Below are 54,196 nucleotides of genomic sequence, written 5' to 3'. Positions count from 1 at the left end.
GCCGATGCGCTGATCCTCGACCTCGAGGATTCCATCGCGCCGGACCAGAAGGTGGTTGCGCGGGGCATCACGCGCCAGATGCTCGATGCGCGCAATCCGGAGCAGAAGCTTTATATCCGCGTCAACGCGCTCGACACCGATCTGACGCTCGGCGATCTCGCCGCCGTGATGCCCGGCAAACCCGATGGAATCGTGCTGCCGAAATGCGCCGGTGCCGCCGACGTCAACCGGCTCGCACTCTATCTTGACGCATTCGAGGCGGCCTCTGATATCGCGCAGGGCACCACCCGGATCGTGACGGTCGCGACCGAGACGGCGCGGGCGGTGCTGAAAATCCTCGATTTCGAGAACATGAGCCCGCGGCTATGGGGCATGATGTGGGGCGCGGAGGATCTCGCAGCCTCGCTCGGGGCAACGCGCAATCGCAGCGATGGCCGCTATCACTCGCCCTTCATCCTGGCGCGCGATCTCTGCCTGATCGGCGCGGCCGCCGCCGGCGTCGTCGCGATTGATACCATCGCGACCGACATCAACGATCTCGATGCCTTGAAGGCCGAGGCGGTCGCCGCACGCCAGGATGGCTTCCTCGCCAAAGCCGTGATCCATCCCAAGCATGTCGACGTCGTCAACGCGGCCTTCATGCCGACGGATGAGGAGATTGCATGGTCGGAGCGGGTGATCGCCGCGTTCGCCAATAACCCGTCGGGGGTCGCCAAGATGGATGGCAAGATGCTGGACAAGCCGCATCTGCGCGCCGCCGAGAAGATCCTGGCGTCGCGCAAGAAATAGTCGGGGAGGCGGGCCGATACCGCCATGTTGCGCGATAGTGAGGCGCGGCTGCGGTGGTCGCTGGCGATCGACTAACCGCTGGGATCAGGAATGAGCGACCGCCGACTTGCCGTCCTGCTGCTTCGACCATGAGACGTAGTAGGCGACGGCCGTCATCGCCGCGATACCGGCGATGCTGACCGCGACCTGCCTTGCCAGTGAGTATGGGCCCGTAATCAGGATCAGGTGCGCAGCGAAGGAGAGGAAGACGCCTGCACAGAACACGGCGAGCCATTCCTCGCCGCACTTGATGATCGGCTGCAAGGCGGGAGATCGCAGGTATTCCCAATCGCGCGGCACCAGCCAGCTGAACAGGAACGTCAGGACCAGGAAGTGCAGGATGCGATGAGGCGCGATCTCCTCCCGGTCGTTTGGCAGCAGCATATCGCTCAGCCCGCTCGGCATCATTTGCGCGAGCGCCGGGATATCGCTGCTCGAGATGATCGTCAGGGCGAACAGCAGATACAGCAACGCCATGGCGCGCAGCGCGGGAGCAGCCTGCATCGCGCGGATCGCGGGCGCATATCGCGCGCCGATCAGCGCGAGCCAGCCGCCCATCACGAACAGCAATTGCCAGCAGAACGGATTGAGGTACCAGTCTCCATACGGATATGACGACAGGTTCCAGTTGAGCAGCCGGCCGGCCGCATAGAGGGTCACGGATGCGACGACCGTCGCGTTCGGCACGTACAACAGCCCGAACACGATGATGGGCTGGAACGCCATCAAGGCAATGGTGAGTTGCAGCACGTCGAGATTGAGCGGCTTGGCCTGCAGGAACAGGCCGTAGATCAACGTCCGGATCGGGTGATCGATGAAGCCCGTGATGTTGAACTCGCTGATGATCTCCGGCGCCGCGGTCCGGGTAGCGACATAGCTGATCAACTCGACATAGATCACGAACAGAACGATATAGGCAGCATAGAGCTGCCATACGCGCTTGAAGATGCGGGTCGCGGCCACCAGGAATCCGCGTTCCAGCGTCATCCTGGCGTAGATGAGCGTCACTGCGTAGCCGCCGACGAATACAAAAAGGTCGGTTGCGCCGCTGAAGCCGAAGTTGCGCATGGTCAGCGCGCCGACGACGTTGTGCGGAATATGGTCCAGAAACAGAAACCAGTTTGCGATGCCAAGCAGCAGCGCGATCCTGAGATCGCCATCGGCTTTCGCGATCTCGGCGTTTGTTGTCGAAGTCATCTGAAGCTGAAATTTGCCGGCCCGAGAAACGAATCGCTAATCTAGAGGGAACCCGCGCCTGGTCCGAATAGACTTTGCGTGAACCCTATCTAGTCCGTTTCGGGTTCCGGCCAAGTGGCTGGCTCAAGAAAGATCACGTTTTCGCAATCAACTCGTGAGCGGTGTCAGACCGGTTCGTGTTTGCGCAGGTCGCGGGTGTGATCCAGCGTATTGGCTTGCAGGTTCGCGCCGGTCACGGGGAGCTCCGGCAGGGCGGCCTCGGCCAGCAGGTCGTCCGTCACATCCTCGACCGAACGCTCGGCAATCTCGTGAATGAAGCTGATGTTCGTATATTCGCCCGAGGCGATTCGTGAGACGACGTCGCGTCGTGTCATTCCGGGATCGACGATCGCCTCGCGGCCACGGCGGCCATAGTCGATCATCACGACGAAATACTGCATTGCCTGATCGTTCGATGTTCTGACTGTTACTGCGCATTATTTCCGATAATCGGAAGTATGTCAAGGGTGAATTGTTGAAAACCGAAATTCAGGCATGCATGGCCGGACCGATTCGGTCCGAAGGCGTCCGAATCGGTTCGGCCGGTCCCTGAAGCGGCGCGGTTACTTCTCGGACGATCGCCCGCCCTGCGTCCGGGCAGATTTGCGACTCTTCGCCCCCGACTTGCCGCGCAGCCTTTCGATCTGGCCGCGAGGCAGGGTGACGCAGATTTCGCCGATCCATTCGAGCTTTACGCCGTTGATCGGCTTGGCATTAAAGCTCTTGAGGTTGACGGTGCCCGACGAACTGCCGCGTTCGATCGTCTTCAGATATCGCTCGCCGCTCTTCAGCCGGACCGCAGCTTCCTCTCCGTAGAAGCTCGACAGCGGATAGCGCTGCTCGCGATACACCACGATGACGTCGCCGTTCTCGTATTTCGGCAGCATCGAATCGCCCGAGACCTCGAAAGCGACGGTCTCCTCCGTCATCGGGAACGGAAGCTCGATTTCGCCGAGACCCTCCGGCGGGACCTGCTCCAGCTCCGGCTGGATCGAGGCGCCGGCGCCGACCCGGCCCACGATCGGCACCGAATTCAGCTCCAAATACTCCATGATCGGGGCAATCTCGGATGCCTTGATCAACCTTATTCCCGACAGGATTTCGGAGACCGCCCCGGCCCGAACCCCCATCGCGCGGGCAAGCCCGCCTTTGCTCTTCCCAGTCTTTTCCAGTGCTCGTTCGATCAGTGCCGCGTCCAGCATGTTTCATCCTTTCCCAAACCCGAAGGCACTATATCCGTTACGATTATCAGAAACAAGCTTGACTTTTTTTCTTCTGAATATCGGAAGGTGTGCGAGGCGCCGGCGGAATGACAGAAATGGGAATTTGGAATGGAAATGATGAACTGGCTGCCGGAGCATTCGGCAGCCCTGCAGGATCTCCGCGCCCGCGGCTTGTCCTATTCGGAAATCGCTGACACGATCAACGCTACCTTCAATACGGCCTATACGCGCAACGCGGCGCTCAGCCGAGCGCAGCGCATGGGGTTGGCGGGCCTCGAAAGGCCCGAGCCGTCCCTGCCGGGCTCCGAAGGATCAGGCGGCTGCGTGAAGGGCGCGCCGAACTGACGCCGGATCTGCTTCGCGAGCCAAAGATCTTCACTGAAACGGTGGAGATGCCGCAGCTTCGTTGCGCGGCGGTCGTGCCGCGGCATCTTTCGCTGCTCGACCTCAAGCCCGGAGACTGCCGCTATCCCTATGGCGGGATAGCGACGGCGAGACCATTACCTTCTGCGGTCATCCGTGCCGGTCGGGCTTGAGCTACTGCACACCGCATTTTCACCTGAGTCGCGATCCTGAGGCCACGAGGCCGGTATTGAGCGCCGACTAGCTTCAAGCCATCGGGGCCGGTTGAGGCAATTCATCACCTGACCGAAGGACATTGGTCCGCAACTGCGATCGCGCGGAAGCCTCCGCGCGCCCATCATCAGACATTTTGGAGGTTACCAATGCCGCGAGCCAAGCGCCGGAAGCCGTACGATCCCGCCGGAGCGCACGATCGACGTGCCCAGGATCTGCCGGTTAATGCCGAGGTGGCGACCGTCGACGTCGACGATCCCCTTGCGCTCGAGCCAGGCGAGAAGATCGTTGCTTTTCGCTCGATCCGCAACGATCCGCTCGGCCGGTTGCACGCGCACCGCCAGATCGACGATACGCAATATCGGAGTGGCCGGGCGTTCCAAAACGACTGGCAAAAGGCCGAGCGCGGGCCGCGCGCGGTGGATACGACGCGCGAATTCGTCGATCGCGGCCTGCGATGCAAGCCGATCACCGAGGGGCGGCGCCAGACGACGCTGCGCCTCAATCGCGCCGAGCATGAACTCGGCGCCGACGGTTCGGCGCCACTGCACGATGTCCTGATTCTCGGCATGACCATGGAGCAGGTTGGACAGCGGCGCCGACTGTGTACGCAGCGCTGGCAGGACTATTTTGCGCGGCGTCTCAAGGAATGCTTGGATCGGCTGGCGCTGATGTACGGGCTTGCGACGGCAAGCAGGGTTCCGCTGAAGGACCATCAACGCTGACCTGACGTGATTGCTGACGTGCCGGTTTGCCGCGCAGGAATCCGGCGCGGTAGCCCTCATCGCATGACTGTGCCTTGCCTCACACTGAACTCCTTCCTTGTGTGCGGTCGGGATTGGCCCGGCCAAGGCTGTGAAGATGGTCGACAGCGGCGCGGACTCTCATGTAACTTCCGTCGCGTCGACGACCTGCCTGCATTCGAGGCCTCGCGCGGGGAAGGGTCTGGTACGTCCACGCAAGGGAGTTCGCCGCGGCTACGCACTGTCTACATCTTCTCTGCATCACGAACACCACGAGCAACGTGGATCGATGCCGACGCTGAGCCCAATCAAAATAACCCAAGGGAGAACCGACCGATGAATCACACTGGAAACTGCTTTTGTGGCGCCGTCGAACTCAAGGTGAGCGGAGAGCCTGAGGCAATGGGCTATTGCCACTGCCGTTCATGCCGCTCCTGGTCCGGTGGTCCGGTGAATGCGTTCAGCCTCTGGAAGCCCGAGGCGGTCGAGGTCACCAAGGGCGCCGACCACATCGCGACGTTCGAGAAGACCGCGATGAGCCAGCGCAAATATTGCACAAAGTGCGGCGGTCACCTGATGACCAACCACCCGACGCTCGGGCTCGTCGACGTGTTCACCGCAACGATCCCGACGCTGAAATTCAGCCCAGGCGTTCACGTCAACTATTCCGAGGCAGTGCTGCAGATACGCGACGGCCTGCCGAAGTTGAAGGATTTTCCGGCTGAGTTCGGCGGCTCCGGCGAAATGATCGCCGAATAGCTCGAAGGCTCCCCATCACGAAAGCGGGCGGCGGCGTGCCGCCACCCGCCTGCGTATGGGCTCCGCGCCCCACAAATCGGTATCCGGCAGGCTTGCTTCGCATGCGAGGCGTCCGACCATGTCGGCGGCCGCCGGGTCGTCTTTGGCCATCGACAGCCATGTCGGACGAAGGTCCCGCCCTGCAAAATCCGGGTTTGGTTTTGCTGACGAGCTTCCGCTAAAAGGCGAGCAGTGCCGGTCTTGGCAGGGACCGTCGTATTTCGCCTGATAAAATAACAGAGGAAGCGTCAGATCATGACCAGACCAGAATTGCCGGGGCGCACGCCGCGCGGGGAGGGAGTTCCGACGGCGCTCGACGGCCTGCTGGTCGTCGACTTCACCCGCGTCGTGGCCGGCCCGGCCTGCACGCAAACGCTGGCCGACTTCGGGGCCGAAGTCATCAAGATCGAGAATCCGGACGGCGGTGATGACACGCGCGCCTATGAGCACGCCGAAATCGGCGGGGAGAGCGCGGCGTATCTGAGCCTCAACCGCAACAAGCGCGGCATTGCGCTCGATTTCAACAATCCGGCCGCGCTCGAGGTGGCGCGCGCGTTGATTGCCAAGGCCGACGTCGTGGTCGAGAATTTCTCCGGCGGCGTGATGAAGAAATTCGGTCTCGATTATGCGTCGGTGGCGCCGACCAACCCGCGGCTGATTTATTGCTCGATCTCCGCCTACGGCCGCAAAGGCGATTTCGCGCTGCGCCCGGGCTTCGACCCGATCACGCAGGCCGAAAGCGGCTTCATGTCGCTCAACGGCTTTCCGGATGGCGAGCCGGTGCGCACCGGGCCGCCGATCGTCGACATGGCGACGGGCATGTCGGCCTGCAACGCCATTCTGCTGGCGCTGATTGCGCGCGATCGGCTCGGTCGCGGTCAGCAGGTCGAGGTCGCATTGATCGACACAGCGGTGTCTATGACCGGCTTCTACGGCATGGCCTATCTCATCAATGGCAACAATCCCGGCCGTTTCGGCAACTCTCCGAACGGTTCGCCGACCGTCGGCGTCTACCGGGCCTCCGATGGTCCGCTCTACATGGCCTGCGCCAATGACCGGCTGTATCGCCGGCTCGTCACCGACGTGCTGGATCGCCCGGATCTCATCACCGATCCCGAGTTTGCTCACCGCAAGGCGCGCACGGCTAACAAGGAGAAGCTGCGCGCGATCATTGCCAGCGTGTTTGCGGGCGACACGCTCGAGAACTGGATGGCGAAGATGAAGAAGGCCAACATTCCGGTTGGCTATCTGCGGACGGTCGAGGAGGGGTTCAACGCGCCCGAGGTGCGCGACCGGCATCGCCTGAGCAGGATTGCGCATCCAACCGCCGGCTTGGTTCCGAACATCGAGTCGCCGGTCAATATGAGCCTGACGCCGTCCGTTGATCCTGTTGCTGCCCCGCTGCTCGGTCAGCATACGAAGGACGTGTTGAGCAAGACGCTCGGCTACGACGATCGGCGCATCGCCGCGCTGGCCGAGGCCGGCGCGTTCGGCAAGGCAGGCAACACCGGCTAGGGCCTTTTCCGTTCCGATGGAATCGGAATGGGGCTCTGGCTTCTAGTTTGACGCGTTTCCTTGACACGAACCGGTATCCGCTTCGCTCGAAAACGCTCCAGCGTGCTCAGCCTGCACAAAAGATCAACTATTCGCAAAACAACCTGACAGCAGGCGAGAGGAAAGCCTCTCGCCTGGCGAGATGTCTTTCAGGCGTCGCAGGCCCCGGCGCGTCGCCGGCGGCCTTGAAGCTGGTCCGTTTCGGGAACTCAGTTCGGCTTGCTGCGCAAGTTGTTCCTTGGCATACTTTCAACTTCTTCGGGTTCCGCCCGATCAATCTCGAGGCGTGCCATCCGGAGGATGAGGGTTGCCGTGGTCAGGCCGAGGCGTTCGGCCTCTTGTGCTGCGGTGTCGACCTTCTGGGCCAAGCCTTCACGTTTACCTGGGTATGCCATTCGTAATCCTCACTTAAGGTGCGAGATGAAAAATCCCACATACGTTGCGGAGCTGCAGAAGAAGCTCGGAGCTCCATCGAGCGAAACACTGGAAAGCCTGCGACTGTTGAAGGCTTTCCTTCGACTTGCGCCCGACCAGCGTTCCGAGGTCATCGAGCTGATCGAACGTTTGGCGGTTGAGCCGCCGCGCGATCCCTCACTGTCCTGAGGTGCTCGCAAATCTTTCCTGTGCGTCAGCTGTTCATTGGCTTGGCGGGCGCTTGCGTCGCGATCACGTAGATCGCGCCGCCCTCGAGCGCTTCGGATTGGTGACGGGTGCCGGCTGGCAGCAGGATGGTGTCGCCGGCGCCGACCACCCGCTCGCCGCCATCCCAGATGAAGTTCAGCCGGCCGCTGACGATCATCAGGATCTCGTCGACCGGATGGGTATGGAACTGATGCACCTTGCCGGCCGCATCATGCTGCAGCTCGACCGAGCCCTGGGCCGGGAGCAGGTTCAGGATCTCCGGGGCGATGGCAAATTCAGTCTTCGTGCCTGCGATGATCTGGGTCATGCTGCCTGCTCCTTGTTCGCGATCGGTTGAGCCTTGTTCTGCGCGAGCTTGGCGAAGGGGCAGCCCGAGCTCGCATGGTTGTCGTCGTGCAGGAAGTACTGCAGATACTCGCGGCCGTCGGTTGCGCCGTAGCGGCCAAGAAGCGGAGAGGGGCTTGCGCTGTCGTACGGGATCAGGCGCTTGCGCACCTCCGCGAACGCGGCGTTCGCGGCCTTCTCCGTCCCGAGGATCTTGTCGAACACCCAGCGCGGCTGGAACGTGAGCATGAAGGCGCTGGACCGGCGGCTCTGCCGCATCACATGCGCGGGCGTCGTGCAGACCACGAAGATCGGCTCGCCCGCAAACGAGAACTCCCACATCGGATGGTCGATCTGTTCCGGAATCTCTGATGGCCACGGGTTCTTGTCCAGCCGCGCGAGCTGATCGAGCGTCAGCCACATCTTGCGATAATAGGCATCGAGCGTCTGCACCGGGCGGGGCCGCGTGAACACGATCAACGAGGTGTTGGGACCGAACGAGCGCGCCTGCGAGACATATTGCCCGAGTTGCTCGCCCAGCACCGCCACGTCATATGGATCGAGGAAAAGGTAGCGGAGCTGATCCTGGCGATGTCCGGTCACGCCGAACACGCAAGGGAACGGCCTTGCCTCGCTGCTCATCTGCGCTTCAAACTCGGAGAACATCACGCTCTGCCAGCTGCTGACCGGAAAGTTTGACGTGACTTCGCCTTTTCTCAAGAACAAGCGCTCCATAACACCCCCTACACTCATAACGACACTAACGAGCTATCAACTTGCTTCTCATCAAGAGCGGTCCGGCAATGCCCGGCAGCGACATGAGAAGCAGAATGACAATCAAGGCGCTGTAGCCGCCGTCGCCGATCGCGGCCGTGTTGTGTACGGCGTCGGTCCCCGAGGCGTTGCTGGCGGCGAGCATCGCGAAGCCGATGATGGGCTGCGAGATGCCGGCGAAGATTCCGGCGGCTGTGGTGTTCACGGATGCGCCCACACCGATCAGATCGGCGGTGTAGAGCTTCTTGACGCATTTCAGCACCAGCGGGACGGTGCCGCCAGCGACGAGCCCCAAGGCAGTGAACACGACGGTGACGTAGGCGAGACCAAATGTCTGGGCGATCGGCGGCAGCAGCATCGCGATCAGCAGCATGCGCAGCACGCAAATGCCGATCAGCGCGCGCTCAAGCGCCGCCGCGGCGCGATCGGCGGCGTGACCCAGGAAGATCGAGCCGAGCGCATTGCCGATCATGAAGGCGAGCAGGGGCGTGCCGGCCGCCGTCGGGGAGATGTGGAAGAAGTGCGCGACCATCGGAATGCCCCAGACGCCCGACAGCGTCGTCACCACCGCGAAGTGCGACGCAAACGTCATTGCGCAACCCCAGTTCGCGACATGAGCCAGCGATTGCCGCGCGGCGATCACCACGCCCTTCAGCGTCTTGTTGCTGTGCGAGGCCGGATCTGGCTTGAGCGCGAGCTTGGCGAAAGCCAGGTTGGCCAACCCAATGCAGGCGATGAACAGGAAGCAGGCCCGCCAGCCGAACCCTGAGACCGCAGCTGCAAGCGGCGTGGTCGCGATCACGCCCCCGACATAGCCGGAGACCTGCGAGATGCCCGACATCATGCCGAACCGCTCATCCGCGAAGCTCTGTGCCACGAGCTTCAGGAGTGCGGTGAAGACCAGCGCATCGCCGCAGGCGACGATCAGGCGCGCAACAAAAACGTCGAGCAGGTTCGGTGCTAGCGCGAACGCGGCGCTGCCGAGCGAGGAGGCGATCATGCTGACGAGAACGACGCGCTTGACGCCGTAACGGTCGACCAGAAGGCCTGCCGGAATCTGCATCAAGGTGTAGCCCCAGAAGTAGCTTGAGGCGAGCATCGCAACGCCGGCCGCGTCGGTGTTGAAGTCGTGCATGAAGCTGAGGCTGACCGACTGCGGCGATACGCGCTGCAGGAAGGCGATGGCGTAGGCGATGGCCACCGCCGTCCACGCGAGATAGGCGCGATCGGTGAAGCGCGACGTCGGGGCATAAACAGCTTGTTGTCCGAGCATCGACATCACACCCTCGCGTAACCCACCGAGAAAAGGGCATCCGCTGAATTCGGAATCTTCCGCGATATCGCGGCATCGACCAGCGACGCGGTGCCATGATAGGCCTGCCGATGGTGCTTAATGTGGCCGTAAGCGCCACGCATGATCATGTCGGGCAGTTCGAGCGGCTTGCCCGGATAGAGCGAGGTGCACATCTCGATACAGGCCGCCTGCAGGGCGAGATCCTGCGTATCGTCGAGCAAAGATGGAGTCACTTTTTCGCAAATCTTAGCGTTCGCTGCCCAGACGATCGGGTTGCGGGTTCGCCAGCCGTAGAGCACGTTGCCCTCGGCTCTCGCGGCGGCGCCGGAGCATTTCAGGACTTCCGATGTGAAGAAGCCGTAGAAGCCGCGGCCCTGGTGCGCCGGGAGCACTTCCGTGCCGCTGCGATAGATTCCAAGTCCGGCCGACATCTCCAGGATGCGGTAGACCGAGAAGGCAATGAGGCCGGACCGATCGTAGACAAGGATCAGGCTATACTTCTTGTCGAAGGGCGAGGAGGTTGTTGTCCAGTGCGGCTCGGTGGCCTGCCAGTTGACGGCAATGATGCCGTTCATGGCGTCCATCAGCGGCTGACGGTCGCACGCTTCGACCCGGGAGGCATCGGGTAGACTGTAGATCGCGTAATCCGTCCAAGGCGATTTGATCGCCTCGTATCCGCTGCCCAGACTTCGCGGCATGGCAGAACTCCAGAATTCCAATGCGAGCTATACAGGGCAGCCTCGAATGGCTTAAAGGACAATATGCCCTCGAAAACTGCCAAAGCGCCCCGGCCCCGGCCTGAGCCGCGCGACAAGAAAGCGACGCGGCGGATCGCGATCGTTGCCTTTCCGGGTGTGACCTTGCTCGACATCTCGGGACCGGCGCAGGTGTTTGCAGAACTGGAAGCGATCGAGCTGCCGGGACCGGACTACTCGCTGTCCTACCTGTCGACCTCCGGCGGGTTGGTGCCAACCGATGTCGGCATGATGATCGACACGACGCCGATCGACAGTATTGCGCCGGCCGAGGTCGACACGCTGGTGATCCCCGGCGGGCCCGGTATCTGGAAGATTCGCAACGACGCGAAGTTGATGAACTGGATCGCGGAGGCGCTGCCGAAGGCGCGCCGTATCGCGTCGGTTTGCCTTGGCGCATTTGCGTTGGCCTGGACCGGGATTCTGGACGGCAAGCGGGCAGCAACGCACTGGCGTTATTGTCCCCGTCTGCAGGATAGCTTTCCCAATATCCGGGTTGAGCCCAACGCGATTTTCGTCAAGGACGGACGGGTCTGGTCATCGGCCGGGGTCAGCGCCGGCATCGATCTGGCGCTCGCCATGATCGAGGAGGATTTCGGCCACACCATCGCGCTCGATGTTGCGCGCAGACTTGTGGTGTTTCTGAAACGGCCGGGCGGTCAGAGCCAGTTCTCCACCGTCCTTGCCGCACAGGCATCGGACGTCGAGGGACGCTTCAGCGCGCTGCACGCCTGGATCATCGAGAACATCACGAGCGACCTCAAGGTCGAGACCCTCGCGGAAAAGGCGGGGATGACGCCACGCACCTTCGCCCGGACCTATGTCAGCCGCACCGGCATGACACCGGCAAGCGGCGTCGAGGCGCTGCGCGTGGAGACGGCCCGCTTGCTGCTCGAAAGCCGCCAGATCGGCGGTGTGGTCGAGGTCGCCAAGCGCGCGGGATTTGGCGATGACGAGCGAATGCGGCGGGCCTTTCTGCGCCACCTCGGCGTATCGCCGACCGAGTACCGAAACCGGTTTTCGGGCAGCTAGCTCGCCTCGGGCGAGGTCGTCTGGATACGAACCGCGTCGCGTCGAGAACCGATCTATCTCACGAGCGAATAGCTGGCCTTCGCTGGCCGGATTCGTGGCTCAAGGTGGTAGCTTTTCCGGTTTGTCTGCGGCTAATGTGCCGGCCAAATCGGGAGAAGAAACACCATGAATGACGGGACCCCCATTCGGCAGACGCGCAATGTCGAACTCGGCGCCAGCGGCGAGGAATTCCAGAACCTGCACGAATTCGCGCGAAAGGCCCGCGCCAAGCTGAATCAGAACGCCTGGGACTACATCGTCGGCGCCTCGGAGACCGAGACCACGATGCGCCGCAACAGAATGGCGCTCGACGAGATCGCGTTCCGGCCGCGCGTCCTGCGCAACGTCATCAACGTCGATCCTTCCATCGAGGTATTCGGACGCAAGCTCCGGCTTCCCGTGATGATCGCCCCGGTCGGCGCGCTCGAGATCTTCGATCCGAATGCGGGCGCGGCCGTCGCGCGTGGAGCGGGAACGTTCGGCGCGGCGCACATGCTGAGTTCGGTTTCCGAGCCCGGGCTGGAGGACACCGCCAGGGCGGCACCGGATGCGCTTCGCATCTTCCAGCTCTATGTGCGCGGCGACGATGCCTTTGTCGAGGATGTGGTCAGCCGCACCATCGACAACGGTTACGCCGCGTTCTGCCTCACGGTCGACACCGCCCACTACAGCCGGCGCGAGCGCGACATAGCCAAGCGCTATGTCCGCGAGAGCCGCATCCGCGCCACCGGCGGCGATTTCCAGAAGGGGCTGGAATGGCGGACGGTGAAGCTGATCAAGGACAAGTTCAAGATTCCACTTATCCTCAAGGGGATCGCCACCGCCGAAGACGCCAAGATCGCCCTCGACCACGGGGTCGACTGGATTTACGTCTCAAATCATGGCGGCCGACAGCTCGACCATGGCCGTGGGTCCATGCATGTCCTGCCCGAGATCGTTCAGGCGGTCGCGGGCCGTGCCAAGATCATGGTCGACGGCTCGTTCTGCCGCGGCACCGATATTGTGAAGGCTATCATTTCGGGCGCTGATCTTGTCGGCATCGGCCGCCTGCAGTGCTGGGCGCTTGCCGCGGCCGGCGAGGCCGGCATTGTCCGGATGCTTGAACTGCTGGAGGACGAGGTGATCCGCTGCCTCGGTCTGCTCGGCGTCACCAGCTTTGCCGAACTGGACAAATCCTACCTGCATCCGGCGATGCCGACCAATCTGCCGAGCGTGTTCAGCGCATTCCCGCTTCTCGATATCGATCCCTACCGCTACTGAGCCGCTGCGAGCAATCTATGAAGCGTTGGCGTGGTCGAGGCATTGTGCGCCTCGATCGCGCCAGCGGCGATCAATCTGTGGTGTCCATGAAGCCGCCGCGGCAACGACAAAGTCTGATCCAAATGCCGCACTAGTCGAGGCGGATGGCAAATAATCCATTCGCGGAATTTTCACTCGAGCGCGCGATCGGCTTGCGCTGGACCTTGCGGGATATTCAGGCCGGCAGGCTCAAATTGTCACCGGTCAGCGACGAGGATCTGCACATCCTCGCTGAGCTCGGTCTCGTCGAACTGCATGACGACGAGCCCGGGCTGACGGAGACGGGAGCCGCCGTGGTGAGGGACTGAATAGGCGCGCAGCCTAGCGCGCGTTCAGGAAGCTTTCACCGGAATTGCAAGGCGTGCACTGATAGGTCAGCACGTCGTAGACTTGGTCGCGAGGCTCGATCAAGGCAAGCCGCATTTGCGTGCCGCACTTCATGCACGGCATCTCTATGCTGGTCTTGAACCGGGTGCAGGTCGGTGTCGGACGAACGGCGCGCAGCATCGGATCCCCTTATTCCCCAGAGACGCGAACGCGGCCGACGAAGAAGCCGAATCACTATGCCACAGTGCTGACATAATTGGAATCGGCTGTCGGTCGTGGCTAGGTAATTTTTCCTCAATTGGCCGGAGCGAGTCATTGCTCGCGATCCGGCGCTGACGCCGTCACAATCTATGCTAACCTCGCCAGACGCTTATTTCAGGGGGCGCGATCATGATTGAGCCTAAGCTTGAAGTTCCCGCCGAGTTGCGCGATCTCGCGGAAAAGACCATCGACCAGGCCGAACAGGCCTTCAGTCTGTTCTTTGATGCTGCGAGCAAGTCGATGACGTCGATGCCGGGCGCCGGTACCGAGATCTCCAAACAAGCGCTGTCGTTCACCGAGCAGAACATGAAGGCGGCGTTCGAGCATGCGCGCAAGCTCGTGCACGCAACGGATCTGCAGGAGGCGATGCGGATCCAGTCGGAATTCCTGCGCAGCCAGTTCACCAATGCCGGCGAACACATGCGGCAGATCAGCGGTAGCGTGATGTCGGCGACCAAGGACGCGACGAAGGGCAAGTTCTAGGACGGCGTTCGCGGCCCCATCGACGGTTTAGCGCCGGCGCGCGACGGCGACGCCGAGCAGAAACGCGACGAACAGGCTTGCGAGCGGCGCTTCGCGCGTGACCGCACTCACGGTGGCCAGGGCTCCGCCCGGTCGGCGCGAGGTCGCGATGGCATCGCTGAGGCGATCGGCGGCGGCTCGGAGTCCATCCGACACCTCCGTGATCGTACGCGAGACGTCCGTCGCGGTGTCGATCGCTCGTTCACCGAGTGTGGGTTGAAGCGGGAACTCGGGTGTTTCGGAGCTCATGTGCCGTGCCGCGATTTATTGAAAGTCAGGTGACCAACGCCTTTGCCATCCGCACGTATTGAACGGCGATGGCGGTCACATATCCCAGAAATTCCGCAGCGGCGGATTGGTTCCACCGACATGCCTCGCTTTCACATCGGGGAACCGGAAACTTACGCGCGGGTCGCGGCTTGTTTCCGTGGAGGAGACGATGATGACAATGCAGGCGCATGGCATTGCAGATGGCGGTTCGGTCAAGCATCGAAATCGGCATGGTGGCACGCCGCTGTTGGTCGCGGCCGTGGTTGCGATCCTCGGCGTGCTCGGCATGCTGATCGTGGATCACGGTCCGTGGAACAAGCCGAACGTGCAGCCGGCCGCTTCGGCTAACTACTCAACGACCGGCGAGGCGGCGCGCGCGGCTGGCGCAAAGGTCATACCGACCGAGCCCAAGGCACCGATCGAGCCTGATCCACCCGGCCCAAAGCCCGCTCATCCGGCAAACCCGAGCACGCCGCAATAGCTGCGGGCGTTCGTGGGATCACATCCCGACGCAGGGCGCGGGAATTGACACGTCGGGCAAATCAGCGGCACAAAATCATCGTCGGAATGTCGCGGGATGATCAGCGAATGCTGACCAGCATGCCCCACGCTGCTGCAAATCCTGCACCAACGAGAACCAGCACCGGGCTGTCGCAGAACATGCCGCCATACTGGCACATGGTGGCACCGAGAGAGCCGATCTGATGATGGCCCGCGGCGTAGAACAGGCCGGACAGGACCGCGAGCACGGCAGCAACGAAATACATCGACGCTTCCTCCTTGCAATCAAATGCGGCGCGGGTCAGTTCGACCGACGCAGGCCAAAAACTGCATTGATGTCGATCCAAATATTGTGAGATGTCCGCTTGACGCGTCGGGCACACATCATCGCAGCAAGCATAGGCGCTTGGCACCGGCCTGCGCTGCGATTCCGGATCAATGCCCAAACTTTCGCTCAAGGCGGTTTCTCACCATCGAAGCCGACGCATCGCATTTTACCGATCGCATTCAGCCCGAAATAGGTTTGACACGTCGGGCAACTCAGAGTCATAATCCGAAAATCAGAAATTGTTGAGCCCGCGCGGAGCAATCCGCGGCGGGCTTTTCCTTTGCCGTTTCACCAATCGGACGGCGACCGCACCGTCACGACGCCATATCCTCCCAGCCCGTCGCCTGAGTGTCGCAAGCGCGCCGCCGTCCGGCCCCCTTGAAAAGAGAACGAATTGGCTGGTGCGCGCGAACGCGCCGGTCCTGCGGCGCGGCGAAAGCCGGCGCCGCCCGCGGCCCCACTCGTCAGGGCTAAGGTTCGCGCCCCAAAGATCGCCGCCCGCTGCGCGATCTGCCGCACATTCATGCCATGGCCGCATCGCGCGCTGACGGCCGATCAACGAGGTTTGCATGACCGCCTATCTGATATCGCTCGCGCTCGCGGATCTGGTTGCCATCGCGTTGTGGGAGCTTGCATGAGCGCCGAGATCATCCAGTTCATTCAGCGCCCGCATTCCAAACGCGAGCAGACGGACGTTCCCACGGTCGCATTTTCGTGCGGTGTTGCCTGATCCTGATCCGGATTGCGACACGGCTCCGAGCGAGTACATCTTCTTGGCCAATGATTTTATCCGGCGAGGATATCGGCTCTTCGAACCTGTCTCGCCCTGGGCATGGCAGCACACGCTGTATTGGAGGAAGGAGCTCGTCTAGATCCTGCGACGTGGGTTCGGGTTGTCGCGAACAATTCGATGACGTTGAGCGCCCGGTGGCTTCGGCGATCGGGGTTTTTTGCGTTTCTGGCCATGGGTAACATCCTTTGGCAAGCCGCGGTCGTAGCCGGCATCGAATTTTGGGCGTGGGGATGCTAGAATGGGCCTCTGCAGTGCGAACGAAGCATCGCTGGAAGCGTTTCCTTAAATGGGCGCCCGGCGGCAGTCGTGGATCCTGAGCGCTGAATTCGCGGAATGCAGGCTTGCGCGCCTTGATCTCTGGTGATCGATCGATAAACTGAGTTGACGGCTCGATCGCGCGCGCAAATGTCTTGGAGATCGAACGAAGGAAGAGACCATGGTTGAGGTTGGCCGCGGGCTCGACACGAAGGTACAGCCAGGCCCGGATATGGATCGTTATTCGGTCATGGTCGCACGCGCCAGGGCGCTTGTTCCGGCATTGCGCGAACGGGCATCGCGGACCGAAGAGCTGCGCAGATTGCCGCCGGAGACCGAGCGGGATTTGCTTGACAGCGGCCTTTTCCGGATCCTGCAGCCCAAGCGCGTCGGAGGCAGCGAGCTCGACTATGTTGCCCTGGTCGACTGCGCCGATGCCCTCGGGCAGGGAGACGCCTCGGTCTCCTGGAATTTTGCCAACCTTGCAAGTCACCACTGGATGCTGGGTATGTTCGCGCCCGAAGCGCAGAGCGCGGTGTGGGGAGAGGATCCGGATGCGCTGATCGCGTCTTCCTTTGTCTTCCCGGCAGGTCGTGCGAGGAAGGCAAGTGGCGGATATGTTCTGAGTGGTCATTGGCCGTTTTCGTCCGGGGTGGAATCCTGCGGATGGAACATGCTCGCGAGCGTGGTCGCCTCGGATGATGAGGCCGATGGTGTCGAGTATCGGCTATTCCTGTTGAACAGGCGGGACTACAGCATCGACGACACTTGGAATGCGGCTGGCTTGCGCGGAACGGGATCGAACGACGTGCGGGTCACCGACGCATTCGTTCCCGAGCATATGACCGTTGCCGTCAGCGATCTTGCGGGAGGTGCGACGCCGGGCAGTATCGTCAATCCGAATGCGCTCTACATGCTTCCGGTCTTTTCGTTGTTTCCCTATGTGTTGTCCGGGGTTGGTTTGGGAAATGCGCAGGCTTGCCTTGATGACTATGTCGAGATCGCGCGACACCGCGCTTCGACATATAACCGGGCCAAGATTGGGGACCTGCAAAGCACACAGATCAAGATCGCCGAGGCGTCGGCGAAGATCGATGCCGCGCGGCTAATCATGCGCACGAACTGCGTTGAGGCACTTGCGGAGGTCCGGCGTGGCGATATCCCGGGCATTGCAGCGAAGACGAAGCTTCGGCGCGACGGTGCGTTCGCGGTCAATTTGTGCACCGAGGCGGTGTCTCTTCTATTTGCGGCGGGCGGCGCACGCAGCCTGTTTACCTCCGGAGCGTTGCAGCGCCAATTCCGCGACGCGCACGCGGTGAATTCGCATCTCGCGTTCAATTTTGACGCGGCGGGCACCAATTACGGGCGGGTGGCTCTGGGGCTGCCGTCTGAAAACCTGACGCTTTGAGGTAAGCCGGATGTCCGACTCGCCCAAACATCCGCTGGATCCCGCCAGTGAGCTCGCAAGCGATAGTTCGGCGATCGATCCCCGTGATTTCCGCAATGCGCTCGGTACGTTCGCAACAGGTGTGACGATAGTCACCGCGATGGCGGCTGAAGGACGGCCCTATGGAATTACTTGTAATTCCTTTGCATCGGTGTCGCTCAATCCGCCACTTGTGTTGTGGAGCCTGGGCATGTTTTCGCAGGGACTGCCGATCTTCCAGAATGCCAGCCATTTTACGGTCAACGTTCTAGACGCGTCGCAACAGGCGCTGGCGGTGCAGTTTGCCAGATCGTCGGGTGACAAGTTCGCGGGTGTGAGCTGGACGCCGGGCCTCGGGAATGCTCCCGTGCTTGCCGATGTGGTCGCGAATTTCCAGTGCCGTGCCGCCAACCGCTACTATGGCGGGGATCACGTCATTTTCCTGGGCGCGGTGGAAGCCTACGCCTATAACCGGAACAATCCGCTGGTGTTCGCGCGCGGAGGTTTTGGCGGGTTTTTGGCTGAGGGTGGTGACAAGACATCATGAATCGAAAGACGCCCGTCAAGCGCGTTCGTGCCAAGCAGAGGCGACTATCAGCCGTCGATCGTCGCAGTGAATTCGTTACCAAGGCAACCGAGCTATTTGCGGAGGAGGGATTTGGCGGCGGCACGCGCGCCCTTGCTCACAAGCTCGGCGTAACGCAGCCGCTGCTTTACCGCTACTTTCCGAGCAAGGACGATCTCATCAAGGAGGTCTACCGCAAGGTATATCTCGAACCGCTTGAAATCGGCTGGGAGAAGTTGCTCTCGGATCGGTCACGTCCGCTCCGCGTGCGGCTTCAGGAATTTTACGAGATCTATACCGACGCGATTTTCAACCGAAGATGGCTCCGGATCTATCTTTACTCCGGCCTGAAGGGCCTCGATATCAATCGGTGGTATGTTGGCATGGTCAAGGACAAGATCCTGACACGCATTCTCCGGGAATGCCGCCACGACGCCGGCCTCGCGACGCAAGGCAGGCCCAGCGCCGCAGAACTCGAGCTGGCCTGGGTGTTTCACGGCGGCATCTTCTATTATGGCGTACGCAAGTACATCTACGAAGCGCCTGTCCTCGAGGACAAGGCGCAAATGATCAGTGACGCGCTGGATATCTTCCTCGCGGGATTTGAGAGGATGGCGGAGAGCGCGACCGATCGTCGACGGGCGCCGATCAAGGTCGTCGGCTGACCCGGGCTACATTGTCGCCATCTGACCCCGATACCAATCTCCGATCTCGCTTGCCGTCATGAGGGCGACGCCGTCATGGCCGATGACGTAGTCGAGCAGGGCCTCCAGGTACTTGATACGATGCGGCACGCCCGTGATGTAGGGATGCACCGAGATGGCCATGATCCGCGCGTTCTCTGCGCCCTCAAGGTACAGCCGATCGAACTGGTCAGTGCAGCGGGTCATGAACTGTTCCGACGGAAGGTGTTGCAGCGCGTGAATGACAATGTCGTTGGTCTCGACCGAATAGGGAATCGTCGTCACGGTGCCGTGCGGCGTGGCGATGTCCTGGGGGAGATCGTCGATCACCCAATCGGCCACGTATTCGATCCCGTTGAGGCGCAGGAGATCGAGCGTTTTTTCGGTTTCGGTCAGGCCCGGGCTTTCCCATGATCGCGGCGGCTTGCCGGTAAATCCAGCAATCGTGTCGACCGCGCGCTTGATTGCGTCCGCCTGGTTTTCGACCTTGTGCATCGGGCCCTGAACAAACCCGTGTCCCATGAATTCGAAGCCCGCCTCGCGCGCCGCCGACGCCACACGCGGATAGCTGTTGCAGACGTTGGCGTTCGCAGCCAGCGTCACCGGAATCTTTCGATCGGTCAGAGCTTTGAACTGCCGCCAGAAGCCGGCGCGCATGCCGTATTCATGCCACGACCAGTTCGGCACGTCGGGCAGCAGGGGCTGGCCCATCGGGGGGCTCAGCACGGTGCGTGGCATCGCATTCTCGATGCGCCATTCCTCGACATTGAGGATAACCCACACGGCAAGCTTCTTGCCGTCAGGTAAGGTCAGTTTCGGTCGATCGACCTGTGCCTGGTACGGAATGCGATCAGTAAAGGCCATGTCGAACCTCCTTCACGTCGATGATCCGGCAGCAGTGGCATTGATCCGCGGCAGGACCTTCTCGGCCATCAGGATCATCGATTGACGGCCAAGCTCGCGATCTTTCCAGTCCTTGCCGGCGTAAAGCAGGGTTCCGAAGGTGCCAATCTCTTGCTCGAACGCCAGCAACTGGTCAGCCACGCTTTCGGGCGTGCCGTAGATGATCAATTTGTCGCAGATCGACTCCAGTGTGACCTCGGCGTCGGGTTGATCCCGTCGCGTCTTGAACAACTCGAGCCGGCCACTGCGCTTCAGCTTCGTGAACAGCTGGTGATAATAGTACACGTAGGGACTATCGCGCGACGTGGCATAGGCCTTCGCGGTTGCTGCATCCTTTGCCACGAACACGCTCTTGGCGACACGCCAATTGGCAGGCTCGGCTGCCCGGTTCACGCGCGCACAACCCTCGACATATTTCGGCCAGTGGCTCTTCACCCATGCCGGCATCAGGAAGTTTGCCGAGATCGGATCCCAGCCGCGCGCCGCCGCCTCCGTCACGCCCTTTGAGAATGGCGCAACCGCGGTCACCACGATTGGCGGGTGAGGGGCCTGCAAGGGGCGAGCGACGATTCCCTGGCCGATATCCTCGATCAGAGTCCTTTTGACCGAAATGTTCCAATATTTGCCCTGCAAATCATAGGGCGGCTTACCGGCCCAGATATCAAGAACCTGATTGATGGCTTCGAGGAACATGGCATTGCGGTCGGCATCGAGATTGCCGAAAACCTCCGCGTCGGACAGCAATCCACCGGGGCTGATTCCAAGGATGAAACGGCCATCAAGCATGTGATCGAGCATGGCGACGGACGCTGCGATGGCTGCCGGATGCGTGTTTGGCATGTTGATCGTGCCGGTTCCGAGCTTGATGTGTTTGGTTGCGGCTGCGAGCCAGGCAATGAAGGCGATGCTGGAGGTGATGTTCTCGGCCTTGTCGGTGACGTGTTCGCCGACATACGCCTCGGTGAAGCCGAGCTCGTCCGCGAGCAGAAAAGCCTCGCGATCCTCCCGGAGCGATTGCCGCCAATCCTTGTCGAGAGGATGGATCGGCATCGTAAAGAAACCGAGCTTCATGATCCGCCTCCCCGCGATTTGAACTTTAGTTGGCAAGGAACCTGCGGCCTTCCCGAGGCGAAGACAAGTCCTGCCGCACAAATAATCACTCGATAAACAAGCTTGACCTTTGAAGAGGGCGGCCCTCTAATCGGGCAAACCAAAATTGGGCCCGGGAGGCCATGCCCACATGAAAGCTGCGGCTTTCGCCTACGCCCGCGCGACCAGCGTCGTGAACGCGCTGGAGTTGCTCGCCATGCACGGCGACAAGGCGAAGGTTCTGTCGGGTGGTCAGAGCCTGATGCCGGCGATGAACCTGCGGCTCCTGTCTCCGGACATTCTGGTCGATATCGGCTGCCTCGCCGAGTTGCGCGGCATCACCGTGAGGGGAGACGTGCTGGTCATTGGCGCGCTGACCCGGCACGTCGATCTGCTCAGATCGCCGGAGGTTGCACTGCACGCGCGGCTGTTGCGCGATGCCGTTGCCCACGTTGCCCATCCCGCAATTCGCAATCGCGGAACGATCGGCGGCAGCCTCGCTCACGCCGATCCTGCGTCGGAGCTGCCGGCCTGTGTTGTGGCGCTTGACGCCACGATCGTTGTTCGGGGCTCGGCCGGCGAGCGCCGGATTGCTGCGACGGAGTTTTTCAGGGGAATTTACGAAACGGCACTGTTGCCCGACGAGTTGCTTGTCGCGGTCGAGGTGCCGGTCGCAGGCCAAGGCTCGACATTTTTCTTTCAGGAATATGCCCGGCGGCATGGCGACTACGCTGTCGTTGGTCTCGCCGCCCGTGCCGTAGTTGCGGCCGGCAGGTTCTCAGCTCTTCGCCTCGGCTTCTTTGCTGTTGGCGACCGGCCATTGCTCGCGGCGGCCGCCGGCAAACTGATCGATGCCACGGTAACTCCCGCCTTGCTCGCAGAGGCGGCGGCAGCACTGGCCGATGAACTCGATCCACAGGAGGACCAGCAGGCGACCGCGGCCATGCGTCGACACCTGGCGACGGTCTTGCTCCGGCGCTGCGTGGCAGCATTGCTCGCACGGCCAGAACTGGAAACGGGAGTCGGCAAGTGAACGCTCCGGTGCCGGTCTCGCTTCTGGTCAACGGCGAACCCATCGACGCCTTCGTCTTGCCGCGGCTCAATCTTGCTGATTTCCTCCGGGAAAATCTCAAGCTGACCGGAACCCACATTGGGTGCGAGCACGGCGTTTGCGGTGCCTGCACGGTCCGACTCGATGGCGAGATCGTTCGCTCCTGTCTGATGCTGACGGTCCAGGCGCAGGGTGCGTCAGTTGAGACAATCGAGGGGCTGTCTGACAGCGGTGAAATAGCCGATCTTCAGGCGGCATTTCGCGAACGCAATGCATTGCAGTGTGGCTATTGCACGCCTGGGATGCTGATCACGGCGCAGGACCTGCTGAAGCACGTGTCCGTGCCTGATCGTCGAGCAATCCGCGAGCATCTTTCCGGCAACTATTGCCGCTGCACAGGCTATCAGGCCATCGTGGATGCGGTTGAGGCGACAGCCATGACGCGCGCGGAGCGGGGCGCATGACGGAGAGGCGGGCCACAGCAGACGCGCTTTCGGTGTTTGATCGCCCGAATTCCTACATCGGCAAGACCGTACCGCGGCCGAACCTCGACAGGTTGCTGCAGGGGCGGGGCCAATATGTCAGTGATCTCGAATTGCCGCGGATGGCGCATGTGGTTTTTCTACGGTCGCCACATGCCCACGCCAAAATCGCAGCGATCGACGCTGACGCGGCAAGGCGCATGCCCGGTGTCGTTTCCATCGTCACGGGTCGTGAACTTGAAGCGGTCATCACGCCGTGGGTCGGGGTGCTCTCGCACCTGAAGGGACTGAAGTCAGCGCCACAACACGCGATCGCGGTCGACCGCGTGTGCTGGCAGGGCGAGGCCGTTGCAGCGATTGTGGCGACCAGCCGTGCTGCAGCCGAAGATGCCATGGAGCATATTTCGGTCGACTACGAGGAGCTTGAGGCGGTCACGGACATGCGTGCTGCGCTCGATCCGGCAGCTCCCGTCATTCATGCTGTGCTCGGTGACAATCTTGCCTTTGAGCGGACGCTCGACGCCGGCGACGTCGATCATGCATTGTCGGGGTCCGAACTCGTCGAGGCCGACTTCGTATTCGGGCGCCACACCGGCGTGACACTTGAACCGCGCGCCGTCGTTGCCGATTGGAATGCGGCCGAGGCACGGCTCACGATCTATCAGGGCACGCAAGCGCCCCATATGGTGCAGAACATCGCGGCGCTGCATCTTGGGTTAGGGGAAGCGCAGGTCCGAGTGGTCTGCAAGGATGTCGGCGGCTCGTTCGGCATCAAGGTCCATATCTACGCCGACGAAATGGCGACCTACGCGCTGTCCAAGCTGTTGCGTCGGCCAGTCAAGTTCGTGGCGGACCGCGTCGAGAGTTTCAACACGGACATCCACGCCCGCGATCATCGATGCAGGGGACGGATCGGGGTCAGGCCGGACGGTACGATTACGGCCTTCGAGATCGACGACCTGACGGGGATCGGCCCGTACTCGATGTATCCGCGCACCAGCGCCATCGAGGCCAATCAGGTGGTCAATCTGGTCGGTGGGCCCTACGCCACGGCGAACTATCGGGCGCGGGCGCGCGTCGTTTTCCAGAACAAGAACGTAATGTGCCAGTACCGGGCGGTCGGACACCCGATCGCCTGTTCGGTCACCGAAGGCCTGGTCGATCTGGCGGCCGCGAAGATCGGCATGGACCCCGTCGAAATCCGGCGGCGCAATCTGATCGCCGACGATGCCTATCCGTGTGCATCGCCCTCGGGCATGAAGTTCGAGCAGCTTTCGCATCACGCCTCGTTGACCAAGCTGCTTCAGATGATGGATTACGACGCGTTGCGGGCTGAGCAAGCGGCCTTGCGCGCCAGAAACGTCCATCGAGGCATCGGAATCGCGAGCTTCATCGAGGTGACCAATCCCAGCGCTGCCTTTTACGGCGTGGGCGGCGCGAAAATTTCATCGCAGGATGGCGTTGCGGTCCGGCTCGACGCGCAAGGGTCCGTGATCTGCCAGACCAGCATCACCGAACAGGGGCAAGGGTCGGAATCGCTGACGGCCCAGATCGTCGGCAGCGTGCTTGGCGTTTCGATGGAACGCGTCCGCGTCATCCTGGGCGACACCGACCACACGCCCTATGGCGGTGGTACCTGGGCCTCGCGCGGTGCCGGCATCGGCGGCGAAGCTGCATTGCAGGCAGCCAAGGGCCTGCGAGAGAACATCCTGAACGTCGCCGCGGCCATCCTGCAATCGACGCCGGACGGGCTCGATATCGTCAACAACACGATCGTCAACGCCGCCGACGGCGCGCTTCGCATCGAACTGAACGAGCTGGCGCGGATCGTCTATTTTCGACCGGACACCCTGCCGCCCGGTGTCCAGCCCGAATTGATGGCGACCCGGCATTTCGTTCCGCGCCAATATCCCTTTGCGTTCACCAACGGCGTTCAGGCCTCATGGCTCGAGGTCGATACCGAGACCGGGTTCGTCAAGCTGCTGAAGCATTGGGTTGTCGAAGACTGCGGCACCATCATCAACCCGCAACTGGTCGACGAGCAGATCCGGGGCGGGGTCGTGCAGGGGCTCGGCGCGGCGCTGTTCGAGAAGTGCATCTACGACGAACGCGGTCAGCTGACCAATGCCAATATGGCGGACTATCTGGTCCCGATGTCCGGCGAGATGCCCGACATCGAGGTCGGCCACGTGGTGTCTCCGACGCAGGAATCGGAACTGGGAGCCAAAGGGGCTGGGGAGGCGGGGACGGCCGGCGCGGCAGCAGCGGTTGCCAACGCGGTCAATGACGCGCTCCGGCCGCTTGGCGCAACAATTACCGAGATTCCGCTCACGCCTCAGGTTATCCTGACCGCCCTGGGACGGATCTGAGTGGAGACGTTCCGGGCAACGATAATACGATAAGCAAAAACGCAGACAGTTCTTGGGGAGGAATAGTCATGACGAAGAAGGTCACCAAAGCTGGATCGATATCACGGCGTCGTCTGCTGACGACGGCAAGCGCCGGCGCCGTTCTCGCCGTCTCGCCTTTTCGCATCAATCTGCTTCAGGCCCAGGAAGCGCCCATCAAGATCGGCTTCCCGGTTCCTTTGACCGGTCCATACGGTGCCGAGGCCCAGGACCAGGTGCGGGCGGGTCAGCTTGCTGTCACCCAGTTCAATGATGCCGGCGGTCTCAACGGCCGCAAGGCCGAGCTCGTCGTGCGTGACGACAAGCTGAATCCTGGTGAGGCGGCGACGCGGACCCTGGAATTGGTCGAGAAGGAGAAGGTGAATTTCGTCGTCGGCAGTCTATCGGCGGCGGTTCAGCTCGCGATCAACAACGTCACCAAGGAACGCGGCGTCATCTTCAATTCGATCAGCCAGTCCGACGCCATCAACGAGGCAGCAGATTTCAGCAAATACACGTTCCACGAAGCGCTGAACCCGCACATGACGTCAGGGGCGGTCGGGCGCTACGCCTTCACCAAATTCGGCAAGAAGGTTGCGTTTCTCACAGCGGACTATGCTTACGGTCACGAGATGGTTCGCGGCTTTCTCGAGGTCGGGAAGGAATTCAACATCGAGAATCTCGGTGACATCCGCCATCCGTTAGGGACGACTGATTTCTCGACCCTGCTGCCACGTCTCCAGGCGCTGAAGCCCGATATTCTCTGCATCAGCAATTTCGGCCGCGATCAGCAGATCGCGCTGAAGCAGGCAACCGACTTCGGCATCAAGAAATCGATCCAGATCATCGCGCCGCTGCTGTCGCATGCCAGTCGCGTTGCGGCGGGCCCCCAGGCATTCGAAGGCGTCGTCGGGGGCTGCTCGTTCTTCTGGGGCATCGAGGACAAGTTCGCCTCGACCAAGGCGTTCAACGACGCGTTCCGCAAGATGTATGACGGCAAGTTGCCTACCGACTACGGTGCGCTAGGCTATGGCGGTGTTCGGACGGTGCTCGAGGCGGTCAGGGGCGCGGGCAGCGTGGAGACCGACAAGGTCGTCGCGGCACTGGAGGCTCTGAAGTACGACTACTACAAGGGGCCGCAATACTATCGCAAATGCGATCACCAATCGGTGCAATCGGTGCTCGTGATCAAGTCGAAGTCCAAGGACATGAAGAACGAGTCAGATGTGTTCGAGGTTCTATCGACCGAAGAGCCTAACGAGAAGAACCTGCGTACCTGCGACACGCTTGGCCACAAGAGCTGAGCCATGCGCCGGCGCGCACCGCGGAGCGGTGCGCGTGCTGAGGGGGGGACAAATGGCGGGCCTGAGCTTTGATCTGATTGCACTGCAACTATTCGCTGGGCTGGCGCTCGGCGCGATCTACGTGCTGTTTGCGATCGGCCTCTCGCTGATCTTCGGGATGTTGACCGTCGTCAACTTCGCTCATGGCGCGTTCTACATGGTCGGCGCCTATGTCGGGCTGTACCTGATTTCGATCGGCGGCAATTTCTGGCTCTGCTTGCTGGCGGTACCGCTTCTGATCGGGCTGTTCGGCCTTGCCGTCGAGCGCGTGCTGATCCGGCCGCTTTACGGCCGCGGCATCGATTATCCGCTGCTGCTGACCTTCGGGCTGAGCTACGTCATGGTCGAATGCGTGCGCATTGCCTTCGGCAAGACCGGTTATCCCTTCGACACGCCTGAGCTTCTGCAGGGGGCTGTCGACATCGGTGTCGGATATTTTCCACTTTACCGCCTGTTCGTGATCGGCGCGACGGCCGTTGTCTTGTTGGCGCTCTGGCTGTTTCTGGAGAAGACCAGCTTCGGACTCATTATCCGCGCCGGCGCGCGCGATCCGCAAATCGTCCGCGTCCTCGGGGTCGACGTTTCCAGGGTCTGGTTGATCGTGTTCGGGATAGGCACCGCGATTGCGGGCTTTGCCGGGCTGCTGGCTGCCCCGCTTCAAGGCGTCATTCCCGAGATGGGCGGCACGATTCTCGCCGAGGCTTTCGTGGTTACGGTCGTAGGAGGCATGGGCTCGATCGGTGGCGCCGTACTGGCGGGCCTCCTCGTTGGTGTGGTGGTCAGCATGACGTCGCTGTTTGCGCCCGAGATGGCCAAGGTTTCGATCTTTGCCCTGATGGCGATCGTCCTGATCGTTCGTCCCCAAGGCTTCTTCGGCCGCGCCGGACTGATGAGCTGAGAGCCAGGGATGATCGGAGCCACCGAATCCGTCAAACAGTCTCGTGCCACGACGGGCAGTTGGTACGAATTCGCAACGCGGCATCGCGCCAGCATCGTGGCCGCGGTGATCCTGATTTTCCCGTTGGTGATGCCGTTCACGGCCCTCGCGGTGAACATCCTGATCTATGGATTGTATGCCGTCGGCTTCAACCTCGTGTTTGGTTATCTCGGTCTGCTGTCGTTTGGTCACGCGGCGCTGTTCGGAACCGGTGCCTACCTGTGTGGCATCGCCATCGTGCATTTTGGCTGGCCATGGTATGCGGCCATCGCAGCCGGGATCGCCGGCGGCCTGTTGATGGCATCGTTGATTGGCGTGCTCGCGATCAGGACCCGCGGCATCTACTTCGCGATGGTAACGATGGCGCTGTCGCAATGTGTCTACTACCTGTTCTATCAGGCGGTTGACCTGACCGGCGGCGAAAACGGCCTCCGCGGCATCAATGTCCGCACCATCGATCTGTTCGGCTTGCGGCTCGACTTCATCAATCCGATGATCCGTTACTATGTCATCGCGGCTTTTGTGATTGCCGCGTTTTTCGTGATGTCGCGCATTCTTGCCTCGCCATTTGGCGCCGTCATTGAGGCCGTGCGGGAGAATGAGATGCGCGCCCGCGCGTCAGGCTATGACGTCACCAAGACCCGATTGCTGACCTTCGTTTTGTCTGGCGGCTTCTGCGGTCTCGCGGGAGCCTTGCAGGCGCTGCATCTGTCGATCGTTCCGATCGAGATCCTGCACTACGAGACGTCGGGTCTGGTTGTGATGATCGCATTGCTGGGCGGTATGGGAACGTTCTTCGGGCCGATGATCGGCGCCGCCGTCTTCCTGGTCCTGGAGAACGTGGTCTCCGTGTGGACGGTTCACTGGCAACTGATCGTTGGCACCATTTTCATTGCATGCGTGCTGTTCTTCCCCGCCGGCATCTGGGGCACGCTGATCGCGCGAGGCAGGCGATGAGCGCCGCGGAAGGCCAAACCAGGGAAATCATTCTGCGTACCAGGGGCGTCGGCAAGACGTTCGGGAAGTTTGTTGCGCTGAACAATATCTCGGCGGAGTTTTCCAGAGGAGCGATCACCTCCATTATTGGTCCGAACGGGGCCGGTAAGAGCACCTATTTCAATTTGCTGTGCGGCGCGTTTGCGCCCACCAAAGGCAGCGTTGAATTCGAGGGCAAGGATGTCACCGGGCTGCCGCAGCACCGCTTTGCGCATATGGGGATCGCAAAGTCCTTTCAGATCACCAGCGTGTTCCCGCAGCTCACGACCCGTGAAAACATCCGCGTCGGTCTGCAGGCGCTGGTGTCGAGATACGACATCTGGCGTCCCCGCGCGCGCCTGACCGAGCTGGTCGAGCGGGCGGACGAGCTGCTTGCGCTGGTCGGATTGTGGGAATCTCGCGAACGTGCCGCCAGGACGCTGGCCCATGGCGAGCAGCGGGCGCTGGAGATCGGCATGGCGCTTGCCAGCCAACCCCGGTTGCTGTTGCTGGACGAGCCGACGGCCGGCATGAGCCCGGAGGAGACCCGGACCATGATGGATCTGATCGTGAAGCTCGCAAAGGAGCGTACGGTCATCCTCGTCGAGCACAAGATGAAGCTGGTGCTCGGGATCAGCGATCGCATCCTCGTGCTGCATCACGGAGAACTTCTCGCCGAAGGAACGCCGCAGGAGGTCCGGCAGAACGAGGCGGTGAAGCGCGTCTATCTCGGCCAGCGGGAGCATTGACGAATGCTGCAGATCAGCAAGCTCAATGCCTGGTACGGCGCAAGTCACGCGCTGCAGGACATAACTCTCGAAGTGACCAAGGGCGAGATCGTCTGCCTGATCGGTCGCAATGGAGCCGGCAAGACGACGACGCTGAAATCGATCATGGGGTTGATGGGACGAACGCGCGGCTCGGTCACCTTCAAGGGCAAGGAGCTGCTGAGCCGGCCGGCGCATGTGCGCTTCGCGCTGGGACTTGCCTATGTTCCCGAAGAGCGGCGGATTGTGCAGGGATTGTCGGTCCGGGAAAATTTGCGGCTCGGGCTGGTGGCGTCGCCGGCGAAGAAGCGGGAGGCCGAGCTGATCGACGAGATCGCGGTGATATTCCCACGGCTGGCCGAGCGCATGGACCAGGAGGCGGTCACGATGTCCGGTGGCGAGCAGCAGATGCTGGCGATCGCGCGGGCGATGATCGCAAAGCCCGACCTGATCATGCTGGATGAGCCTTCGGAGGGCATCATGCCGGTCCTGGTCGACGAAATGTTCGAGCTATTCCGCAGTATGAAGGCGCAGGGAACGACGGTGCTGTTGGTTGAGCAGAATGTCGAGCTCGCGCTTGGCATCGCCGATCGTGCCTACGTCCTTGATCAGGGGGCGGTGGTGCACCAGGCGTCGGCGCAGGCCCTGCTGGCCGACGACGAGATCAAGGAACGATATTGTTCGGTGTGAGCGGGCTCTCCGGTCTCCCGCCGGCGCGAACGGACCTTACTCCGCAGCGCGCGCGATCGCGTCGGCCTTGCTTGTGGTGACGACGACCTTGATCGCGTCATCGACGCGATCCCGTGCATATCTGAGCGCCGTCGGCAGGTCTTCCAGCGGAAACGTATGCGTGTGGATTCTTGTCGCGTCGAACCGCTTCGCTGCCATCAATTCCATGGCGCGGCGCGTGGCGCTGCGGCCCTCGCCGCGGATCCCGTAAGCGTAGATGTTGTTTCGCACGAGATGTGCGATGTCCAGCGTCGCAGCCTCGTGCGGGAGGGCGGCCAGACAAATCTTGCCGCCACGGTTGGTCATGTGAATGGCCTGGTTGAGTGTCGCTTCGGTGCCGGCGCATTCGACGACATAGTCCGCGCCGATCTCCCCTGTTAGTTGCTTCACGACCTCAACGGCGTCTTCGTCGTTGATGTTGATGACGCGGTCGGCCCCCAGTTCCTGGCCGATCGCCAGCCGCTTATTGCGCGTGCCGGTCAGAATCACCGGGCTTGCGCCAAGCGCCTTGGCCACAGCAACTGCGAGAAGTCCGATCGGCCCCGGGCCGATCACCACGACGCTCTCGCCCGCCACCAATCCCCCCAATTCCGTCAAGCCGTACATCGACGTGCCTGCGGTCACCACGAGCGTCGCCTCCGCATCGCTCATGCTATCCGGTACGCGCGCCAGCGTATTGATGTGGTTGACTGCGTACTCCGCGAATCCGCCGTCGGTCGTAAAGCCGTTGGCGCGGTGGCCCTTCTCCGGCTTTCCATAGTTGAGACAGGATGTGTACATGCCCTGGCGGCAGCGTTTGCATTGGCCGCAACCGGCATGGATTTCGACGCTGACCCGATCACCGATCCTGAATTCGTCAACGTCCGGCCCGAGTGCGGCGACCGTGCCCATGTATTCGTGGCCCGGCGTAAAGTTCTTGTTGAAGGGCAGGCCGCCCTGAATGCTTGCCGGCGACCCGGCATGGATGATTTCGAGATCGGTGGCGCAGATCGCAACCGCGTCGATGTGCACCAGCACCTCGGCACGCGAGGGGACCGGCGTCGGCTTTTCGCAAAGCAGGAGCCGGCCGGGGTCACCAAGGACCCAGGCCTGCATCAGGCCGGGAACGGGAAGATCGGGCGATGTGCTGACGCCGGGCGGCTGGTACATGGGCGCTTCCTCTTTTGGTTGACAGCCTAGCGCGAAACGACGGGCTGCCGCGAGCACCCGATGGTCGGCATCGGAGCCGTTGCATTTGCTGCACGGCAGCAAGCGCGTCGCAAAACATTCATACGCGGCCTATACTTGGTCGCCCGGTTGATGTTGAAATCCTCTTTGCATTCTCTCCCAGACCGGAGCCTCCCATGAAGACCGTCCGCCTTGTCCTTGCGTTGCTGGCGCTGACGCTGATCGCGCCGTGGCAATCCGCCAGGGCGGCCGACGTGATCTGCTACAATTGTCCGCCGGAATGGGCGGATTGGGCGTCGATGCTGAAGGCGATCAGGGCGGACCTCAACTACGATATTCCGCACGACAACAAGAATTCCGGTCAGGCATTGGCCCAGATCCTGGCCGAGAAGAGCAATCCGGTCGGCGATATCGGCTATTTCGGCGTGACCTTCGGCATGAAGGCCAAGGCCCAGGATGCGCTCGAGCCCTACAAGCCGGCGCATTGGGATCAGGTCCCGGCCGGCCTCAAGGACCCCGATGGCTACTGGACCACGATCCACTCCGGCACGCTCGGTTTGTTCGTGAACAAGGATGCGCTTGGCGGCAAGCCGGTGCCGGCCTGCTGGAAGGATCTCCTGAAGCCCGACTACAAGGGGATGGTCGGCTATCTCGATCCGTCGTCGGCGGCGGTCGGCTATGTCGGCGCGGTCGCCGTCAATCTGGCGCTCGGCGGCTCGCCAGGCAACTTCGATCCGGCGATCAGCTTCTTCAAGGAGCTGCGCAAGAACGATCCGATCGTACCCAAGCAGACGTCGTATGCCCGCGTCGTCTCCGGTGAGATGCCGATCCTGCTCGACTACGACTTCAATGCCTATCGCGCGAAATATTCGGAGAAGGGCAACTTCGAGTTTGTGATTCCCTGCGAGGGATCGGTGGTGTTTCCCTATGTCGTTGGTCTCGTGAAGAACGCACCCGACAAGGAGAAGGCCAAGAAGGTGATGGACTATCTCTTGTCCGACAAGGGGCAGGCGATCTGGACCAATGCCTATCTGCGTCCGGCCCGCCCGATCGAGCTGCCGGCTTCCGTGAAGGGGAAATTCCTCCCCGACAGCGACTACGCCCGCGCCAAGAGCGTCGACTGGGGCGAGATGGAAAACGTGCAAAAAGCCTTCGTCGACCGCTATCTCGCCGAGGTTCGCTGAGGCAATATGGTGCCCTTCGCCGGGGCACCATTCTTCCGATGTCGCAAAAATCCTTCGTTTGGCTCTGCCTGCTGCCGCTCGCGGTCGTGACCACGGCATTCTTCCTGCTGCCGATGGCACGGCTGGTTGTCGCAGGCGCCGAAGGGCCGCACGGGCTCGCCGGATATCTCGCCATCCTGACCGAATCTCGTTATCGCGCGACGCTGATCAATACCGTGCTCCTGGCGGCGGCAACGACCGTCGTCACGCTGATCGTGGCGACGATAGCCGGAATGTTTCTGCAGCGGCACCGCTTTCCAGGCCGGGCCGTGCTGATCGCGATGCTGACCTTTCCGCTGGCGTTTCCCGGCGTGGTGGTCGGCTTCATGATCATTCTGCTGGCGGGGCGGCAGGGGCTGATCGGCGATCTGTCGAACCGGATCTTCGGCGAGAAGTTCGTCTTCGCCTATTCGATCTACGGGCTGTTCCTCGGCTATCTCTACTTCTCGATCCCGCGCGTGATCCTGACCATCATGGCGGCCGTGCAAAAGCTCGATGTCGGTCTGGAAGAAGCCGCGCGTTCGCTCGGCGCCAGCCCCTGGGCGGTCCAGCGTGACGTCGTGCTGCCGGCGCTGGCGCCGGCCTTCGTTGCGTCCGGCGCGATCGCATTTGCGACGGCGATGGGGGCCTTCGGGACTGCGTTTACGCTGGCGACGAATATCGATGTGCTGCCGATGCTGATCTATACCGAGTTCACGCTGGCCGCCAATTTCGCGACCTCGGCCGCGCTGTCGGTGGGACTTGGCCTGATCACCTGGCTCATCCTCGCGCTCGCCCGCTCGTTCAGCGGCAGCGCGGTCGCGGCGGCCGGGTGAACGCATGCGTGATCGCTTGATTTTCACCGGCCAGTTCATCTTCACGCTGCTCGTTGCCGCCTTCCTGGTCGTCCCCGCGGGGTTGTCGATCTCCGCCGGCGTGACCGTGAACTACTTCCGGGGCATCCAGTCCGGCGTGACCCTGCAATGGGTCGCGCAGGTCTGGGAGCTCTATGCCGGCACCATCCTGCTCTCCTTCGTGATCGCATTCGCGACCCTTGCCGTCACGCTGCTCGCCGGCGTTCCCGCAGCCTATGCGCTGCATGCGCGGGGAGGCCGGCTTGCGCGCATCGTCGAGGAAATCATTACGCTGCCCTTGGCGATCCCCGGGCTTGCGATAGCGCTCGCACTGCTGCTCGCCTATGGCAGCTTCGGCGACTTTCGCCGTTCCTGGCTGTTCATCCTGGTTGGCCACGTGGTCTTCACCATGCCGTTCATGGTGCGGTCGGTGATGGCGGTGTTCGCGACCGTGGACATCAAGACGCTGGATGAGGGGGCGGCCTCGCTCGGGGCATCGCCATGGCGACGCTTCCGCGACGTCATCGTGCCGAACGCGCTACCCGGAATTCTCGCCGGCGCGCTAATGGTGGTCACGCTGTCGCTCGGTGAATTCAACCTGACCTGGATGCTGCATACGCCGTTGACGAAGACACTGCCGATCGGGCTCGCCGACAGCTACGCCTCGATGCGGCTCGAAGTGGCGTCGGCCTATACGTTGATCTTCTTCGTGATGATCATTCCGCTGCTGGTCGCAATGCAGCTGCTGGCCGACAGGGATCACAAGCGATGAGCACGGCCGGGCATGGCGCAGCGGTGCGGATCGAGGCGTGCGGCAAGACCTTTGCCGACGGCACGCGCGCGCTCGATCCCGCGACCCTCGACATTGCGCGTGGCGAGACGCTGGTGCTGCTTGGGCCGTCCGGCTGCGGCAAGACGACGATGCTGCGCATCATCGCAGGCCTCGAGCTGCCGGATGTCGGCGGCAAGGTCCTGTTCGACGGCAAGGACATGACCTCGGTCCCGATCGAGCGGCGCAATGTCGGGATGGTGTTCCAGTCCTACGCCCTGTTCCCCAACATGACGGTGGCGGACAATATCGCCTACGGGCTGAAGATCCGCGGTGTTGCCAGGGGCGAGCGTGCCGCACGCGTCGCCGAGCTGGTTGCTCTGACGAACATCACGGGATTGGAGAATCGCCGCATCGACCAGCTTTCGGGCGGCCAGCGTCAGCGCGTCGCACTGGCGCGCGCCGTCGCGATCCGGCCCGGCATCTTGCTGCTCGACGAGCCCTTGACCGCGCTCGACGCCGCGTTGCGGGACCGGCTGCGCAGCGAGCTCAACCGGCTGTTGCGAGCGCTTGGGATCACGACGATCTATGTCACCCACGATCAGTCCGAAGCCATGGAATTGGGCGACCGGATTGTCGTGATGCGGAAAGGCGCAATCGCCCAGATCGGTACGCCCCGCGAGGTCTACTTCGCGCCGAAGGACCGGTTTGTGGCGGAGTTCATCGGAGCGGCGAACATTGTAGAGGCTCCGGTCGAGAACGGGGCATTGATCCTGCCCGGCGGGCGACTGCCGATCGAGGGTGCAGCTACGACCGCGAACGCGACCGTCATGATCCGCCCCGAAACCATTCGCGTGACGGAGGCGGGCGAGGGTTTGCTCTCGGGACTCGTCGATTCCGTCAGCTTCATCGGCGACCGGCAGCGGCTCGTCGTGAGTGATGCATCGGGCAAGCCGCTCAATGTCGACGCTCCCAACACGATTCAAGCCAGGATCGGCGATCGTGTCGGGCTTTCGATTGCGCCCGACGCTGTCCGTCTGCTTCCCTCCGAACCACGAGATTGATCGATGCCGTCGAAACCGGTCCTCATCGCCCAGATTTCCGACCTCCACATCAAGCCGCCGGGAGCCTTGGCCTATGGCCGGGTCGATACCGCGAAGGCGCTTGAACGCTGCGTGGCGGCGATCAATGGATTCGAGCCGGCGCCCGATTTCGTCGTCATCTCGGGCGACCTTGTCGATACGCCGTCGGTCGAGGAATACGACCATCTCAAACGACTGCTCGCGCCGTTGCGCGTTCCGTTTGCCGGAATTCCCGGCAATCACGACTCGCGTGCGTGGATGCGCGCCGCGTTTCCTGCCGCACCCTATGTTCACGCGACAGGCCCGCTCGACCAGGAGATCGAGGTGAATGGCCTCGATCTGCTGCTGCTTGATTCAAGCGTTGCCGGGAAGCCTCATGGCATGCTCGAGCCGTCGACGCTGCAATGGCTGGACGCGACACTGGCGGCAGCAGACCGGCCCGCGCTGCTTTTCCTGCATCACCCGCCGTTCAAGGGCGGCATCTGGCACATGGACCGCCAGGACCTTTTCGATGCCGCAGAACTGGCAGCAATCGTCAGGCGCCATCCGCGGGTGCGTTTGATCGGCTGCGGGCACGTCCATCGTGCCATGCTGACCTCCTTCGCCGGGATTCCCGCGACATTGTGCCCCGCGCCGAACCATGCGGTTGACCTGGACCTCGGACAGCTCCGCGAACCGTCGTTCAAGGTGGAACCGCCGGCATTTCACTTGCACACGTGGTTTCCCGGGCCGGATTTTGGACAGTTGGTCACGCACCAGGTCCCGATCGGTCAGTTTGACGGGCCGCATCCGTTCTTTGGGCCAGACGGCAAGCTGCTGTGAGCTGGCCGCGTTGACCCCTCGCGCCGACGGGATCTTGCCAGGCGAGATTGTCGCGGATCGGCCGGGCATGTCAGATCAAGGGCAGCGCGCAGCTGCAATTGAGCGTTGCATCGACACAGATTTATTCCAAATTGTACCTTGGATGCCTTCCATCCCAACTGCGCCGGCCCGGACCTTTGTTGCTGTAGGGCCCCGGGGGGGCTATACTTCCGTCTGCTTTCATTGATCGATGGCTTTGTCGGCGTCCGCTGTGCTGGCGGGCCGATTGAACGCAACACAATCAGTCTGGATCACGATGACCGGTGCGTCGCCCATAGAACGAACTTCCGGCGCGCCGTTGTTTTCGAACAACAAGCTGTCGGTGTTGCGCAAGCATCCCTATTTCGCCGATCTCGAGCCCGAGGCATTCGATCAGCTCTGCCGCTACGCCAAGCACACCACGCTGAAGCGGGGCACGACGATCTTTTCCAAGGGCGATCCGGGCACCAGCCTGATTGCGGTGATCTCGGGCACGGTCAAGATCAGCATCTCGTCGCCGGATGGTCGCAACGCGATTTTGAACCTGATCGAGGCCGGCGAGATCTTCGGCGAGATCGCGCTGCTCGACGGCTTGTCGCGGACGGCCGATGCCACCGCCAACACCAATTGCGAGCTGTTCGTCATTGACCGGCGCGAGTTCATTCCGTTCGTGCGCAGCCAGCCGACGCTTGCGATGAAGTTCATCGAGCTGCTTTGCGAAAGACTGCGCCGGACCAGCGATCAGGTCGAGCAGGTCATCCTGCAGAACCTGCCCGGCCGTCTGGCCAGCGCGCTGCTGCGCCTGAGCGACAAGCACAAGCCGCAGGGGCGCACCATCTCGATCACTCAGCAGGAGATCAGCGAGATGGTCGGGATGACGCGCGAGAGCATCAACAAGCAGCTCCGGGCGTGGGCGATACGCGGTTGGGTCAGGCTCGAGCATGGCGCGATCGTCGTGTTGAAGCGCGAGACCCTCCAGGAGCTGGTCGACGCCGGGGCGAACGACGGCGAGTAGTCGCGCCGGCCGCCCGGTCGGTCGCGCATTTCACGAAACGGTGAGCTGAACAGGCCTGTGAAGCCATTCACATCGGCCTTGCACGCGCTGCGGTAAGTGACGCGTCAGGGGAGCACAATATGGACGAATCCATGCAGAGCTCTTTCGACAAGCGACGGCAGGACCCACAGCACAATTACCAGAGCTTCAGCATCAAGCTTGTCGCGCTGCCGGTGCTTGTCGTCGTTGCGCTGATCGGGATGCTGGTCAGTCATCCGGCGGCAGTCAGATGGATATCGGACGCGACGCAAGCGGAGTTCGTCGGAACCGACACCGTCTACACTGATCCGATACCCAATATCGCGCAGGTGGCACCAACGGTTCGGCCGGGCAGCGAGATCCGGACGGTGAAGGCCTACTGATCGTTGATACTGTCGTTGCGCGGCAAGGCGCGACGACAGCCGCTTGTCCAGCAGCAAGCCGCCTTCACGCGGCTACTCCAAGCAGCTTTGCTGCGGTCCGCCCGAGAATATTGGCCTTGTCATCGTCGCTTAGCGACGACGAGGCGAAGATGTGGTCGACCGCTGCCAGTTGCCATGGATAGGGATAGTCGCTTCCCAGCACGATCTGGCCGGCGCCAACCTGGGCGGCGAGGTGCCTGATCGCCTCCGGCGTGAAGATCAGAGAGTCGAAATAAATCTGCTTGAGATACTCCGCCGGCGCCTTCTGGAGCTTGATCTCCGGATTGCATCCCTTGGGTCCAACCAGACAGGCATGGTCCGAGCGGTCGGCGTACGAGCCGAGATAACCGCCGCCATGTGCGGCGATGATTTTCAGCCCCGGGAAGCGGTCGAGCGTGCCCTCGAAGATCAAATGGGAGAGTGCGATCGTGGTCTCGAGCGGATTGCCGATCGTGTTGCCAAGCCACCCATTGCCGGAGAGCCGCTTGTTGAGCTCGGGCACGCCCTGCGGATGGATGAACAGGGGAACGCCGAGTTCCTCGGCCTTGGCCCATACCGGATGAAACCTCGGATTTGAGAATTCGGTGCCATCGACGACACCGCCGATCGCCGCGCCCTTCAGCCCCTGCTTTTTCACCGCCGTCTCCAGCTCCTGCACCGCAAGGTCCGGAGCCTGCAGCGTCAGCGAGGCGAAAGCTGCGAACCGGTCGGGCTTCGAGGCACACAGTTCGGCGAGCTTTTCATTCTGGATTTTCACGATCTGCGCGGCGAGGTCGCGGTCGCGGTCGTACCAGAACGGATTGATCGAAAGCACCTCCATGTCGATGGCCTGCGCGTCCATCGCAGCCAGCCGCTTGTCGATCTCGATGAAGGCTTCCGCGGCGCCGTTGACCGGCGGCAGTTGATATTTTCCGGCGTCCGCGCCGAGCAGCGCGCCCGCCTCGCGGAAATGGCAATGCGCGTGAATGTCGATCGTCTTGACACGTTTGCCGTTGACCGTGACCGGCAACTGCTGGCGCGATTGCTGCGCATTTGCGTTGTGGACGAGCCCGCAGCCGCAGAACACGATGCCTGCCGCCGCCGTTGCTCCCGCCTTCAGGAAATCCCGCCTTGTAGTCATGACGATCGCCTCCCTGGTTGTTTTGTTATAGGGGGAGCGTAGGGATGCTGGCTCGTGCTCGCAAGATCACACGCTGTGCGTGTCGCGCAATGTTGATCTGCTCTGACCGGCTTGATTCCCGCCTTTGCGATGATGTCGCGCCATTTCGGCACTTCGTCTGCAATACGCCTGCGCATGCCATCGCGCTGTTTGCGGGCAAGTCGCCGTCTAATGGATAGCATTCAGTCAGATCGGCAATGCGTCACCCTCGCTCGACTTTGATCAGGCCGCGAACACGACAACGCCAATATCACGACCGCACCGTTCAGTATGCAAGTGAAGGCATTGATCACTATCGCCACTTTCGCGAGCGCTTTTCGAGCGGATCGGCGCCGCCAGCAATCTCGCTGGATCAAAGGCCACTTAGCCCTCTCGCGATTTCGCGCGGATGCCGGACATCAAAGGTTTTCTGGCGCCACCCCCAAAATCGTCAATTCCCCGTCGGACTGAAACCGCGACAGATCGCCGTCCGTCGCCATCCGCTTGTTCATCATCCACTAACCTTGCGCTTTCACCGCATTTACTAGCTGCCAACGCTGTGAAAATGCCCGGCCAATCAAGACGAATCTCCTGGTAACGATAGCGGGATTTCCTCAAGAGCCGACGCGATCCAGCGGTGTGCGGCGGAGCCGCGTGCTCCGTTGGCGGAACGGAACGGCGATTTCATGCTAAAATGAAAGAAACGAGGCCGAAATAGGGTCTGCTTACGCCGAAGCCAAGCCGACGCTAGCACTGCCTCGTCTAAGCAACAAGGAAACGTCCTCGTGAGAGACGGGTTCGATGGGAGGGAAAATGGACCGAAACCTTATGATCCTGAATGTGACTGGTTCGGAGACGATGTTGCGTTCCGACGGACATGCTGCCATTCGTCTGGAAACTAAGGAGATGGGCCCCGTCGCCTTCGAGGTGAGCCTTCAAGCAATTGCCGCACTTCGTCGCCACTTGGCGCGAGCCGAAATACACATTCTGCAGAGTCAGCATCAGACCAAAAACTGACTATCTTCGGCAGACGTGACTAAGGTGGCTATCAGATTACCCCCTGAGGCCCGAGGGCGGGAATCCAGTCGGAGGCGCCTGCAAGTCTACTGGTGGTGTTACCGACGCAAATCGCAAATAGACCGGTGCCGTCTTGAAGACGACGTTACGTTCTGCTCGTCGCAAAGGTCGACAGCCCAACCGCAAGGAATGCAGCAGCTTACCTTCATCAGGTCGACAAAGGGTGGGCGAACAACGCAGCGATTGATGCGGGTAGCATTGTCTATCTGACTCGACGCTTCCGCAGCGTCGGTCGGCCTAGGAACATGCAATGGCTCGCTTGTTCGCGGAATGGCACGAACCACGTAGACAGGCACTCCCAGTCCGTTAGTCTTTGCGCGAGAAAGACTTCGTCAATGTCCTGAATTAAGAATTCGCGACGTTGGTGTGCCCGCAGTTGAGTCTTGTGCCGGCGGAAAAAGCGGACGCCTCTGGTTCGCTGGCGGCATGGACATTCTTTATGATCCTGGCGACGGCGCTGCCGATGCTCGCTAACGGCATCCTGTCGCTGACTCGCAATGATGCGGTTTGGCCCGGTGCCAGAGAGATTTTTGACCCCGTTGGTTTCGCGGCGGCAATCGGACTGCCGATCTCCTTGGTCATTTGCTTCGCGCTTGGCTGGCCGGTTGCGCTCCACGGCAACATTAGCTCTGAGATGGGATGTGATCGGTGGAGACCTACCGGGCGAGTTCGTGCGCCCCAACGCGCTGCAATATCCCTGCTGAAAATTAGAAAAAAGCGGCCCGGCCTTGGGGTAGCTCTGGGGTGGGCCGGGCCGTCAGGACATGCCGAAATGTGAATTTCCGGCCGCGCCATGAGCGGTTCCGATTCGGGCAGCAAGAGGGCGCGCAATTCGATGTCGGGGGCGGTCATTTTGCCAACTCCGCCAGATTTAGTATTTCGGCGACGATTTTACGCCGCTCCGATGTGTCGTTTGATCGATTGAACTTATCTTCCAGCACTTGGAAGGTTGTTCTGATCAGCGTGTCATCGAGCACGACCGGCAATTTATCCACGGCATCGAATCCCGCAGCAGCTGCCTCCTCAAACCCAGCCACGAATGCCTTCTTAAAGGCCTCGCGATCGTGCAGAAGATGCACGATCTTCGGCTCAATGGACGCGCTGAAGGCATGTCCGAAAACAAGAAACATACTCATGCCGCCACCGCCGTTTCAGCCTCGAGCGACGTAAAGAACACGCGGGGAATTCCAGTGAATGGTACGACAACTGATCCGGGCATTACGAAGGTGCGATCTCGACCTTGGGGATAGGGGTCAACCAGGCCGAGATCGCGCTGCCTCGCCGCTGCTGACATCGCGATCATTGGTCGCCTTCATGGCCGCGTTCTGGCCGGATGGTGGCTCGATCTTGGTTGTCCGCGATGTTCACCGTGTCGGCATTGTCGTCGGGAGCCTCGCGGCGATCCGCCATCGCCTCGACAGCTTCGATCACATGCCGTCGTACTACCCGGTCCTGGATCGAGCGAAAGGCTCTGCCGCTTGACGTAGGGCTTCACATAGGCCTGAGCCATCAACCGCACCGTATGCCCCATCGTCCGCAGCTCGCGTGACCAATGATGCAATGACGCGCAAGCCTCGATCCCCACCAGGCATGGCGGCAGCTTCTGGAAAAATGCCAGGACGTGCCGGCGCTTCAACTGTCGGCGTATGACCACCTGACCGGCTCCATCAACGCCGTGCACTTGGAAGACCGACTTCGCGATATCCAGACCGATCGTCGAAATTGACTGCATAGGCTGCTAGTCCGAATCGTGGGAACCTCAAACGGCGCCCACTCCTTGGCACTCTCGTGCCTGTGGAGGAGCCGTCCAGCGTTAGGAGCTGATCTTCCGGCCCAGCTTCCAGAGCACTTCTTGCATGATCATCGTGCCGGCTTATCGCACGCTGTTGGCAGCATCCCCGCCGTGTCCACACGTAAAGGGCGATATTGTCATTGTCCTATCAAAATAGGTGTGCGGGATGCGCGTTACCCCATAGGTGGTACTGCTTTTTCACCCTTTACCTTGAATTTTCTCACTCCTTTACTGGCAAAGTTCCATTGGGAGGCATGGCCTCGAAATTTGTTGGACGGTGTTTGCTTCTCCACTTGCGTTCGCAGCAGTTTGCAGCAGATCGAGGGAGAATAGCATGCAAAAGCATCCGATCATTCGATTGCAGGTACTTCTCTCCGCGACTGATTATTCAGGCAGCGTCGGAGGGGCGTACGCGAAATAGCGACAAAGCTTCCGCTGCGCCCCGTCTTAACGGACTTCCAGAAACTGACGTCCCCTCCCGGCGAGCGCCACAGATCGCCGAAGAGCTGACGCTTGGATTGCGCATTGTTTTGCAGCGAAACCGTTGGGCGATTGCGAGCCCGGGCGGCGACCGCCTGTTCCGAAGAAGGTACGAACGAGCGCCGCCTTTCCCAGGGAGGAAATCATGGCATCAGTATTGACCATCAACGGCAATCTCATCATCGACGAAGCCGCGAGCTTGCAGACCAGCGGCACTGACAATGACACGGGTGTTCAGGCGGGGCCCGACAACGAAGTTGCCTGGTCTTTCCTGCTTACGAACATGAGCGCGGCTCTCAAGACCAGTCTGGGCATTGTGGCTGGCTCCACCGGCGAAGAGTCGGGTGATACGAGCGTGGTGTTTCCGCAAGTTGCGGCGCGGACGATCGGCAGTGCCGGCACCGATTTCATCCAGCTCGGCACGACCACCGTCACCGACCTGCAATTCTCGAACTCCACGGGGGGGACGATCACCAACGGCACGCCGACCCAGATTTTCGCCACCGGCGACGGCGCGCAGATCTTCCTCTACACCGATTCCAACAGCCACATCCTGCTCGGGCGCGAGGGCACAACGTCGGACGGTGGCCAAACCTGGCAAGCCAGTTCCACAGGCACCGTCGCCTTCGCTATCGTGCTGGACGAGACCATCACCTCCGGCAACGTGACAGGCGGCAACGTCTGGACCATCCAGTACGAGGCGCTGAAGCACACCAACACCAGCGGGATCGACGACGCCGATACGCTTAACCTTTCCGGCCTCGTCGATGTGAAGGCCTTCTTCACGACGACGACGACGGTCGGCTTCGGCGATTTCAGCCACGTGCCGTCCGGATCTGACGACTGGTCGGCCATCGAGCAGACCGCGACCGCCGGGACGGACACCAGCGATCCCGACATGCTCATCACCGGCTTGGCGCCGGGCTCGAAAGTGACCGTCAGCACACAGGGCCTCGGCAACAATTCGCAAGCGCTCAATCCCGGAGAGGCGGTGCGCGTCGATGTCGTCAATCACGTGAACTACCCCGACTTCCCCCTGACAAATCCAGACGTGCATGATCTGACGAAGCTCAGCTACAGCACGCATGTGGCCTCGGTGACGGAGGCGAGCTTTTCGTTGACCCAGGTGAACCCCGGGAACGCGAACACCACTGTTAAGGTGCACATATATGCCTTCAACGAAACGAGTGATCTTCAGGCCGGCAATCTTGTCTCGACCACCAGCATCGGCAGCAGCGGCTTGGCCGGCAACGACCAGACGCTGGTCCCGATCCTCGGCAACACGATCAAGGTGTATTCCGACCTCGCGAAGACCCAGCTAGTCACATCAGGCATCACCGTTACGGCTGCGGGCGACGGATCATACTTCATCGATGGCCTGAAAAAGAACTACACCGTCGACTTCCAGGTCGCGCAATCCAGCCACATGGACCGCTTCGTGGTCGCCAACGCCCAACCGGTCAGCGGCAGCGGATCCAATGTCAGCTTCGACGCCGGCAATTTCACGTTCAGCGTCTCGAACTCGACGAACGACACTGCGCATACCGGCGTCGGCGGCAACCTGTTGTTCGAGGACGACGGGCCAAGCATCCTGGCGAACGGCACTGCCACCGCACTGCAGGTCGACGAGAGCTATCTTGCGGCCGGCTCCACCCCCAATGCAGCGAACACCACCACGTCCGGCAGCTTCAGCGGCCTGTTCACACCCAATTACGGCGCCGACGGGGCTGGAGCCGTCGGCGGCTACACGCTCGGCGTCAAGTCCGCCAACGTCGATTCCGGGCTGGTCGATTCCGTGTCGGGACAGGCTGTTCTGCTCAGTATTGCGAGTGCCAACGACCCCAGCCACAACATCGTCATCGGAGATGTTATCGGCAAGACGAGCTCAGGCGGTGATCTCGTTTTCGGTGTTCACGTCGATTCGGCAGGAACCGTCACGTTCTCGGAGTTTCGGGCCGTCAAGGAAGCGACCGCCGACACCACCAGCACTGATGGGGCGGTCGGCGACAGTTCCGAAGCCAGCGCTAGCATGGCCGCGGACCTGATCACGCTCTCGGCCACTGCCACCGACAAGGACGGTGACACGAGCGCCGCCGCGGCGGCCAACATCGGAAACAAGTTCCAGCTGCTCGACGATGGTCCAAGCCTCAGCGGGGTGCAGAGCCTCTCCGGGCAGGACGCCCAGCATCCGGCCGTCGGCTTCACTGCCGGCTCCTCGGGATCGGACTCGTTCACGTCACCCGACGGCGCCGACGGGGCCAAGGTCACGATCGATGCCGCCGCTGCCATCACCGGGCTCACGCAGTCATACAACACCGATCATACAGTCCTGACCTACAAGGATTCCGGCGGCAACGGTGTCTACCAGCTGAGCGTATCCGACACAGGTTACACCTTCACGGTGCTGCAGACGCTCGCCAACCCGCCGGAGACGCTCAACTTCAGCGCCATCAAGTCGGGGAGCCCGGTCGAGACGCTCAATGTCAGCACCAGCGGCGGCCACAACATCGTCTTCAACGGACTGCTGTTCCCCGCCGCCGATACAGGTGCCCTCGGACTGCAAACCCAGGCCCAGTTGCTGACCGCGGATCTCGGCACCTCGAACCCGGCCGACGACCTCAACCCCGACAATATCGGCTTCGGGGTGAAGAACGGGCAGGCGTCGCAGATCAACATGAACGAGGGCTTCTTCTTCAATGAAGGCAGCGGCCTCAACCTCAAGAACCTGGCCTTCGATGTGGCCGGAATCGGCAACGTCACCAGCATCAAGGCGGAGTATTGGCTGTTCAACTCCGCCGGCGATTTGATCGACTACGAGAACCCAACCATCAGCGGTCTCAAGCAAGGCAACGTCCACGTCACCGTTGCGGACTTGGGCAATACTATCGTGCCCGGCAGCAATCACGATGCCGCCGGAGAAACATTCTCGACCGGATACATCCGGTTCTTCTTCACCCCGGTCGACACCAATGCGGGTGTCCGCATCATCAACTTCACCACCCAGGTGGCCGCCCCGGTGAACGATCAGGACATCCAGTTCCGGATCGTCAACACCGACGCCGATGGCGATACGGCCAAGGCCACCTTCAACGTGCTGGTGGACAACCCGGACTCGACGACCGTGAGCCACTGGCCGTTGGCCTAGTTCCGTCGCGCGCGGAGACGCATCCGACATGGATGCGCCTCCGCGCCGCCGAGCCAAAGTCTCTTGAGGTCGAGAGCCCCTAGGAATCGATACGCGTGTTGGACATTCTCTCGGAGTGCTGGTCTCAAGTCGCCGCCAACGCGCAAGCCTGGTTCGGCCCGGCTCTCGACGGGCCGCGCGATTTCATGCTCCGCGCGGCGCTGCCTATCGTGGCGGCAATCATCCTTCTCCGGCTGGCGCGAAGGCGGCGGGGGCGCATGCGGCCTGCTCCCGCCGGCGATCACGACGGGTCACCGACCGCACACGATCTTCCGTCGCTGCTCCGGGCCTGCCGCGGCGTGCTGATCGGCATCGGCTTGATCACGGCCATGCTGAACGTGCTATATCTCACCAGTTCGTTCTTCATGCTGGAAGTCTATGACCGCGTGGTGCCGAGCCACAGCGTGCCGACGCTCGTCGGCCTCGTCGTCCTGGCCTGCGGCCTCTACCTCTTCCATGCATTCCTTGACATCTTGCGCGGGCGCATCCTGATCCGCATCGGCGACTGGCTCGATCGCGCATTCTCGGAGCGGGCTTATGACATTGTTGCCCGCTGGCCGCTGCGGGCGCGCATCAGCGGCGACGGGCTGCAGCCGATGCGCGACCTCGATCAGGTCCGCAGCTATCTCTCGGGGCTCGGGCCGACCGCGTTGTTCGACCTGCCGTGGATCCCGTTCTATCTCACAATCTGTTACCTGTTCCACCCGCTGCTGGGGCTCACCGCGTTGATCGGCGCGCTGCTGCTCGTTTTGCTGACGCTAGTCACCGATCGGCTGACGCGTGCGCACGCCAGGGACATCACCGGGCGGGTAGCACAGCGCAATGCCCTGGCCGAGGCCAGCCGCCGCAATGCCGAGGTGTTGCACGCCATGGGCATGCGTGGGCGCCTCGCCGCGCGTTGGGCGGCGGCCAACGACGGTTACATGGCCAGCCAGAGGCGCGCCGCCGACATCGCCGGCGGCTTCGGCTCCGCCTCCAAGGTGCTGCGCATGGCCTTGCAATCGGCGGTGCTCGGCGTCGGTGGCTATCTGGTCATCCGACAGGAGGCGAGTGGCGGGATCATCATTGCCGGCGCCATCCTCACGTCGCGCGCGCTCGCTCCGGTCGAGCTCGCCATCGCGCACTGGAAAAGCCTGGTCGCCGCCCGGCAGAGCTGGAAACGTCTGCAGCAATACTGGGCGCAGCTCCCGGACGAGTCGGAGAAGACTCCGCTGCCGCCGCCGTGCAAAAGCCTCGCCGTCGAGACCGTCTCCGTGGCCCCGCCGGGCGATCAGCGCGCGGTGGTGCTCGAGGTTTCCTTCACACTACAGCCCGGACAAGGGCTCGGCATCGTCGGCCCGAGTGCGGCGGGCAAGTCATCGCTGGTGCGCGCCCTGGTCGGCGTCTGGCCGTCGCTGGGTGGCAAGGTGCGCCTCGACGGTGCCGCCCTCGAACAATGGAATTCGGAAGCACTCGGCAGGCACATCGGCTATCTGCCACAGGATGTCGAGCTGTTCGCCGGCACGGTGGCCCAGAACATCGCCCGATTTGATCCCGAACCCGACGTGCCGGCGACCATCGCCGCCGCGACAGCGGCCGGTGTGCATGAAACAATCCTGCAACTGCCTGATGGCTACGACACGCAGATCGGCGAGGCTGGAGCGGCGCTCTCGGCCGGGCAGCGCCAGCGCATCGCGCTCGCCCGTGCGCTATACCGCGATCCGTTCCTGGTGGTTCTCGATGAGCCCAACTCCAACCTCGATATGGACGGCGACCACGCCTTGACGCAGGCTATCATGAGCGTGCGCGCGCGGGGCGGCATTGTCATCGTCGTCGCGCACCGAACCAGCGCGCTCGCCGGCGTCGATCAGTTGATGGTGATGTCGCAGGGGCGTGTGCAGGCGCTCGGGCCGAAGGATGCGCTGCTGGCCAAGATGATGCAGCCGCGGCCGGCTCCGGTACCGCTCAAGGTTGTGAGTGAGGGAGCGAGCCCATGAACCGCGACCCGGTCAATGTCGTGCCGCTCTCGATCCGCCGGCACCTCGGCGCGGGGCTCGCGGGCGTCATCCTTCTCGCCGGCGCCGTCGGCGGCTGGGCTGCCACGACGGAACTCGCGGGCGCCGTCATCGGCGCAGGCACGCTGGTGGTCGAGAGCTACAGCAAGAAGGTGCAGCACCCGACCGGCGGCGTGGTGGGCGAACTCAATGTTCGAGAGGGCTCCAGGGTGAAGGCCGGAGACGTGCTGCTGCGCCTCGACGAGACGGTGACGCGGGCCAACCTTCTGGTCATTCTCAAGAGCCTCGACGAGCTGGCGGCGCGCCAGGCCCGGCTCGAGGCGGAGCGCGACGACCAAAAGCGCGTCGACTTTCCGGCGGACCTTATCGCGCGTATCTCCGACACGGACGTGGCGCGCGTGCTCGTCGGCGAGCACAAGCTGTTCGAGCTGCGCGGCACCGCCCGAGCAGGCAAGAAGGCCCAGCTCAACGAGCGCATCGGCCAATTGCGAGAGCAGATCGGCGGCTTGGAAGAGCAGATCGCCGCGAAAGACGGCGAGACGAGGTTTGTCGACCAGGAGCTCGTCGGCGTGCGCGATCTGTGGCGCAAGAACCTGGTCCAGATCACGCGCGTGACCACACTTGAGCGCGATGCGGTGCGCCTGCACGGCGAACGCGGCGCTCTGGTCGCCTCCATCGCCGAAGCGAGGGGCCGGATCACCGAGACCGCGCTGCAAATCATTCAGGTCGATCAGGATCTCCGCACCGAGGTGGGAAAGGAGCTTGCCGAGATTCGCGCGAAGACCTCGGAACTGGTCGAGAAGCGGGTGGCCGCCGAGGATCAGCTCAAGCGCATCGATATCCGGGCGCCGCAGGACGGCACCGTGCAGCAGCTCGCGCTGCACACGATAGGCGGCGTCGTCACCGCCGGCGAGCCGATCATGCTGATCGTCCCCGCCCACGACCTGCTGGTCGTCGAAGTGCGCATCGCCCCGCATGAGATCGATCGCGTATCGGTCGGCCAGCCGGTGCTGCTGCGCTTCACCGCCTTCAACCAGCGGACCACGCCGCAGCTAAACGGTGAAGTGAACCACGTGTCCGCTGATGTCACGAACGACCAAAAGACTGGAACCAGCTTCTATGTCACCCGCATTGCGGTGACGGAGGCGGAGATGGCCCGCCTCGGCGACGTGAAGCTGATCGCGGGCATGCCAGTCGAAGCCTTTATTCAGACCGGGCAGCGCACAGTGATGTCTTACCTCTTCAAGCCGTTCTCCGATCAGCTGATGCGCGCCTGGCGCGAGCGCTAGCGGCTCACGAACTCTGCTTCACCTCGACCGGCTTCTGCGCGAACCGCGGAAATGTCTCGGCGACGACCGGTCCGTCCAGCCGCTAGGAATAGCAGTCGCCGACGAAGAATGGCTGCTCTCGCCGCTCAAACAGTTTGCGTACGACCTGCGCCATGTCGTCAGCCGGCAGACCCTGCCGGGTTATGAACTCGTGATCAGTCACGATTCAAGCGGCGCTGAGCGACCGAACTTCAAACCCGTCCCTCTTGACGGGCTCACCGCGCGACTTCGCAGGCGCGGCCTCATTGCGCGTTCGGAGGATAGCCGATCGTCAGCTTGATGTGGTCCGAACTGCCAAATTTTGCGTTTTTAGGGGCCTGTTATCCGAATGAAATCAATGTCTTGTGCGGGCGGGGCTGCCCATGCGCACTCATGGGAGAAGGGTGCGCATCCCCGAGTCGTGAAATGGGCACGGCAACTTTTGGTAAAGGATTCCGATTTTTGCGCAGATCGGTTGTTCGCGTTGGAGCGAGGGTCTTAGCCCATCATAACCTTGTCGGCCCGGCTACGTCCGGTTCTTCGATCAACCCCGAGTTCGAAAGTAACACGATCACCTGGCCTAGGTGTTACTCCAGGCAGAAGGGACGTGACATGGAAGAAGATATCTTCCCCACCGGTATCCGGCTTTATGAATCCGAAGCCTTTGTCTTCCTTAAACAGCTTGACCATGCCCGTGGACATTTCACTATTTCTCCGCTCAAAGACCGCATAATCGCACCTCCCTGTTAACGAGTTGCTTAGGCTGCGACAGCAAGTGGTTAACGCGTCCGTAGGAATCCGGGGAAAGCGGCAAGCTCGGTATCCTCGCTGAGGCCCGTTTCTCCTGCCGATGTTTTTGTTCCACGCGCGGAAAGTAATAGAGGTTGCTGGGGCGGCGGCGGATATCGAGAGAGAGCACTCGAAAGGTTGTAGCAGGCGATGCGTGCCAGCCCGCACGATCTGCTGATGTGGCCTTGGTTGATCTGGCGTGGGCTCTTGCAGTTCCTTCCACGCGATGTCACGGCCTGCGCTGCAGGCATTGCGCCAAGTTGCTCGCCTGCATCCGGGTTATGTAGTTACCTTCCAATCCATTGCCGCGCCGCTTATCCTGGGCGTTTGACGAGGCGCGCCCAGTCGCTGGAGCAGCTTGAGCGTTGGCCGAACCGGATAGCGGAAATCCTCTTTTGAAGATTTAGCAAGTCAACCGCCTTCGGCGTCAGAGCTGCGACGCTCGCCAGTTGTTCGGATTGCGAAATATGGTCCTGCGTCAAAGAAATAGCTCCATCGGAATTCCCAGAGCATCTAGCGCTCGGGCCCAGGCCACGAAGGCATATCAGACGGTTTGAGCGCGGCGCGCTCCAGTCTGCGAAGCGGTCAAACACGCGGCAGCCCCGCGCGCGCAGCGGCGATCAGGGTGAGACTCCGCATTGCCTCGCCCTAATTGTTACCGGATGCTGAGCCGTTGCCTCACGTAAATTGCTCCCTTGGATCGGGAACGAGCGGGGGCGAAGATGGGGTGGCTAAGCATGGCAACGCGGAAGGAACTGACGGCGGCAGCAGGCGCGCGCTATCGGCGTTCGGATCGCGCGAAGAAGGCGCGGATATTGGACGAGTTCGTCGACATCACCGGATTCCATCGCAAGCATGCGATGCGACTACTTCGAGGTCAGGAAGACGCACGCCAAGGCCGACGGGCGCGATGTCGAGTCTATAATGAGGCAGAACACAACGCGCTCGTGCTCCTTTGGGAGGCGTCAGACCGGATCTGCGGGAAGCGGCTGAAGGCGTTAATGCCTGCGCTGATTGAGGCGATGGAACGGCACGGCCACCTCGACCTTGCCCCCGAGATCCGCGACAGACTTTTGGCGATGAGCGCTGCGACGATCGACCGCGCATTGGTGCGGGTCCGAGAAGAATTAGGTCGCAAGCGCCGGCGGCACGCGGCGCATTCATTGCGTCGCAGTGTTCCAATAAGGACGTCGGCAGATTGGAATGATCCGGCGCCGGGATTCGTCGAGGCCGACCTTGTCGCGCATAGCGGTCCATCTGCGCGCGGCAGCTTCATACAGACCCTCGTGCTCACCGACATTGCTACTGGCTGGACGGAGTGCGCTCCTCTGATCGTGCGCGAACAGACGCTGTTGAGTGCGGTGCTGACGGAATTGCGCAAACAATTGCCTTTTGCGCTGCTCGGCCTCGACACTGACAATGATACCGTGTTCATGAACGAGACGTTGAAAGCCTACTGCGAGGCGGCCAACATCGTCTTCACGCGTTGCCGGCCCTACCGAAAGAATGACCAGGCGTTCGTCGAGCAGAAGAACGGCGCCGCCGTGCGCAGGATGGTCGGCTATCGTCGGTTCGAGGGCCTGGAAGCGGCCAACCTGCTGGCTGAACTCTATCGATCGGCGCGGCTGTTCGTGAACTTCTTCCAACCCTCGTTCAATTGATAGCCAAGCAGCGCGACGGTGCGCGTGTGCGCAAGACATACAGCGCGCCGACAACACCACACCAGCGCTTGGCCGCCGACGCCCGCACGCCCGACGCGGTTCGCGCCCAACTCCAAGAAATCTATGCCGCTCTTGATCCGGTCGCGTTGTTGCGCGATATCCGCGGCGCGCAGGAAGGCCTCGCGGCGCTTGCGGATACCCAGCCTATCGTCAATCCTGTGGGGCATCGCAATCGATTGATCTCTTTCTGGCAAGTCTACGAACCGCCTGGAAGGACGGAGCTATGCGACCGACGGATCGGCCAATCGCGAAAGCGAAGAGAGGTCGGCGCCGTCCCGACCCGCTCATCAGGGCAACGCCAGATTTGCGAAAATGGTTTGAAGTCGAACCTTGGCGGACTGGCAGCGAACTGCTCTCCCGGTTGCAGGTGGAATATCCTGGAGCCTATCCGAACAAGCTTCTTCGAACGCTTCAACGTCGACTTAAATCCTGGCGCAGCGAGCAAGCGAACGCGTTACTGTTCGTTCCTACGGAGGAAACGCTTCCGGAGTATGAGGTCACAACACCCCAATGATGTGCCAGGTGCCAGCGGAGGAGGCCGGGCGCTCCGAAACCCCGGCCATCTCCGCACCCGGCCTCCTCCTCAACCCAAGCCGGGAGCAAAATAAATGAGGCAACCGATCGCACTCGGGAGCATCGATATGTGAGGCAATACGCGCTCTCATCCTGATTGTCGCGCTATAAGGGGTGCAGAAGAGAAAGCAGGCGCTGGCGAAGCCTCTCGCGATCAAGCTGTACTTCGCGCATTACCGCAAGCTCGGCTTCAATCTTGCTCGTGTCCTCATTCAGCCGCCTACATTCGATGAGCTGCGCTTCTTTCTCCGCCAGCCGCCGTTCTCCTTCGACTGTCGCGAATTCAATCTGCCTTAACTCGTCAATGATCGGCTCTTTGTACATCTCGTTGCGATGGCTGAACCGTGCGTCATGCTCGTTTGTCTTGCAATCTCCAAACGGCTCAACAACGCTTCAAGTTCCTAATGAGCCTTGCGATAGCGGGAACGACCGCAAGCGCTGCACTTGATGTGCGCCGAGTTTTCAGCCCAGTCCCAATCCAGGCAGATCGGCGAGCTTCAGCCGGCCGTTGTGCTGGCACCCGACGCAGAACATGAGCACCGTCTTCCGCCGTTGCGATCGACGGGGCCGGACAGTAGCGGAGATGACGAGCGGGCTTGCGGCGCCAGGGCATGCGCCAATGATCGCGAATATCTCGCGCCGATCTCAGCAGTGGAAGCACCGTTGGTTGTCCCTCATGTCGACGACGCGCGCCCGGAGCTTCGCGACGCCTTCCACGCGCGTTAGAAGCCGCCTATGAGGCGCTTAAGGAAGCCGGCGCAACTCGGAAGGAAGCTTGGGATCAGTATCGGGCGTGGGAGGCCAAGAACCCCAGCCCAAGCGCTCCGCGGGCATACCGACAATGGTCGCGTCGGGCTAAGCGGCTGGCGGATGATCTCGAGCTTACACCCAAGCTTGAGCACTATGAGAGGGCTCAAAAGTGCTATCGAGATGCGCAGCATGGCATCGGTTTAGTGCGGGCCAGAGATCTCTCCGAACTTGCTGTAAAATCGATGGCCTCGATGGCTTTTGAAGGGGCGGTCTTGGGCGACGCCAAGGCGCAGTATTACCTGCGCGACGAGAAGCAGATCGTCGCATGGTCCGTCGCGTTCGATCTCATATTGCTTGCTGGTAACCCGGTCGCCGCCTCAGCGCTGAATCGAGGAGGGCGATCACCGCAGGCCACTGATCCGGCTTTGGAGGCCATCGCAAAACACCAGCAGGCGGACGCGGACCACAATGCAGCCATCACGGCGACCGACGCCACCGAATATCGCTCTGAGGCCTATTGGCTGGCCGACGACCATCAAGGAGCATGCTGCCATGCGGAGGCCGATGCAGCTTGGGATCTGGCCAGGACAATTCCGACGACATTGGCCGGCGTTGCTGCGGTTCTCGAGTACGTGAACCAGTACGAAGACAAGGGCGAGGAATGGCCCAACAGTGACTGCATCGGTCGGGAGGGCTGGCATTATCAGCTACGGCAGACGATGGCCGCTGCAGCCGTCAACTTAGCCTAGCGTGAAGGCGAGGCGCCCGCCGGTTCACGCCGGCGGGTTTTCCCCTGGCGCAATTTCCATTGTTTCCGGTGGTCGACGGTGGCGCGCGCTATGTTCGGCCATGGCTTTCACCGCCTCATCTTCGTCGGCGCAAAAAGCGATGCTTCGCCGATCGGCAAACACGAGCCACTGACGAAGGCCAACTTCCCTGATGACGTACTCGGTCATTTTCGAGCGTCCCGCAGCGAGTGGGCTGCATCTTATGCAAACGACGTTGCCGTTCCATTAATCAGAAGCCGGCCCAGACGGTGAGCGCGGGCGGCGGCCTGGATTTGATCAAAAAGTACGCCGCCGGGCTTGAATGCAGCATCCCGGCGGCGGTCTTCCAGCTGGCCCTGCAATCCCAGCAACACTGCGGTAGCAGGGCGGTCAACACACGCGAGTGATGCAGATCAATCTGCCCGCCGGATGATCCTACCGACGGGCTTTTGCGCGAAATCACCAGCGGCGATAACCGCCGTGATAGCCGTAACCCCTGTGATAACCGTAGCCCCTGTGCACGTATCCGTAACGACGGACGCCGTAGCCACGATAGCCGTAACCGTAGCCGTACGGCCTGTAGACGGGCGCCGTGCGGACACAGCCGTTCGGGCCGCAGACTACGGCAACGTTCTCGACGTTTGAAGCGGGATAAAGTGTGGCGAGCGGCATCGCTGACGCGCTACCTGCCGCAGCAAGGCTGCCGAGCGCAGCAAGTCCAACAAGTGCAAATTCAAGCTTCATGGTTTCCTCTCGTGGAATCTAAGGCACCCCACACTGTAGGAAGTTGAACGTGAATGCTGGATGAGCAGGCCAGCCGTTTTTGCGTGATGAAAATGCGGCATGCTTGTGCTCTGCGCGGGTGTCCGCAAGCGGCCCATAGGAGCATCCGGAACGATGAGGGTGCCAAGGTCAGACTAGCTAAATGCGATAACGAGCAGGCCCGAGCACAACAGCACAAGGCAGGTCGCGATTAGCGCGAGGAATCCATCGGACACGAAGTCATGATTACGCATGACACACCTCCCTGTCGCGGATGGAGGCTGGTCCGAATTTATTAAAGATTTCGGAATCGAGTTTTTGGAGGGCGGGCAACTACTGTCTTTGCTGCCCAACTTCACGAAAGCCGTGTGGATCATCGAAATAGTCCCAAGAAAAGACGCCGCCGGTCTCAAAAATACACGCCCGGCGGCGTTTCCTTCCTGAACTGGGGGCCCTGAAATCCCCAGCGCAGAGTCAACCGCAGAACCTGTGGCCTCGGTGATTGGCCGAAGGGCACTTCTTGTTACGCACTGTGATGTTGCGAGAGGAGCAGGAACAAGTGGTAATGTCGGGAATCTTACACAGGCTCCCGCGATAGGTTGCCCCCCGACCGGGAGTTTAAAGCGGCGCCAGGGCCGCTATCGTTGTTGTGCGGCATCGCCATCCTCAGGAACAAGTGGTCGGGCCAATGAGTCCCTTCATTGCTCCCGGAGACAGGTGGCGCGCTCGACCGGGAGTCTGGAATGGCGGCCTCGGCGCGCCGTCGGGGCCGTTCGTGTTTG

Annotated in this window: 57 protein-coding genes and 3 pseudogenes (1 of these 60 cut by a window edge); 36 read left to right on the top strand and 24 right to left on the bottom strand. The window is 61.8% G+C overall.

Annotated elements, in window-relative coordinates:
* Positions 1-789, top strand: the 3' portion of a protein-coding gene (locus ACVIHF_RS22650; protein WP_028336895.1) for an HpcH/HpaI aldolase/citrate lyase family protein. The gene continues 66 nt to the left of window position 1, outside the view; the window shows 789 of its 855 coding nt (coding positions 67-855); the start codon falls outside the window, past its left edge; the stop codon is at positions 787-789.
* 84 nt (positions 790-873) lie between these two features.
* Here ACVIHF_RS22650 and ACVIHF_RS22645 read toward each other — a convergent pair whose 3' ends face one another.
* From ACVIHF_RS22645 to ACVIHF_RS22635, 3 genes are all read right to left on the bottom strand, one after another.
* On the bottom strand, positions 874-2,025 hold the full coding sequence (locus tag ACVIHF_RS22645) for an OpgC domain-containing protein (protein WP_456792566.1): 1,152 nt from the start codon (positions 2,023-2,025) through the stop codon (positions 874-876).
* 164 nt (positions 2,026-2,189) lie between these two features.
* Positions 2,190-2,465 (bottom strand): hypothetical protein, encoded by a 276-nt coding sequence (locus ACVIHF_RS22640; protein ID WP_076834102.1) that lies wholly within the window; start codon positions 2,463-2,465, stop codon positions 2,190-2,192.
* 162 nt (positions 2,466-2,627) lie between these two features.
* On the bottom strand, positions 2,628-3,266 hold the full coding sequence (locus ACVIHF_RS22635) for a LexA family transcriptional regulator (protein ID WP_141339796.1): 639 nt from the start codon (positions 3,264-3,266) through the stop codon (positions 2,628-2,630).
* Between the two features lie 129 nt (positions 3,267-3,395).
* Between ACVIHF_RS22635 and ACVIHF_RS22630 the strand changes: the two genes are divergently transcribed.
* From ACVIHF_RS22630 to ACVIHF_RS22615, 4 genes are all read left to right on the top strand, one after another.
* Positions 3,396-3,632: a GcrA family cell cycle regulator gene (locus ACVIHF_RS22630; RefSeq protein WP_456780113.1), complete on the top strand. Its 237-nt coding sequence runs from the start codon at positions 3,396-3,398 to the stop codon at positions 3,630-3,632.
* Between the two features lie 380 nt (positions 3,633-4,012).
* Positions 4,013-4,588, top strand: a complete 576-nt coding sequence (locus ACVIHF_RS22625; protein ID WP_253607725.1) for a hypothetical protein — start codon at positions 4,013-4,015, stop codon at positions 4,586-4,588.
* A gap of 354 nt (positions 4,589-4,942) precedes the next feature.
* Complete coding sequence (locus ACVIHF_RS22620; RefSeq protein ID WP_026193083.1) at positions 4,943-5,365, top strand: GFA family protein; 423 nt, start codon at positions 4,943-4,945, stop codon at positions 5,363-5,365.
* 291 nt (positions 5,366-5,656) lie between these two features.
* Positions 5,657-6,919 carry a CaiB/BaiF CoA transferase family protein gene (locus ACVIHF_RS22615; protein WP_253609938.1) on the top strand — a complete coding sequence of 421 codons (1,263 nt, stop codon included), beginning with the start codon at positions 5,657-5,659 and terminating at the stop codon, positions 6,917-6,919.
* Positions 6,920-7,167: 248 nt separating this feature from the next.
* Here the strand turns inward: ACVIHF_RS22615 and ACVIHF_RS22610 are convergent, their stop codons facing one another.
* On the bottom strand, positions 7,168-7,353 hold the full coding sequence (locus ACVIHF_RS22610) for a hypothetical protein (protein WP_016847356.1): 186 nt from the start codon (positions 7,351-7,353) through the stop codon (positions 7,168-7,170).
* Positions 7,354-7,378: 25 nt separating this feature from the next.
* On the opposite strand from ACVIHF_RS22610, the gene ACVIHF_RS22605 reads away from it, so the two are divergent.
* Entirely contained in the window at positions 7,379-7,561 is a 183-nt protein-coding gene (locus ACVIHF_RS22605; protein ID WP_168856031.1) for a hypothetical protein, read from the top strand.
* 25 nt (positions 7,562-7,586) lie between these two features.
* Here the strand turns inward: ACVIHF_RS22605 and ACVIHF_RS22600 are convergent, their stop codons facing one another.
* Genes ACVIHF_RS22600 through ACVIHF_RS22585 form a run of 4 tightly spaced genes read right to left on the bottom strand, consistent with a single transcriptional unit; the run spans position 7,587 to position 10,711 of the window.
* The gene (locus ACVIHF_RS22600) at positions 7,587-7,907 is read right to left on the bottom strand and encodes a cupin domain-containing protein (RefSeq protein ID WP_253589728.1); all 321 of its coding nucleotides are present in this window, start codon (positions 7,905-7,907) and stop codon (positions 7,587-7,589) included.
* A complete protein-coding gene (locus ACVIHF_RS22595) occupies positions 7,904-8,644 on the bottom strand; it encodes a YqcI/YcgG family protein (protein ID WP_253607726.1) in 741 nt (246 codons plus the stop codon). Before ACVIHF_RS22595 ends, ACVIHF_RS22600 begins: the two co-directional genes overlap by 4 nt.
* Positions 8,645-8,684: 40 nt before the next feature.
* Positions 8,685-9,977 carry an MFS transporter gene (locus ACVIHF_RS22590; RefSeq protein ID WP_225645893.1) on the bottom strand — a complete coding sequence of 431 codons (1,293 nt, stop codon included), beginning with the start codon at positions 9,975-9,977 and terminating at the stop codon, positions 8,685-8,687.
* The gene (locus ACVIHF_RS22585) at positions 9,977-10,711 is read right to left on the bottom strand and encodes a hypothetical protein (protein WP_456780114.1); all 735 of its coding nucleotides are present in this window, start codon (positions 10,709-10,711) and stop codon (positions 9,977-9,979) included. The genes ACVIHF_RS22590 and ACVIHF_RS22585 overlap by 1 nt, the downstream gene beginning before the upstream one ends.
* 42 nt (positions 10,712-10,753) lie before the next feature.
* Here ACVIHF_RS22585 and ACVIHF_RS22580 point away from each other — a divergent pair, with 42 nt between their 5' ends.
* The 3 genes from ACVIHF_RS22580 (at position 10,754) to ACVIHF_RS22570 (ending at position 13,425) form a co-directional block, all read left to right on the top strand.
* Positions 10,754-11,779: a GlxA family transcriptional regulator gene (locus ACVIHF_RS22580; protein WP_456792564.1), complete on the top strand. Its 1,026-nt coding sequence runs from the start codon at positions 10,754-10,756 to the stop codon at positions 11,777-11,779.
* 165 nt (positions 11,780-11,944) lie between these two features.
* Positions 11,945-13,078 (top strand): alpha-hydroxy acid oxidase, encoded by a 1,134-nt coding sequence (locus tag ACVIHF_RS22575; RefSeq protein WP_253607728.1) that lies wholly within the window; start codon positions 11,945-11,947, stop codon positions 13,076-13,078.
* Positions 13,079-13,221: 143 nt separating this feature from the next.
* The gene (locus tag ACVIHF_RS22570) at positions 13,222-13,425 is read left to right on the top strand and encodes a hypothetical protein (RefSeq protein WP_253607729.1); all 204 of its coding nucleotides are present in this window, start codon (positions 13,222-13,224) and stop codon (positions 13,423-13,425) included.
* Between the two features lie 13 nt (positions 13,426-13,438).
* On the opposite strand, the gene ACVIHF_RS22565 is transcribed toward ACVIHF_RS22570, so the two are convergent.
* Complete coding sequence (locus tag ACVIHF_RS22565; RefSeq protein WP_018272817.1) at positions 13,439-13,624, bottom strand: hypothetical protein; 186 nt, start codon at positions 13,622-13,624, stop codon at positions 13,439-13,441.
* Positions 13,625-13,834: 210 nt separating this feature from the next.
* Here ACVIHF_RS22565 and ACVIHF_RS22560 point away from each other — a divergent pair, with 210 nt between their 5' ends.
* Positions 13,835-14,188, top strand: coding sequence for a phasin (locus ACVIHF_RS22560; RefSeq protein WP_016847366.1), 354 nt, complete (start codon positions 13,835-13,837; stop codon positions 14,186-14,188).
* A gap of 27 nt (positions 14,189-14,215) precedes the next feature.
* Here the strand turns inward: ACVIHF_RS22560 and ACVIHF_RS22555 are convergent, their stop codons facing one another.
* Entirely contained in the window at positions 14,216-14,476 is a 261-nt protein-coding gene (locus ACVIHF_RS22555; protein ID WP_050383887.1) for a hypothetical protein, read from the bottom strand.
* 199 nt (positions 14,477-14,675) lie between these two features.
* Between ACVIHF_RS22555 and ACVIHF_RS22550 the strand changes: the two genes are divergently transcribed.
* Positions 14,676-14,978 (top strand): hypothetical protein, encoded by a 303-nt coding sequence (locus tag ACVIHF_RS22550; RefSeq protein WP_057020638.1) that lies wholly within the window; start codon positions 14,676-14,678, stop codon positions 14,976-14,978.
* Positions 14,979-15,078: 100 nt separating this feature from the next.
* Here the strand turns inward: ACVIHF_RS22550 and ACVIHF_RS22545 are convergent, their stop codons facing one another.
* Positions 15,079-15,264 (bottom strand): hypothetical protein, encoded by a 186-nt coding sequence (locus ACVIHF_RS22545; protein WP_092082963.1) that lies wholly within the window; start codon positions 15,262-15,264, stop codon positions 15,079-15,081.
* 838 nt (positions 15,265-16,102) lie between these two features.
* On the opposite strand from ACVIHF_RS22545, the pseudogene ACVIHF_RS22540 reads away from it, so the two are divergent.
* The 4 genes and pseudogenes from ACVIHF_RS22540 to ACVIHF_RS22525 form a co-directional block, all read left to right on the top strand.
* A pseudogene (locus ACVIHF_RS22540) lies at positions 16,103-16,198 on the top strand (GNAT family N-acetyltransferase); the annotation flags it as partial.
* Between the two features lie 408 nt (positions 16,199-16,606).
* Positions 16,607-17,782, top strand: coding sequence for an acyl-CoA dehydrogenase family protein (locus ACVIHF_RS22535; protein WP_456794114.1), 1,176 nt, complete (start codon positions 16,607-16,609; stop codon positions 17,780-17,782).
* Positions 17,783-17,792: 10 nt separating this feature from the next.
* Positions 17,793-18,347: a flavin reductase family protein gene (locus ACVIHF_RS22530; RefSeq protein ID WP_076834073.1), complete on the top strand. Its 555-nt coding sequence runs from the start codon at positions 17,793-17,795 to the stop codon at positions 18,345-18,347.
* On the top strand, positions 18,344-19,030 hold the full coding sequence (locus ACVIHF_RS22525; protein ID WP_018272811.1) for a TetR/AcrR family transcriptional regulator: 687 nt from the start codon (positions 18,344-18,346) through the stop codon (positions 19,028-19,030). The genes ACVIHF_RS22530 and ACVIHF_RS22525 overlap by 4 nt, the downstream gene beginning before the upstream one ends.
* 6 nt (positions 19,031-19,036) lie before the next feature.
* Here ACVIHF_RS22525 and ACVIHF_RS22520 read toward each other — a convergent pair whose 3' ends face one another.
* Together ACVIHF_RS22520 and ACVIHF_RS22515 are read right to left on the bottom strand one after the other, a co-directional pair.
* Complete coding sequence (locus ACVIHF_RS22520; RefSeq protein ID WP_456792563.1) at positions 19,037-19,912, bottom strand: polysaccharide deacetylase family protein; 876 nt, start codon at positions 19,910-19,912, stop codon at positions 19,037-19,039.
* A gap of 12 nt (positions 19,913-19,924) precedes the next feature.
* On the bottom strand, positions 19,925-21,022 hold the full coding sequence (locus tag ACVIHF_RS22515; RefSeq protein ID WP_456792562.1) for an LLM class flavin-dependent oxidoreductase: 1,098 nt from the start codon (positions 21,020-21,022) through the stop codon (positions 19,925-19,927).
* Between the two features lie 169 nt (positions 21,023-21,191).
* Between ACVIHF_RS22515 and ACVIHF_RS22510 the strand changes: the two genes are divergently transcribed.
* The 8 genes from ACVIHF_RS22510 to ACVIHF_RS22475 all read left to right on the top strand — a co-directional run bounded on the left by ACVIHF_RS22510 (position 21,192) and on the right by ACVIHF_RS22475 (position 29,672).
* The gene (locus tag ACVIHF_RS22510) at positions 21,192-22,073 is read left to right on the top strand and encodes an FAD binding domain-containing protein (protein ID WP_456792561.1); all 882 of its coding nucleotides are present in this window, start codon (positions 21,192-21,194) and stop codon (positions 22,071-22,073) included.
* A complete protein-coding gene (locus ACVIHF_RS22505) occupies positions 22,070-22,555 on the top strand; it encodes a (2Fe-2S)-binding protein (RefSeq protein WP_456792560.1) in 486 nt (161 codons plus the stop codon). Before ACVIHF_RS22510 ends, ACVIHF_RS22505 begins: the two co-directional genes overlap by 4 nt.
* Entirely contained in the window at positions 22,552-24,942 is a 2,391-nt protein-coding gene (locus ACVIHF_RS22500; RefSeq protein ID WP_456792559.1) for a xanthine dehydrogenase family protein molybdopterin-binding subunit, read from the top strand. The genes ACVIHF_RS22505 and ACVIHF_RS22500 overlap by 4 nt, the downstream gene beginning before the upstream one ends.
* 68 nt (positions 24,943-25,010) lie before the next feature.
* Positions 25,011-26,264, top strand: coding sequence for an ABC transporter substrate-binding protein (locus ACVIHF_RS22495; RefSeq protein ID WP_253607735.1), 1,254 nt, complete (start codon positions 25,011-25,013; stop codon positions 26,262-26,264).
* 52 nt (positions 26,265-26,316) lie between these two features.
* Positions 26,317-27,201 (top strand): branched-chain amino acid ABC transporter permease, encoded by an 885-nt coding sequence (locus tag ACVIHF_RS22490; RefSeq protein ID WP_076834052.1) that lies wholly within the window; start codon positions 26,317-26,319, stop codon positions 27,199-27,201.
* Between the two features lie 9 nt (positions 27,202-27,210).
* Positions 27,211-28,197 carry a branched-chain amino acid ABC transporter permease gene (locus ACVIHF_RS22485; RefSeq protein WP_253607737.1) on the top strand — a complete coding sequence of 329 codons (987 nt, stop codon included), beginning with the start codon at positions 27,211-27,213 and terminating at the stop codon, positions 28,195-28,197.
* Positions 28,194-28,964, top strand: coding sequence for an ABC transporter ATP-binding protein (locus tag ACVIHF_RS22480; protein ID WP_456792558.1), 771 nt, complete (start codon positions 28,194-28,196; stop codon positions 28,962-28,964). Before ACVIHF_RS22485 ends, ACVIHF_RS22480 begins: the two co-directional genes overlap by 4 nt.
* Before the next feature lie 3 nt (positions 28,965-28,967).
* Positions 28,968-29,672 carry an ABC transporter ATP-binding protein gene (locus ACVIHF_RS22475; RefSeq protein ID WP_253607738.1) on the top strand — a complete coding sequence of 235 codons (705 nt, stop codon included), beginning with the start codon at positions 28,968-28,970 and terminating at the stop codon, positions 29,670-29,672.
* 36 nt (positions 29,673-29,708) lie between these two features.
* Here ACVIHF_RS22475 and ACVIHF_RS22470 read toward each other — a convergent pair whose 3' ends face one another.
* The gene (locus ACVIHF_RS22470) at positions 29,709-30,917 is read right to left on the bottom strand and encodes a zinc-dependent alcohol dehydrogenase (protein WP_456792557.1); all 1,209 of its coding nucleotides are present in this window, start codon (positions 30,915-30,917) and stop codon (positions 29,709-29,711) included.
* Between the two features lie 137 nt (positions 30,918-31,054).
* Here ACVIHF_RS22470 and ACVIHF_RS22465 point away from each other — a divergent pair, with 137 nt between their 5' ends.
* The 5 genes from ACVIHF_RS22465 to ACVIHF_RS22445 are packed head-to-tail and all read left to right on the top strand — an operon-like array spanning position 31,055 to position 35,607.
* Positions 31,055-32,062 (top strand): ABC transporter substrate-binding protein, encoded by a 1,008-nt coding sequence (locus ACVIHF_RS22465; protein ID WP_253607740.1) that lies wholly within the window; start codon positions 31,055-31,057, stop codon positions 32,060-32,062.
* A gap of 38 nt (positions 32,063-32,100) precedes the next feature.
* Positions 32,101-32,916 (top strand): ABC transporter permease, encoded by an 816-nt coding sequence (locus ACVIHF_RS22460; RefSeq protein ID WP_076834043.1) that lies wholly within the window; start codon positions 32,101-32,103, stop codon positions 32,914-32,916.
* Between the two features lie 4 nt (positions 32,917-32,920).
* On the top strand, positions 32,921-33,706 hold the full coding sequence (locus ACVIHF_RS22455; RefSeq protein ID WP_253607741.1) for an ABC transporter permease: 786 nt from the start codon (positions 32,921-32,923) through the stop codon (positions 33,704-33,706).
* A complete protein-coding gene (locus ACVIHF_RS22450) occupies positions 33,703-34,767 on the top strand; it encodes an ABC transporter ATP-binding protein (RefSeq protein ID WP_253607742.1) in 1,065 nt (354 codons plus the stop codon). Before ACVIHF_RS22455 ends, ACVIHF_RS22450 begins: the two co-directional genes overlap by 4 nt.
* Before the next feature lie 3 nt (positions 34,768-34,770).
* The gene (locus ACVIHF_RS22445; RefSeq protein WP_253607743.1) at positions 34,771-35,607 is read left to right on the top strand and encodes a phosphodiesterase; all 837 of its coding nucleotides are present in this window, start codon (positions 34,771-34,773) and stop codon (positions 35,605-35,607) included.
* Between the two features lie 219 nt (positions 35,608-35,826).
* On the opposite strand, the gene ACVIHF_RS22440 is transcribed toward ACVIHF_RS22445, so the two are convergent.
* Positions 35,827-35,979: a hypothetical protein gene (locus ACVIHF_RS22440; RefSeq protein ID WP_225645868.1), complete on the bottom strand. Its 153-nt coding sequence runs from the start codon at positions 35,977-35,979 to the stop codon at positions 35,827-35,829.
* On the opposite strand from ACVIHF_RS22440, the gene ACVIHF_RS22435 reads away from it, so the two are divergent.
* Positions 35,969-36,640, top strand: a complete 672-nt coding sequence (locus ACVIHF_RS22435; RefSeq protein ID WP_233442927.1) for a Crp/Fnr family transcriptional regulator — start codon at positions 35,969-35,971, stop codon at positions 36,638-36,640. The genes ACVIHF_RS22440 and ACVIHF_RS22435 overlap by 11 nt on opposite strands.
* A 119-nt stretch (positions 36,641-36,759) precedes the next feature.
* The gene (locus ACVIHF_RS22430; RefSeq protein ID WP_253607744.1) at positions 36,760-37,041 is read left to right on the top strand and encodes a hypothetical protein; all 282 of its coding nucleotides are present in this window, start codon (positions 36,760-36,762) and stop codon (positions 37,039-37,041) included.
* 64 nt (positions 37,042-37,105) lie between these two features.
* Here ACVIHF_RS22430 and ACVIHF_RS22425 read toward each other — a convergent pair whose 3' ends face one another.
* Positions 37,106-38,200, bottom strand: a complete 1,095-nt coding sequence (locus tag ACVIHF_RS22425; protein ID WP_253607745.1) for an amidohydrolase family protein — start codon at positions 38,198-38,200, stop codon at positions 37,106-37,108.
* An 831-nt stretch (positions 38,201-39,031) separates the two neighbouring features.
* Here ACVIHF_RS22425 and ACVIHF_RS22420 point away from each other — a divergent pair.
* Positions 39,032-39,235: a hypothetical protein gene (locus ACVIHF_RS22420; protein ID WP_456780118.1), complete on the top strand. Its 204-nt coding sequence runs from the start codon at positions 39,032-39,034 to the stop codon at positions 39,233-39,235.
* Between the two features lie 405 nt (positions 39,236-39,640).
* On the opposite strand, the gene ACVIHF_RS22415 is transcribed toward ACVIHF_RS22420, so the two are convergent.
* The 4 genes and pseudogenes from ACVIHF_RS22415 to ACVIHF_RS22400 all read right to left on the bottom strand — a co-directional run.
* Positions 39,641-39,877, bottom strand: coding sequence for a hypothetical protein (locus ACVIHF_RS22415; RefSeq protein WP_253607747.1), 237 nt, complete (start codon positions 39,875-39,877; stop codon positions 39,641-39,643).
* 266 nt (positions 39,878-40,143) lie between these two features.
* Positions 40,144-40,431, bottom strand: coding sequence for a hypothetical protein (locus ACVIHF_RS22410; RefSeq protein ID WP_141341754.1), 288 nt, complete (start codon positions 40,429-40,431; stop codon positions 40,144-40,146).
* 163 nt (positions 40,432-40,594) lie between these two features.
* On the bottom strand, positions 40,595-40,726 hold the full coding sequence (locus tag ACVIHF_RS22405; RefSeq protein WP_456780119.1) for a hypothetical protein: 132 nt from the start codon (positions 40,724-40,726) through the stop codon (positions 40,595-40,597).
* 43 nt (positions 40,727-40,769) lie between these two features.
* A pseudogene (locus tag ACVIHF_RS22400) lies at positions 40,770-41,027 on the bottom strand (IS110 family transposase); the annotation flags it as partial.
* 685 nt (positions 41,028-41,712) lie between these two features.
* Between ACVIHF_RS22400 and ACVIHF_RS22395 the strand changes: the two are divergent.
* The 3 genes from ACVIHF_RS22395 (at position 41,713) to ACVIHF_RS22385 (ending at position 48,034) form a co-directional block, all read left to right on the top strand.
* Positions 41,713-44,712 (top strand): DUF5801 repeats-in-toxin domain-containing protein, encoded by a 3,000-nt coding sequence (locus ACVIHF_RS22395; RefSeq protein WP_456792556.1) that lies wholly within the window; start codon positions 41,713-41,715, stop codon positions 44,710-44,712.
* Positions 44,713-44,969: 257 nt separating this feature from the next.
* The gene (locus tag ACVIHF_RS22390) at positions 44,970-46,727 is read left to right on the top strand and encodes a type I secretion system permease/ATPase (RefSeq protein WP_456794113.1); all 1,758 of its coding nucleotides are present in this window, start codon (positions 44,970-44,972) and stop codon (positions 46,725-46,727) included.
* Complete coding sequence (locus tag ACVIHF_RS22385) at positions 46,724-48,034, top strand: HlyD family type I secretion periplasmic adaptor subunit (protein ID WP_456792555.1); 1,311 nt, start codon at positions 46,724-46,726, stop codon at positions 48,032-48,034. Before ACVIHF_RS22390 ends, ACVIHF_RS22385 begins: the two co-directional genes overlap by 4 nt.
* A 516-nt stretch (positions 48,035-48,550) precedes the next feature.
* Here ACVIHF_RS22385 and ACVIHF_RS22380 read toward each other — a convergent pair.
* Positions 48,551-48,754: a cold-shock protein gene (locus ACVIHF_RS22380; RefSeq protein WP_456792554.1), complete on the bottom strand. Its 204-nt coding sequence runs from the start codon at positions 48,752-48,754 to the stop codon at positions 48,551-48,553.
* A gap of 809 nt (positions 48,755-49,563) precedes the next feature.
* On the opposite strand from ACVIHF_RS22380, the pseudogene ACVIHF_RS22375 reads away from it, so the two are divergent.
* Positions 49,564-51,076, top strand: a pseudogene (locus ACVIHF_RS22375) (ISNCY family transposase).
* A 164-nt stretch (positions 51,077-51,240) separates the two neighbouring features.
* On the opposite strand, the gene ACVIHF_RS22370 reads toward ACVIHF_RS22375, so the two are convergent.
* Positions 51,241-51,459, bottom strand: a complete 219-nt coding sequence (locus ACVIHF_RS22370) for a hypothetical protein (protein WP_253607749.1) — start codon at positions 51,457-51,459, stop codon at positions 51,241-51,243.
* A gap of 698 nt (positions 51,460-52,157) precedes the next feature.
* Here ACVIHF_RS22370 and ACVIHF_RS22365 point away from each other — a divergent pair.
* Positions 52,158-52,634, top strand: a complete 477-nt coding sequence (locus ACVIHF_RS22365) for a hypothetical protein (protein ID WP_253607750.1) — start codon at positions 52,158-52,160, stop codon at positions 52,632-52,634.
* Between the two features lie 24 nt (positions 52,635-52,658).
* Here the strand turns inward: ACVIHF_RS22365 and ACVIHF_RS22360 are convergent, their stop codons facing one another.
* The gene (locus ACVIHF_RS22360; protein ID WP_253607751.1) at positions 52,659-52,841 is read right to left on the bottom strand and encodes a hypothetical protein; all 183 of its coding nucleotides are present in this window, start codon (positions 52,839-52,841) and stop codon (positions 52,659-52,661) included.
* Positions 52,842-53,111: 270 nt separating this feature from the next.
* Complete coding sequence (locus tag ACVIHF_RS22355) at positions 53,112-53,396, bottom strand: hypothetical protein (protein ID WP_253607752.1); 285 nt, start codon at positions 53,394-53,396, stop codon at positions 53,112-53,114.
* Between the last annotated feature and the right edge of the window lie 800 nt (positions 53,397-54,196).

The sequence above is a fragment of the Bradyrhizobium sp. USDA 4506 genome, from assembly GCF_054058795.1.
This window is presented reverse-complemented; position numbering and strand designations above follow the sequence as displayed.

Bases quoted from the DNA above. Each gene is read 5' to 3' on its own strand.
- ACVIHF_RS22490 (WP_076834052.1), top strand. From the start codon at position 26,317: ATGGCGGGCCTGAGCTTTGATCTGATTGCACTGCAACTATTCGCTGGG.
- ACVIHF_RS22545 (WP_092082963.1), bottom strand. From the start codon at position 15,264: ATGTATTTCGTTGCTGCCGTGCTCGCGGTCCTGTCCGGCCTGTTCTAC.
- ACVIHF_RS22370 (WP_253607749.1), bottom strand. From the start codon at position 51,459: ATGTACAAAGAGCCGATCATTGACGAGTTAAGGCAGATTGAATTCGCG.
- ACVIHF_RS22530 (WP_076834073.1), top strand. From the start codon at position 17,793: ATGTCCGACTCGCCCAAACATCCGCTGGATCCCGCCAGTGAGCTCGCA.
- ACVIHF_RS22645 (WP_456792566.1), bottom strand. From the start codon at position 2,025: ATGACTTCGACAACAAACGCCGAGATCGCGAAAGCCGATGGCGATCTC.
- ACVIHF_RS22605 (WP_168856031.1), top strand. From the start codon at position 7,379: ATGAAAAATCCCACATACGTTGCGGAGCTGCAGAAGAAGCTCGGAGCT.
- ACVIHF_RS22415 (WP_253607747.1), bottom strand. From the start codon at position 39,877: ATGACCAAGGAGATCGGCAGTCCGATTGCCGCCGCGAAACCAACGGGG.
- ACVIHF_RS22495 (WP_253607735.1), top strand. From the start codon at position 25,011: ATGACGAAGAAGGTCACCAAAGCTGGATCGATATCACGGCGTCGTCTG.
- ACVIHF_RS22485 (WP_253607737.1), top strand. From the start codon at position 27,211: ATGATCGGAGCCACCGAATCCGTCAAACAGTCTCGTGCCACGACGGGC.
- ACVIHF_RS22355 (WP_253607752.1), bottom strand. From the start codon at position 53,396: ATGAAGCTTGAATTTGCACTTGTTGGACTTGCTGCGCTCGGCAGCCTT.
- ACVIHF_RS22460 (WP_076834043.1), top strand. From the start codon at position 32,101: ATGTCGCAAAAATCCTTCGTTTGGCTCTGCCTGCTGCCGCTCGCGGTC.
- ACVIHF_RS22535 (WP_456794114.1), top strand. From the start codon at position 16,607: ATGGATCGTTATTCGGTCATGGTCGCACGCGCCAGGGCGCTTGTTCCG.
- ACVIHF_RS22410 (WP_141341754.1), bottom strand. From the start codon at position 40,431: ATGAGTATGTTTCTTGTTTTCGGACATGCCTTCAGCGCGTCCATTGAG.
- ACVIHF_RS22430 (WP_253607744.1), top strand. From the start codon at position 36,760: ATGGACGAATCCATGCAGAGCTCTTTCGACAAGCGACGGCAGGACCCA.
- ACVIHF_RS22395 (WP_456792556.1), top strand. From the start codon at position 41,713: ATGGCATCAGTATTGACCATCAACGGCAATCTCATCATCGACGAAGCC.
- ACVIHF_RS22555 (WP_050383887.1), bottom strand. From the start codon at position 14,476: ATGAGCTCCGAAACACCCGAGTTCCCGCTTCAACCCACACTCGGTGAA.
- ACVIHF_RS22610 (WP_016847356.1), bottom strand. From the start codon at position 7,353: ATGGCATACCCAGGTAAACGTGAAGGCTTGGCCCAGAAGGTCGACACC.
- ACVIHF_RS22625 (WP_253607725.1), top strand. From the start codon at position 4,013: ATGCCGCGAGCCAAGCGCCGGAAGCCGTACGATCCCGCCGGAGCGCAC.
- ACVIHF_RS22515 (WP_456792562.1), bottom strand. From the start codon at position 21,022: ATGAAGCTCGGTTTCTTTACGATGCCGATCCATCCTCTCGACAAGGAT.
- ACVIHF_RS22620 (WP_026193083.1), top strand. From the start codon at position 4,943: ATGAATCACACTGGAAACTGCTTTTGTGGCGCCGTCGAACTCAAGGTG.
- ACVIHF_RS22630 (WP_456780113.1), top strand. From the start codon at position 3,396: ATGGAAATGATGAACTGGCTGCCGGAGCATTCGGCAGCCCTGCAGGAT.
- ACVIHF_RS22500 (WP_456792559.1), top strand. From the start codon at position 22,552: ATGACGGAGAGGCGGGCCACAGCAGACGCGCTTTCGGTGTTTGATCGC.
- ACVIHF_RS22520 (WP_456792563.1), bottom strand. From the start codon at position 19,912: ATGGCCTTTACTGATCGCATTCCGTACCAGGCACAGGTCGATCGACCG.
- ACVIHF_RS22640 (WP_076834102.1), bottom strand. From the start codon at position 2,465: ATGCAGTATTTCGTCGTGATGATCGACTATGGCCGCCGTGGCCGCGAG.
- ACVIHF_RS22425 (WP_253607745.1), bottom strand. From the start codon at position 38,200: ATGACTACAAGGCGGGATTTCCTGAAGGCGGGAGCAACGGCGGCGGCA.
- ACVIHF_RS22510 (WP_456792561.1), top strand. From the start codon at position 21,192: ATGAAAGCTGCGGCTTTCGCCTACGCCCGCGCGACCAGCGTCGTGAAC.
- ACVIHF_RS22475 (WP_253607738.1), top strand. From the start codon at position 28,968: ATGCTGCAGATCAGCAAGCTCAATGCCTGGTACGGCGCAAGTCACGCG.
- ACVIHF_RS22580 (WP_456792564.1), top strand. From the start codon at position 10,754: ATGCCCTCGAAAACTGCCAAAGCGCCCCGGCCCCGGCCTGAGCCGCGC.
- ACVIHF_RS22420 (WP_456780118.1), top strand. From the start codon at position 39,032: ATGGACCGAAACCTTATGATCCTGAATGTGACTGGTTCGGAGACGATG.
- ACVIHF_RS22465 (WP_253607740.1), top strand. From the start codon at position 31,055: ATGAAGACCGTCCGCCTTGTCCTTGCGTTGCTGGCGCTGACGCTGATC.
- ACVIHF_RS22455 (WP_253607741.1), top strand. From the start codon at position 32,921: ATGCGTGATCGCTTGATTTTCACCGGCCAGTTCATCTTCACGCTGCTC.
- ACVIHF_RS22480 (WP_456792558.1), top strand. From the start codon at position 28,194: ATGAGCGCCGCGGAAGGCCAAACCAGGGAAATCATTCTGCGTACCAGG.
- ACVIHF_RS22590 (WP_225645893.1), bottom strand. From the start codon at position 9,977: ATGTCGATGCTCGGACAACAAGCTGTTTATGCCCCGACGTCGCGCTTC.
- ACVIHF_RS22525 (WP_018272811.1), top strand. From the start codon at position 18,344: ATGAATCGAAAGACGCCCGTCAAGCGCGTTCGTGCCAAGCAGAGGCGA.
- ACVIHF_RS22550 (WP_057020638.1), top strand. From the start codon at position 14,676: ATGCAGGCGCATGGCATTGCAGATGGCGGTTCGGTCAAGCATCGAAAT.
- ACVIHF_RS22445 (WP_253607743.1), top strand. From the start codon at position 34,771: ATGCCGTCGAAACCGGTCCTCATCGCCCAGATTTCCGACCTCCACATC.
- ACVIHF_RS22575 (WP_253607728.1), top strand. From the start codon at position 11,945: ATGAATGACGGGACCCCCATTCGGCAGACGCGCAATGTCGAACTCGGC.
- ACVIHF_RS22385 (WP_456792555.1), top strand. From the start codon at position 46,724: ATGAACCGCGACCCGGTCAATGTCGTGCCGCTCTCGATCCGCCGGCAC.
- ACVIHF_RS22635 (WP_141339796.1), bottom strand. From the start codon at position 3,266: ATGCTGGACGCGGCACTGATCGAACGAGCACTGGAAAAGACTGGGAAG.
- ACVIHF_RS22600 (WP_253589728.1), bottom strand. From the start codon at position 7,907: ATGACCCAGATCATCGCAGGCACGAAGACTGAATTTGCCATCGCCCCG.
- ACVIHF_RS22450 (WP_253607742.1), top strand. From the start codon at position 33,703: ATGAGCACGGCCGGGCATGGCGCAGCGGTGCGGATCGAGGCGTGCGGC.
- ACVIHF_RS22570 (WP_253607729.1), top strand. From the start codon at position 13,222: ATGGCAAATAATCCATTCGCGGAATTTTCACTCGAGCGCGCGATCGGC.
- ACVIHF_RS22390 (WP_456794113.1), top strand. From the start codon at position 44,970: ATGCGGCCTGCTCCCGCCGGCGATCACGACGGGTCACCGACCGCACAC.
- ACVIHF_RS22560 (WP_016847366.1), top strand. From the start codon at position 13,835: ATGATTGAGCCTAAGCTTGAAGTTCCCGCCGAGTTGCGCGATCTCGCG.
- ACVIHF_RS22380 (WP_456792554.1), bottom strand. From the start codon at position 48,754: ATGTCCACGGGCATGGTCAAGCTGTTTAAGGAAGACAAAGGCTTCGGA.
- ACVIHF_RS22565 (WP_018272817.1), bottom strand. From the start codon at position 13,624: ATGCTGCGCGCCGTTCGTCCGACACCGACCTGCACCCGGTTCAAGACC.
- ACVIHF_RS22360 (WP_253607751.1), bottom strand. From the start codon at position 52,841: ATGACCGAGTACGTCATCAGGGAAGTTGGCCTTCGTCAGTGGCTCGTG.